Below are 57671 nucleotides of genomic sequence, written 5' to 3' on the forward strand. Positions count from 1 at the left end.
TACAGTAGGTGCTGGTGTTGTATCTAAGATCCTAGACTAATCTAGACTTAGCAACACAAGCCAAAAAAAGCGCACTTAGGTGCGCTTTTTTTATGCCTGCGATTTAGTTCGTGATTGTTGTGCCCTCTGAAACACGCCGTAAACCCATCCATGGGGGCTCCGATACCGCATCCCTGCGGTGTAGGGTTTCAGAGGGCACAACAATCACTCCCTTCTCTAAGCATATCAAAACATTTGAGGGGGAGAAGAAGTAACACGCCGCGAACCCATCCCCGCTTTTATGTAAGAGTTCCTGAATCGCACCATGCGTTGTCGGAATTAAAAAGGCTCAGCATTCACTCCCTTCTGACGGTATAAGATATTCACGAAGCTAAGAAGTGGAAATTTAACCCCTTTGTTGTGATACTGTAACAATTAAAGGGTACTATGCTCTGTTTATCAGTTTTGCGAGATTTTCATGATTACACGACGCCAGTTTTTAGTGGGTTCTTTGGCATTTGGTGGCCTAGCTAGCAGTGCTTTTGGTAAAAAGTTGGATTTGGCGTCTATGCCGATTAGTGAAGGCTATGGTGCACTAATCGCCGACCCTCAAAAGCTGCTCGATTTACCTAAAGGCTTTAGCTATAAGGTTATATCAAGCCTTGGAAATAGCATGTCTGATGGTATGCATGTACCTGACAGAGCGGATGGCATGGGGTGTCTTCCTATAGAAGGTACTAGCGACAAGGTTGCGCTAATACGTAACCACGAACTGCACCCCAAACACTTAAGTGCTCAGCCACAGTCTATTCAAAAGCATACCAGCAAGTTGGCCTACGACAACTATCATAGTGGGGTTGCTTTACCAGGCGGTACCACAACAATGGTGTACAACCTTACCACGCAAAAGGTAGAGCGAGAGTTTATCAGTCTTGTTGGAACGGTAAGAAACTGCTCGGGCGGCATTACACCTTGGGGGACGTGGCTAACCTGTGAAGAATCTGTAGACCGACCTCATGGTCCTAACGGCGATGTAGTAAACAAAGATCATGGCTACATTTTTGAAGTCCCCGCAAACGCTGACTCACTCATTGAAGCTAAACCGCTTAAAGCAATGGGTCGTTTTAATCATGAAGCGGCGTGTGTTGATCCCAAAACTGGTATTGTTTACCTGACTGAAGATCAGGGTGACAGCTTGCTATATCGCTTTGTACCTAACGAGTACGCTAACTTGGCAGCTGGCGGCCAATTAGAAGCCCTGGTAGTAAAAAATAAACATCAGTTTGATACACGTAACTGGAGTTCCACAATTATGCCATTGGCGACGTGGTTCGACGTTGAGTGGATAGCGTTAGACAATCCAGAAAGCCCGAACGATGACTTACGCGCTAGAGGATATGAGAAAGGTGCTGCCTTATTTGCTCGCGGTGAAGGTATACATTGGGGTGAAAATGAGCTTTATTTTTGCTGTACTAATGGTGGCCAAAAGCAGCTCGGTCAGGTGATGAAACTTGTTCCTTCTGCTGATGGTAAACAAGACAAGCTTCAGCTATTTTTAGAAAGTGAAGACAAGAACTTATATAACTTCGGCGATAACCTAACCGTATGTCCAAACGGGCATCTATTGGTGTGCGAAGACCAATATACCGATATTGTTGATAACCACTTACGCGGTGTTACACCAAATGGAGAGGTGTATAACTTTGCAAAGCTCCATGCGCAAACTGAACTTGCCGGCGCGTGTTTCTCGCCTGACGGCAATACGCTTTTCGTGAATATTTACTCTCCAACGAAGACCTTAGCTATAACCGGGCCATGGCTTGAAGGTTAGAGATCAGAGGTTGGAGACCAGATATTACGGTTATTTAGTAAACTGGCGTCATTTATTCTTATTGCTTTAAAATGGCGCCGTTATCCCCCCAGCGTGAACTGCAAATTTCTATCAACCTTTCTTTCGTCACGCATCATTTACTTACTTTCATACCTTTTCTCGATTAGCTAGTATCTTTACAATCTAATAAATTAATTATTTGAATCGTTTTAACCCGTTTTAATAGTTTTGTTCAATTAATGATAATGCTCTCAACTTAAGAAGGAGAGCCAAATGAGCGCACTATTAAAAAAGCTAACAACGGCGAATAGCCACCGTGTTTCCTCCACAACTACTCAACCCATTCGAACGCAATGCAATTACGCTGATAACTATTATGGCGACCAAGTTTGCGTAGAAGTCAAAGCCCCTAAACCTCGTACCAACCTTCATGTGGGAGTACAGCTGTGAGAACCTCAATGAAATCAACGTTAACTAAGTTTTTCCTAGGCGGCGTAGCTGCCAGCCTACTTACCTTAGGCGTAAGCGCCGATACACTAACCCGTCAAAATGGTGCCCCCGTAGGCGATAATCAAAACTCGCAAACAGCAGGCCCATGGGGACCGGTTTTACTACAAGATTCGCACCTTATTGAAAAGCTAGCGGCATTTGACCGCGAGCGTATTCCTGAGCGCGTTGTTCACGCACGTGGTACAGGCGTTTATGGGTATTATGAAAACCTAGTCGACCTTTCAGATGAAACACTGGCTGCGCCGTTTCAATCAGCGGGTAAAAAGACCGACGTTTTTGTTCGTTTTTCATCGGTAGTACATGGTCATCTGTCACCTGAGACGCTGCGTGACCCGCGTGGCTTTGCAGTGAAGTTTTACACTGAACAAGGTAACTGGGATCTCGTCGGCAACAACTTCCCGGTTTTCTTTATTCGCGATGCAATCAAGTTCCCAGATATGGTGCATGCATTTAAACCATCGCCGGTAACGAACAAGCAAGAGCCTAAGCGCATTTTTGATTTCTTCTCGCACGTACCAGAGTCAACGCACACGTTAACTATGCTTTTCTCTGACTACGGCACACCGGCAAGCTATCTAAATATGGATGGTTCAGGTGTACATGCTTTCAAGTTTGTTGATGACGAAGGTAATTACAAGTACGTGAAGTTCACATGGAAGTCGAACCAGCCAATAAAGAACTTTACCAATGAAGAAGCCATGAAAGTGCAGGGAATGGATATGCAGCCGCATACTACCGACATCTACACGCGAATTGGTGAAAAAGGTGAAACAGCGTCTTGGGATCTTTATTTACAAGAGCTGGAGCCAGAGCAATTGGATGATTTTGAGTTTAACCCACTTGATACCACTAAGATTTGGCCTGAATCGCTTGTGCCGGCTAAAAAGATTGGTCGTCTAGTGCTTAATCGTGTACCAGATAACTTCTTTGAAGAAACTGAACAAGCGGCATTTGCACCAAGCAATTTAATTCCTGGTATTGAGCCGTCAGAAGATAGAATGCTTCAAGGTCGTTTGTTTTCGTATGCTGATACACAGCGCTATCGCCTAGGTGTAAACGCGTACCGCATTCCGGTTAATGCGCCTAAAAATACGGTTATTAATAACCACGAACAGCATGGTCAGCTTCGAACGACTAGCACTGCGCGCGACGTGAATTATCAGCCAAGTCGACGTCTTGATCTTAACGAAGATCCAGCGTTCCGTTACTCAAGCAAGCCGTTTGCAGGTATGACGCAACAAATTCCGTTCTACAAAGAACAGAACTTCAAGCAAGCGGGTGAGTTTTTCAGAAACCTAACTAAAGAAGGTCAGAAAAACCTAATTAGTAACTTAGGTGGTGCGTTGGCATCGGTGCCTGAAGAAGAAATTCGCGTCATTATTAGTGCTTATATGTACAACGCTGATAAAGACTACGGTGCAGGTGTAGCAAAATTAGCGAAAGCACCAATGTCTAAAGTTCGTCAAACGGCGAAAGACTTAATGGAACAGCAAGCTGCACGTGCCGCTAAAGCAAAGCAAGTTGCTGAAAGCCTAACCGCACTAATGCAATAAGCTAAGTAGCAATAGGGTTGGGAGTTACATCACAGTGTTGAGTAACTCCCATTTTTCTCAAACAATTCTTCTTTAACAATCTTTCTGTAACAGCTTTACTGAAAACAGTTTTGTAGTAACCAAATTTAGATTTACCAGTAAGGGGGCACAATGTCTTTTTTAAAGCAAACACTTACGGCAGCACTGTTCGCCGTTGCCACCTTCACCAGTTTTTATACTAGTGCGGTAAGTGACGCAACCACTCAAGCTGATACTCAACAAAGTGCAACTAGGCCTAATATGGAGACCTTGAAAGCACGTTATTTTGATGCAGCGCGGGAAGGTGATAGCGCCATGCTGAGTGCGTTTTATCAAGCCGGTTTAGATGTTAATGTGGCCGATGAAAAAGGCTACACCGCACTTATTCTTGCGGCGTACCATGGGCATACCGACACCGTGAACTTTCTTATCAGCGAAGCTAATGCCAACCCATGTCAAGAAGACAACCGCGGAAACACCGCACTTATGGGGGCCATATTTAAAGGTCACGTCAGTGTAGCTAAGCAATTGGTTTTTGCCGATTGCGATATAGATGAAGAAAACGAGCAAGGCCAAACGGCGTTGATGTTCGCAAGCCTTTTCGATAGACAAGAAATTATCAATACGCTTATCGATAAAGGGGCTAACCCAGCTCACATGGATAAAGCGGGTAATTCGGTAGCGGATATCGCTCTTTCGCAAGGTAATTACGAACTAGCAAAAGTACTACGCGAACAAAACGCTAATTAACCCACGTCATATTAGATAGCATTGAATACAACTAGGGGGAACTCCCTATTTGTATTCAATGCATTAAGTTCAATACTAAGCCCATAAGAATTTAGAAGTGGGTTTACTATGAAGTCATTAATTGCCGCTGTGTTCGTTCTGTTTTCTATGCCTTCTTTCGCTGGCGTAATTACCTATGATTTCACTCGATTAGTGTTAGGTGACGAAACTGACCAAACCAGTTTAATTGGGCAAATCACTTTTGATGAAAACGAAACCCAGTTCAATATGAATACATGGCTATCGTTTTTTTTTCAGCTTGAGTTTGATGGCACCATTTACAATATATTAGAAGATGATATTGCTGACTTTGCGATAGTTGATTTAGAAAATGGTGTGTTTGGTGATGAAAGCGGTGAAGGTTTTCAACTATTTATTGAAGACTCAAGCGTTCCCTACGAATTCACTATTAGTTCAGGTTTAGCCGGGCTAGGAGCATCAGACTCGTGTGTGTTTTTTGAAAATGGTGACCGCTGCGCAGGTGGCTTGTTTCAACTGGTTAAAACTGTCGAGTCTATAGATGGCTCAACACAAGTGAGCGAACCTGCTTCTTTTGCCACTGCGATGCTAATTTTGCTCGCGTTTACTTCTTTCAGAAAGCGCAAACTATAAGGCTTCTTCAATTCGAGAGAGTGGTTTATTTCCTGTACCTCGTTCGTTCCCTCCAACATATCTATGTTTCTCGATAGTTGGTGTTTTTAGCCCTCCTTTTGTGAGGGCTTTTTTCTTTTTAAGTTTCTGCTTTTTCAACGCTTTTATAAATTACATCGAATAGGGGGAACTCCCCATAGTTTTGCTTCTTTGGTTGTTAAATACTCAAGGGGTACTCAAAGAGAGGTGTATTATGAAGTTCCTTAATAACAAAACAGTATTATCAGTAGCTATTGCTTGTGCCCTACCAGCGAGCATGGTGAATGCAAAAACTTTCGATAAAACATTGGCTGATGCGCTTGCGGCTTCGCCACTAGAACTACAACAAGTTATTGTTACATTTGAAGGTAAGGGACCTGCCACAACAGAACAAATTACAGCACTTGAATCGTTAGGTATCACTGGAGGTGTTAGCCTACGTAACGTGCCTATTGTTGGTGTGTTAGCCAACAAACAGCAAGTTGAAGCGCTTTATCAACGCGATGATGTGGTGTCAGTGTGGAACAACGACCCACTAGAACTAGAAAACCATGAGTCTACCCAAATCACGGGTGTAAAGGCACTACAGGCTGACCGTGACATTCGCATAAATGGCATGCCGGTATCAGGTAAAGGCATTGGTGTAGTAGTAAACGACTCGGGTGTTGACGGCACACACGGTGATTTAGCATTCCCTGATCACGTAGTTCAAAACGTCTTAGCGCAAGTAAACTTAAACAGCTACAGCGGCATTTTACCGATTACATACCAAGAAAACGTATCTAACACCGATATTTTAGGCGGTCACGGAACGCATGTGGCAGGCACAGTAGGCGGTAATGGCGCCAAGAGCGGTGGCTTGCATGCAGGTGTAGCACCCGGTGCAGACATCATCGGTTATGGCTCGGGCGCAGGTCTATTCATTTTAGATACGATCGGTGGCTTCGACTACGCGTTAACACACCAGTTCGATTACAACATTCGTGTTATTTCTAACTCGTTCGGTAACACTGGCGATGTGGGTACAGAATTTAATCCAGATGATCCAACAAACGTTGTGACTAAAGCACTGGCAGACAACGGTATTATTACCGTGTTCTCGGCAGGTAACTCAGGCCCAGGCGAATCGACAATTACCGGTAACTTCAAAAAAGCACCTTGGGTAATTACAGTGGCTGCGGGCAACAAGCAGGGCGAGCTAGCTGACTTTAGTTCTCGCGGTGTCGACGGAAAAGGCGGACAAGCGGTTGTTGATGGTGAAGTGTTCACATGGGAAGACCGTCCTACCGTAACGGCGCCAGGGGTAGACGTTATTTCTGCTCGTGCATCACTGTCTAGCTTAGGCGGTTTGAGCGCAGCTGACGACGCGGAAATGATTGAACCGCAACACCTACCGTTTTATACCGTATCTAGCGGTACTTCAATGGCTGCGCCGCACGTGTCAGGTATCGTTGCACTAATGCTAGAAGCAAATCCAAACCTTCAGTGGGAAGATGCGAAGCGTATTCTTCAGGAAACCGCAACACCAATGGCTGGTATGGACGAGTGGGAAGTGGGCGCTGGTTATGTTAACGCTTATGCTGCGGTAACTGCAGTGCTTGAAGGTGAAGAAGTATTCGGCGATACCGTGAAGAAAAATCGCGAATTTAACGCATTTGCTAATGTTGCTGAAGGCGATAGCTTTACGCTACCTACGACTTACCTACCCGTAGGTGAGTCACCTGTAGAAGAGTTTGAAGTAACGTCTGACGTATCTATGGTGGTGGCGAGCGCGTCAATTGAAACGGCAACAGCGTTCGTACTAGAAGACCCTGCAGGCAACCGTTATGGCTCTGGTATCGGCCTACCTGTTTTAGGTTCTTCTGTTGGCACAGCTGCGCCGGGTATGCCGGGTACATGGAAACTATATAGCCGCGGAATTGGTAGCATTAGTGGTGTGTCAGTTGACCCACTAGGTGTTACAAACGGTGTGGGTATCCCTGGCACTAACGATGTGAATATTCGCTTGTTAGTCACATCAGGTTACACCGGTATTGATGATGCTGTAGGTCATCCCGCTAAACCTTTCATTGAATACGTCGTTGCTAATGAGCTAATGGATGCAAAAGAAAGTGGGTTTGCACCAGACGCACCACTAACTCGTGTAGAGCTTGCTGATACGCTAGCGCTTAGTGCAAACCTTCGTCAAACAAACGACGGTAACACAGTTAACTACACCGATGTGAGTGCAGAAAATGCTGCAGCGGTAAACTCTGCGACAGCGACAGGTGCGGTGTTGGGAGATTTAGAGATGAATACGCAGCCCGTAATGCAAGCTGATGGTGACTTCTTTGGTAGCAACATGCAGGTGAGCAAAGAAGAAATGGCGTACTCAATGGTTCAAGCATTAGGTCTTGAAGATGCAGCGCAAAGCTTTGACTCTCAAAAGGTTATCGCAATTGTTCTTGGTGAAGCGGTGGAAGTTGAAGACACTGATGCGATTGCTCCTGAGTATCGCGGCTATGTTCAACAAGCACTGGCTGCAGGGCTAATGCAGGTAGATGTAAAAGTAGAGCAAGGCCCATTTGATCTACAGCCTACGCTTAAAGCCTTCTTTAATCCACAAAATGGGGTATCAAGAGGCGAAGCCGCGTTTATCCTAACGCAATACGCAGAACTTTAGTCCTTTGAGGCGAGGGCCGGTTGTAACATTCAAAACACGCGGTAAACCCATCCATGGGCGCTCCTCAGCAGCATCCCTGCTGCTGAGGGTTTTGAATGCCACAACCGGCCCTCGCGTAATTTTTAGAGAGGGGTAGCTGAAGCAAGGCCCCTCTTTTTTGTTTAGGGCGTTAAATGCTGTAATCAGTATTCGCTGAATATGGAATTTGGGAGGGGGAATGGAAAAGAGTTCTACGCTGAGAATAAATCCCAACTATTCTAATAAACCTGCTTTTCCTGCCATTCTGATAAGTTCTGCCGAACTGCTTAAATTAAGCTTCTTATAAATATTACTGCGATGATTTTCTGCAGTTTTAAGGCTCATATCTAATAGCTCAGCAATCTTCTTACTGGTGTTGCCTGCTGCAACTAAGAAAAAAACTTCTCGCTCTCTTCTAGTTAATACACTTAGTGGCGATACGTGCTTTTGGCATTGATCGCTAGATGACTGGGTTAGTTCATCGGGAAAACAGGTTTTGTTTGCGGCCACTTTCTTGATGGCTTCAACCAAGCTTTCACCGGAAGATTCTTTTAATATGTAGCCTTTAGCGCCTGCGTCGCGCATAGCTTCAATGTATTCCACTTCGTTGTGCATAGACAGCACAAGAATTTTCGCGTCGCTGCGCTGAGATAGAATTTTATCAATAGCGACCAGACCACTCATACGTGGCATCGAAATGTCCATCAAAATAACATCTGGCGAGAGCTTTAACACAGCAGCGATTAGCGCGACACCATCGTCGCATTCTCCCACTACGCTGATATCTGGGTTGGCATTTAGCATTTGAGACACGCCTTGACGCATCAGCACATGGTCATCGGCTAGCACTACACGAATTGTCATACGGGTACCGTTACTGTTGTTCTGGTGCCTTGCCCTACTGCAGAGTCTATTTCCAGTGTCGCATTGAACGCTTCTGCTCTGTCGCGAATACTAGAAAGGCCAATGCCGGGCTCTATGGCTTTACTGTCAAACCCTACACCATTATCAAGAATATCCAAACGAATAACGTGATGATGGTAAGAAATTGATAAAGTAAGGTTGGTGGCCTCACTGTGTTTTATAGCATTAACCAGCGTTTCTTGCGCAATTCTAAATAATAAAGTGCTTATATCTTTGGGCAGATCAGGCGGTACGGTAATCTCGGTGTGATATTCAATATCTTCACCACTAAGCAAATTTCTACAAAGCCAGTTAAGTGCTGGTTTAAGACCTAAGTCATCAAGGATTGTTGGGCTCATCAGCCGCGATAATTGTCTGACATCATTTAACGCCATTTCAGCGATGCCGTGTAGTGCTTCAAGCTCAGGCGAAGAGGTTGATAATGCTTGCAGTCTTCGTGTCAGCCCTGTGAGCAGCTGACCAATCCCATCATGTAATTCACGAGAAAGCTTCGCTTTTTCTGATTCTTGTTGAGCCCACAATCGTTTTGCGAGCTGTTGCAAAACCTCTTGATCGGCATCTAATCGAGCCTGAAGGGTCGCCTGTAACGCTTTAATGTTCTCTATCTCGGTGGCCAAGTCAGTCAAAATAGGCGTTCCTGTAGTCTCCAACCTGTTGCTCAGGTAATTGAGATAGCCATTTGGATGTTAAGTCATCCACCGTGTCTTCTTTACCTGGAATGGCGCGATAGTAAAGGTGGTTACGCCAGTAGTTAGGATATAACGCTAATTTTTGCTTTAACTTTTCGATGGACTCTTCATCACCTAGTGACGCCTTTACGTATAGCCACTGCAGGTAAGGCTGGTAGTAGGTTGGTTTAATGAGCGAGCCAAGCTTCTCCATGGCGCTGCTATTTTCATTCAAAGAAAGCCGCTGCTGCATGTCGAGCAGAATTTTAATTTCAGTGATTACCGGTACGTTGGTGTTATCGACAAGTGTAGTGTAGATCTCGTCACGTTCGTTATTTAGTGTGCCTTTATGATGCTTCAATCCCAATGTTAACCATTGATAAACGGCAAATTGCTCGTGGCGCTCTTCGCTAATGGTAGGCGTCACGGTTTCAAGACTGTTTTCTAGGCACAACCAGTTTGCGGTAAGTAAACACATCTCTCCCTGCCATAGTAATACCTCGGTTTGGGCTCTGACATCTTCAGAAGCCTGAGCTAAGCGCCTTGCGTCAGCGGCGTGCTGCGTGGCTTCAGTCAAATTTCCGTTTGCAAAGTTTAAGTAGCTGAATAGCAGGTGGTTATAAAGCTTTTCTTGATTGTGCTGTGTACCGAGTCGTTGCTCGACAGTGGTTAAATAATTGGTGGCGGTATTCTTGTCCCCTTTTACCAAACTCAACTGTGCAAGATTTTGATGGGTTCGAAGTAAGTGAGACTCGTCCCCATTTCTTTCAAATAGCATTTTCGCCTGCTGCCAGTAAATCTCAGCAAGAGAGATATCTCCAATTAGAAAATGCATATAGGCCACATTGCTCATACTTTGCGGCTGAAGCACCTTGTCATCGGTTTGCACACGAATATCAAGACCGCGTTTGTAGTACTCTAACGCTCTTGCGAACTGGCCTCGCTCTTCAAACATAAAACCTAGTGTATCGTTTACATGGGCTTCTTGTGCCAAGTCACCTAAATCGTGGAGTAGTTTTACCGCTTCTTCTAATGACGCCTCTGCGGTGGCATAGTCGCCCGTAAGAGATGTGGCGATGGCAAGGTTGGCTAAGGTTTTAGCCCGCTGAGAGGGCTGCGTTTTTGCATCACGCAATGCCAGTGCGTCTTTAAAATACTGCGCTGCAGCCACATTGTCAGCTGCACGTAGGTAAGCAATACCAAAAGCGTTAAGTACTAAACTCTCGCCTCGGGGATCTTTTGCTTGACGAAACGCTACGAGTGCTCGAGTTAATGAGTCGCTGGTTGCAGTTTCAATGTCCCCATTAATAATTTGCAGACGAGCAAGTTCAAACCAAAGTTGTCCATTATTGGGGCGAAGGGCTAAAGCAGCTTTATAGTCGGACATTGCTTTGGCATCTTCGCCAGCCCACTGATATATATCTGCACGCATCGACAGCAAGTCTGGTCTGTCAGGGAACTGAGAAACAAGCGCATCTATTGATTGTTGAGCAAGAGACAGATCTTCGTTTAGCTCTGCTCTTAATAGCTCGCCTTGTAAACGCCAATACACTGCCAAGTCAGAGAGTTGGAATAAGGTTTCTACCGCTTGCCTGGCACCGTCATAGTCGCCCGTATTTAAATCGTTTCGAGCCTTTGCCACCCATCCACCCGGATAGTCCGGTGTGGTTGCTATAATCGCCTCAACGGTGTCTGCGCTATTTAACGCTTCTCCTTTTTGCCAAGCGGTATCCAAGGCATCAAGGTAGCGTAAGTCAGGAAGTGGTTGGGGCGATTGCGTTTCGATGGCGTCAAATAGCGATTGAATGAGCTTGTTAGCAAATACACTTAAATCATCTGATAGGGTGTTTGCATTTACATTATGCGACACGGTAAAAATAGGTTCGTTAGCGGGCATACTAAGAACACTGGCGTGAAGTAAGTAGCTATCGCTACTGGTAGGCGTAGCATCAAGTAATAATACGCTGTTTACCGACGTGGAAGCCGCTAAGTCTACTCTGTCATTGTCGTTATTAAATGGGGATAACGCTAAGTTTGACACCAATGCTTGGGTTTGCGCTTTATCATCTAAAACAATGTTAGGGTGAGTAGAAAGGGGGTAGCGCAGTAACGTGTTTATCGTATCTAAAAGTGGATATTGAGGGTCATTGAGTACGAGTAGCTGAATAGGAGTATCAGAGGGCAGTCTGGGTTGCGTTTTTTGATACCAATAGTAAGAAAAAATGCTGGCGCTAATCACAAGTACCAATATGGCAATGGCGGAAAAGGTGACAAGGGTTTTGTAAGTTACATTAGCACTGCCGTTATCGCCAGATGAGCTAATGTTAAGCGCTTGCTCCAAAGAGAGTCTCTTCGCTGGCAAATGGTGTGTTAATTGATCAATACAAGCTCTGCGTTTTTTCGTCCACAGGTAATGAGAAAAGCCCAATCCTTCCTTTTGTACACAGCCCAGCATATCTTCTAACACTCTTCCTAAGCTGTAGGTGTCAGAGTGCTCGCTCGCTTTTCCAGTTTGGATGACTTCAGGAGCGGTATAGCGTTGGTGTCCGCTCGTTTGAGCGCCAGACGCAGCGCTCTGCCCAATTCCAAAGTCGATCAGTTTAATGTCTGCATTGTGATCAAGAAGAATATTGTCTGGCTTTATATCGCCATGTTTAATGCCTATCGATTTACAGGCCAACAGTGCCTCAACGAGCTGTTGCTGCCACTTGTCGAAATCGGCTTTGCTGATGGGTTGTTGAATGCGTGTATACAGAGGCTCGCCTTCAATAAACGCCATTGTAAAAAAGGCGGTATCTCCATCAGAGAAAACGTCATGAACACGGATGATATTAGGATGCTGTAGTTGCCTAGCGATGTTGACTTCATTGCGGATGGTTTGCATTTTAACCGGGTCGCTGGCGCCACCGTCAATGACCTTAAGTGCAACTTTCACATCAAGTAATTCATCGATGGCGCTGAAAACGGCGGCCTGAGCACCTGAGCCAAGTTGTTCAACAATTCGAAACCGGTTAGCTAAACGGGAATTTGGCGCAATAGAAGTCCCTAAAGCTAGCGCCTCAGTTTTAAGAGAATTGTTTTGCGACGAGAATACATCGGGCCTGTTCAAAGCCTTCTCCACACTTCACTAACCACTACAGCGACGCAATCGAATAGACGAATTGCGTCACTAAATTGTTATTTTTATTTTAGCTTATAAGTGAAAGTTTATGCTCAATAGTGTGGAATAACAAACGCATCGAAATCATATTCGCTAAAGAGGTGGCAAAATCTATGTCCGTTTGGGTAAAGTAACGGCGTCCCAGCGTCGAGTCTGCGTACAATACGCCAACGGGCTTTTCATCAAAACAAACAGGTACACAGATGGCAGCCTGAATGCCGTGACTGATTGTACTATGCTGCTTATTTAACGATTTATCGCAAACAATATTGCCAATCGCACGAACAGCATTTGCTTGCATGCATTGGTTGATGATAGTACGGCTACCGGTAAAGTCCTCACCTTGCATCCAGCTTTCATAGCCTACCCCGAGTTGATAGTTATTTATCTTATCAAACAAAATGAGTGATGCCCGTTCACACCCTAATGATTGGGTTAAACATTCTCTGGCAAGGTTAATAAGAGCATTACTGCTATTACACTGTTGAAGCTGCGTTTGGTACTGCTTTAGTTGTTGCTTTCTCCACTCCCGTTGGCTATCAAGCCTAACTACATTATTGAGTGCAAGGGGAGTAAATTCACAGGGTACTGGCCCAAGCTGTAATACATGGGGTTTGTCTAGCGTCAGGTGCTTTATTTGAATTCCCGCACTGAAGCACCCTGTAGAACTCATGTCATTTAGCTGCCAAACGTGATCGTTGTCAGCTTGTTTGTTTGCTCGTAATACAATATGAGAGCGAGAAACTTGGGGGTGGGGAATAACGATGTCCGCGTTTTCAGCGCGGCCGACCTGATACTCGCGACCTTCAAAAAGCAAGTGCTCACTTACGCTTCCGTTATTTTCTGTAAAGGCTATTTGTAACGGCATGGCATATTCCTCGTCGCGTCACTGGTGCCATCTCCCCCCATCTGTTTGTATAAAATTACACAAATAAGAGAGTTTCTTGCTTATCAGTGACGCCAAACGCTGGTTTAATTGCTCTGGTTTCGACGCAATTAAACGTTTCAGTCTCCAGTTTGATTTACAATGTTCTTAAGCTAAAGCGTAATGTTTGTAGCTGAGTAAGTAGTAAACCTTTCACGTTCACAACGTCACCACTTGAGCGCCATACATCTGCAATTTCATTGCCAGACGCATTATCAATAAGCGATATAAGGCTATCTACAGCAGCCAGTGCCGCATCGTCATCGTTTACCGCCAATGCCGACTGGACATCGTTTATTCCACTGTCTATGGCTGCCTCTAATAGCGCAGCAATTTTATTGCGATTGCCATTTACGATTGTGCTTAAAGAAGCAACTTTGTCATTGATAACAGAACCTGATGGGCGATTATCTAATAAGATAATAAAATCTGAAAATTGTCCTGTGCTGCCGCGTGCACGAAAACTGCCTGATGACGTTAACGTTGTTATGTCTTCAAACTCGCCACCGTCGTGAGACGTAAACAAGCGCCATGGAATGGTTGGCGTGTAGTGAATAGCTTTAGTGTAAAGCTCAACCATCGCTAAACCTTCAAATCCAAAACCAGCGTCAGCTTTCGGAGAGATTGATACAAGAACCGGAAAACCCGAAACAGCGCTTGTTAGTGCTGAGGGCAGGCGGTCTGTAATGGTCAAATCTGTGGGATCAAGCAGCTCAGCGGTAATGTCAATGTTGTTAGCATTAAGGCCAATACTGTTTTCGAACTCTACAGTTAAATCTACTTCAATTAAGCTGCTTAGCGTCAGTTTGGCCTGAATCTTATTGTCGTCGACAGTGAGAGTTGCAGGCGTGACTACCTGTGCTTGTGCAGTGGAAAACAAAAGTAGAGCTGTGGTGGCAACAACGGTAGTAAGTTGTCTGAATTTCATCGCAGTAAACATCATAGGATGACCTCTTTCAGTATTGGTTAAAATTTAACCTAAAATGGTGCCATTATCAATTAATATAATGGCACCGTTTTCAGTGGTTTGCGATTTTATTCGAAATACTGAGCAAAGAAGCGCGAAGCCAATACAGCGTAATGCGCTCTGGTTATAACCGTATCTGGCGCGAAGCTCGCAGTGATAGTAGGCGTGATGCTGAATGGACTTTGCTTTACACCAAACTCTGCGTTAATCAACGACAAAGTAAGTGCTAACTGAACGTAGCCTTTCATATCAGCCGGAATACTGTCTTGATCTTCTAGCACAATTTGCTCACCGTTATAGTCAACAACGATGTCGGCGTTAGGGTCAAAACTAAGTGCTGCTTCTTCCAAGCCAAGCATCTGTACCAGTGAGTAAGCGATATCTAGCTTAGTAACACTAGCGAACGGGTCAGCACTACCATTTACGCTGCGAAGTACAGGAGACTGTGTACGAAGCTTATCTTTAAGTGCGCCACCTTTAACCATTACTGATTCAACGAACGCTTTGTCAAAACCAGGTACTGAACCAATATTAGGACGTTCTTCATTCAAAAGGTCACGGTACTGTCTAACGGCTCCACCCATTACCGCATAGCGCGCAAAGTCCTTGCGTTTAAGACGCGCATCAGGTGAGAAGCCTCGACTATTGATGGCGTCCATTAAGCGCTCACTTACCGCGAACTCTATGGCGTTTTGTTGAGGGTGACCTTCTACGTCGTCCATACCTTCAAAGCCGCCGCTATTTTCGAACGACACGGTGACGTTAAATGTTTCAGGTAAACCCGGACCGTTAGTTAAACCTAATGGGTCAGCTTCTACACCAGAGAGTGATGTTAAACCATAAACATATACGCCCCACGTACCAGGCATGGCTGGTGCAGCAACACGCATGGTGGTAGAAAGTACTGGCGTAGTTAAGTTACCGCGATATTCAGTGCCGTCAGGGGCTACAAGAACAAGCTTGGTTAAGTTTGCAAAACTATCGGCAGACGCTTTAACAAGTACCTCTTCTGAACCTACTTCAAAAGGAATAACTTCAGGCTCTCCTACCGGTGAATAAAAAACATCGAAGTTTTCCACTCGATCGCTGGTGGTTACAAGTGCATTTGCCTTAAAGCTTTTACCATCCAAGTTATTAACCGTAACTTTATGGTCCATATCTTCAAGTAGGGCAGCAGCAACTGCTGAACGTGCATTAACGTAACCCGCTCCGACTTCCCAGCGCTCATAACCAGGCATGTTAGTGGCTGTCTCTTGCAGCAAGCGCTTAATGGTCGCGTTATCAAGATTCGGGTTCGCTTCCAGCATCAATGCGATAATGCCTGAAACATGCGGTGTCGCCATAGATGTGCCAGAAATCATGGTGTAGAAAGGAAGGTTCTGAGGTTCAATTGCATCTATGTCTGCGTCTCCACCATTCGCGGCGGCGTTCAGTACGGCGCGAGTAGAGATAATGTCCACACCTGGAGCGACAACAGAGACTTCGTTGTTATATGTCCATTGCGTGCCGTCAGGCATAGTAAAGTCGCCAGTCTCGCCTTTTAATCCGCGAGATGAAAAGCCAGCGAGTTTTCCGAACTTGTCACCCGCACCTACAGAGATACCCCAAGGAATTTGTGCATATGGGTTATGCGAGTCTTCACCAGGGCCATCGTTACCTGCTGCGAATACACTAATCATTCCCATGTTATGTGCTTTGTAACTTGCCAACGAAACAGGGCCGAGTGGTTCGTACTTGCCGCTAGAACCCCACGAGTTGCTGATAACTTTGATAGGGTTGTCGAAGGTGTATTGCTTGCTAATTGCGTAGTCGAAGCCGCCGATAGTATCTAAAAGCAGCACTGCTGCGCCTGAACCATAGCCAATGATGTCAGCATCTGGGGCTGCTCCACGGTGCTTGCCATCAGACATTACACCGCTACCCGCGATAGTACCGGCAACGTGTGTGCCGTGTCCTGAGTTTAGGTCGGTATTCACTTGGTTTGATAGTGTTGGACCCGTTACGCCAACGATAGAAAGCGCACCCGGATTCAATATTGCTTGCACGTTATCAACCACAGTATCGCCAAAGAAGTGGTCTTGGTGAGAAGCGTCAATACCCGAATCAATCACTAAAATAGTTGAGCCTTTACCAGTGAACTCAACGTTGTTTCTTGAAGCAAATCCTTCGCCCTGCAAATCAGCAACGCCTGTGATCTCACGTGCATCAGCGTTGTATAGCTTCATTTCACGGTTCGCAAAAACTGATCGTACACCGTCGAATTGAGCAATAGCCTCAATTTGCGCCTTCGTTGCCACCACACCAATGATTGGAAGGTTCTTAAATTGCACGCCTTCTGTAATACCCAAGTTTAATAATTGCGTAATTTGTGACTCGGCAAGTGGTGACATTTGATCGTACGTAACAACAGCCATCAGCGATTCAGCAGGGGAGAGCGACACAAGTTTCTCAGCCATTTGTGAGCCAATGTAGGCATCGGCAAGTGTGTGGGCTGACGGGCTTGCTAGCATAGCTGCAGCTAACGTAGATAGGGCGAACTTCTTCATATTCTTCTCCAAATTCTTGAGGCTGCGCTTTTTCATAGATGCTTAAGACAATCGTTTGACTTGTTGTGTCGTTAGCATTACCGAACGCGTTTATGTTGCTGAAGCGCATGGCATTCGTGCCATGTACTTAATTAAAACGCGGCGTTTTTGGATTAACGTCATCGCAGCAAAGTACGCACTAATAGTGGCCGTTTGAATTTTGTTCGAACATAGGGGTTTCACCCTAAATGTGTGACTTTTTTTGATTTAATAATGCGCAAAATTGCTACAAAGGTTTAATAAAAAATGTCACGTTAAGCACCTATAGTAATGGCGTATGTTGGCGAAATTTAAACATTTATTAGTTTTTGTTTATGTCTTATTCGCTCTGTTTTCTCCCCAGAGGAGTTTGTCATGAAGTTTGATTCAATTAAGTCTCGATTGGTTTTAATGACCCTTATCTGTGTGATTGGAATGGCTATGCTGGTGATAAGTCAGCATTATTTCACTCAGCGTTTAATTGGCTTAAATCAGCAGCGAGATGCGCTACTGAGAATGGGGCAAGATTTGCTTCAGATGAGACGACACGAAAAGGATTTTTTACTTCGCCACGACACCGATTACTTTGACAAGTTTCTTCAGCAGTCGTATTTGTTCAAGGGGCGACTTACTACCCTTGTCCCCATGTTCAATGAATACCGTCTTCCTGTGGCCGATGTCGAAAGCCTGTCTGCCTCAATGGAGGCCTACAGTGGGGTATTCCAACAGGTTGTCTCACTTCAAGAGCGAATTGGGCTCACGCAAAATGACGGGCTGAGAGGGCGTATTTCCGAGCTAGAAAAGGTACTCAACGAAGGGGCACTTTCTCAAAACCCATTATCAAGAGAGTTGTTAACCAATATTCAACTTGCCACGCGAAATTATCAAATAACCCAAGAAGGGTATTATGCGAAGTTGATGAACGAAATGACTGAGCGTTTAGTTGCTGATTACCGCAATAGTTCGGCGCTTGATGAGTCATTGATACAATATAGAGAAGCGCTGTTGCAATTAGTTGATGCGTTCACAACGTTTGGTGTAACTCACAATGAAGGCCTTCGCGGAGAGTTCAGACAAAGCGCACATAATGTGGAGACACAGCTAAAGGGTGTCGATACCGCATTGAAACCTATGATTGAACAACAAGAAGGCCAAGTGCGTATTTACAGTCTAAGTATTGCTGCGCTCACGTCTATCGTGTTAATTCTGGTATTGATCAAGAGTTTTGCGACATTTCACCGAGCTTTTGTTAACTTTCTTACTTTCTTTTATCGCTGTAAGCGTCAGTATCAAATGATTGATACGAGAAAGTTAGGGTTTGCAGAGTTAAAATCACTCGCAGAATTGGCGAATGAAATGGTCGAGTCCAAAAGAGATATTGAGGCGCGGCTAGCAAGTGTAGAAGCCGAGTTGGCCACTAAGAAAGCCTCATAACCACAGAGGGCACTTTTCTTTCTTAAGCGGTCGACTCATTATTGCATCAATAAGGTATAAGCCGAGCAAGGTAGAAGCAAAAATGAAGTTTAACCGCTTAGGAAATAGCGACTTACAGGTGTCGGATGTGTGTTTGGGCACAATGACATGGGGCATTCAAAACACCCAGCAAGATGCAGACGAGCAAATGGCGTTCGCCCTGGATAAAGGCGTGAACTTTGTCGATACGGCCGAAATGTATCCTGTTCCCCCAAATGTAGATACCTATGGCGATACAGAGCGCATTATCGGTAATTGGATTTCGCGGAACGAATCAAAGCGCTCTGACATTGTTTTAATGACTAAAATTGCTGGCAGCGGTTTGAAGTACATTCGCAACGCAGGGCCCATTACAGCTGACGCTATCGCAAACGCACTCACCTATTCATTAGAGCGCTTAAAAACCGATTATATCGACGTTTACCAGCTTCATTGGCCGAATAGAGTTACACCTCATTTCGGTAAGCATTGGCCGGATGGTGCTGATCCAACCAAAACCAATCGAGAAAAAGAACTGGATGGTATGCGTGATATCCTTTTAGGCATTAAGCGCGCGCTGGATGAAGGGAAAATTAGACACTGGGGGCTGTCAGATGACACGCCTTGGGGCATTCACGCCTTTCTTACACTTTGCAAAGAGCTGGATATGCCGCTTCCAGTTTCTATCCAAAATGAGTTCAGTTTACTTCATGCGAAAGACTGGCCTTATTTAATTGAAATGTGTGAACTAGAGAACATTGCTTACCTTCCGTGGTCGCCGTTAGCAACGGGTATGTTAAGTGGTAAGTATCAGGATGGAGCCAGACCGGAAGGTAGTCGTTGGACACTAGCTCAGCGTATGGGGTTATTTAGAGATAAAGCGCCAGCGCAGGCAGCTACAGCAGAATATATGAAGATTGCAGAAAATGCAGGAATAACATCTTCGCAGCTCGCGTTGGCGTGGTGTAAGCAAGTACCTGGTGTTACCTCAACAATTATTGGTGCTACCACTGTGCCTCAACTTAAAGAAAATATAGACGCGTTTGATATTTCACTTTCGAAGGAAACATTGGACGACATTCACAGTGTACTAAGGCAGTATCCTTTAGGCTTCTAAGCGAATTTATTTTCTTCCTAAGAATGGCGGGGTAGCACTTCACTCCCCGTCATTTTTGTGTAATACGCACGTCATATTATGAGTTTTTCAAGTATGAAGTTGTGCGTATTATGTCAATGATTGACCCTCAACTAGCCCAGAACAGCGTGCTAGAAAAAGCACATAACTGGCGTAAGTGGCTTCTTTTAGCCTTGTTAGTCTATGTGATGTTATTAGCTGTTAGCATGATTGGCAGCGGATTCAAATTTGCTACTGGCGACCATGCGAAATCTCTTTTTAGTTTTGCTTCTAATCCTGTCATGGGATTGATTATTGGTATGGTGTGTACCGCACTTATTCAGTCTTCAAGTACGGTTACCTCTATTATTGTCGGAATGGTAGCGGGTGGTTTACCCATAACTATCGCTATACCCATGATGATGGGTGCCAACATTGGGACCAGTATTACCAACACATTGGTGAGCCTTGGTCATGTTGCAAAAAAAGATGAGTTTCAACGAGCCTTCAATGCGGCCACTATTCATGACTTCTTTAATGTACTGTCGGTACTAATTTTCTTACCTCTTGAAATGGCGTTTGGTGTTTTGGAGTTTTTAAGTGCCCAATTGGTTGCGCTTCTCCATACTGGTGAAGCCATCGGTGTGTCTGGTGTTAATCCTATTAAAGCGATGACGCAACCGGTAACAGACTTGGTTACACAAGCATTCTTCTTTTTACCTTCTATTTATCCGGGCGTAGCGAAAATAATTCTTGGCATTGGCCTTATTATGTTTTCAATTACCTACATGGGTAAAATTATGAAATCACTTATGGTGGGCAAGGCAAAGGCGCTATTGCATACCAGCATAGGAAAAGGTCCGCTCTCTGGAATAACGTCGGGTGCTGTGATGACCGTGCTAGTGCAATCCTCGTCAACTACTACATCGCTTATGGTACCTTTGGTTGGTAGTGGAATTTTAAAAGCTAAGGATATCTATCCGTTCACATTGGGCGCGAATATAGGTACATGTATCACTGCGCTTATCGCAGCGTTGGGTGTAGTGGGGGTTAATAGTGGATTTGCACTACAAATAGCGCTAGTGCACCTGATTTATAACGTTCTGGGCGTTACGCTTATTTACGGGCTACCTTTATTGCGCAATATTCCGCTCAATTTGTCTTATCAATTATCAGTGATAGCGGCAGAGCGGAAAATGTACGGCGCAGCTTATATCGGTGGCTTATTCTTTATTATGCCTTTGGGTATTATCTTCACCACTATGTAGCTAACGTAGCGCGCCATTCTATTTTCTGTATGCACAAAAAAACGGCGCTGATGAGCTCAGTGCCGTTTTTCTTTTTTAACTTAGCGGATTTCTTAGAATGCGTATTTTGCTGAAACTTGGAAGCGGTTCATGTCGCCTTCAAGGCCGGCTTCAATCTCACGCTTTGCGAAAGCGTATTCAGCACCAACGGTTAGCGCTTTAGTTGGCGAGTACAAGTAGTTTACACGTGTACTATAAGTGCTTTCAGTGGTGGCTAAACCTGTTAATGATACGTCATTGTCTGCTTCAAACGCCGAGAACATGATGCTACTGCGCGCTTTTTCGCTCCACTTGTGACGATACGCAATGCCGTAACCTGTTGAGTCTATGGCTTCAAGGTCGCCGCTTTCGGTAAGTACTGCACCATTAACTGCGTTTAGCGCGGAATATCTGCCTAAACCTTTACCCGTGTTGAACGTGAAGCGAATATCGTCGCCATTAGACAAATTGTATTTACCGGTTACCGATACACCAAAGCTGGTTTCGTCCGCATCAATGCCAGCGGCATTATCGTAAGACAACTGTCTTAATAAGCCCGCAACTTTTACATAACCCCAGTCATACTTTGACGTATAGGCAGCTACAAAGTCTGGAACGCTGTTGTCGTCACTCGTAATTCGGCTACCACCGCCAAATGGCGTAATGGTTGATTCTGGGTTTTCTAGCGCAAGCTGAAGGCCGCCGTTGGTATATCTCACCATAACTTGACGACCAAAGGTAATACCGTCAGTCGTACCAATGAAATCAAGAGACTCTGGTAGTGAACCAACGTCCATGAATGTCGTCCAAGTTTGACCTACCAACCAGTTTTTGTAGGTAAGGTATGCATGGCGAACACGAGGCACGTAGGAGTTACTGATACGCTCATCACCGCCGCTCGTTACAATGAAGTCGAGCTCGAAAACACCGTTAATGGTATCGCCTTCAGCAGTTGGAGTAGAAGTAGCAAAGCGGAATCGTGACGTTCTGATATGCGCGTCAAATTGTGGATCTTCGTCAACGCCACCAACAGGTGTTAGTGAAGGAATATAGAAATCGCGACCTACGCTACCTGATGCAATGGTGCCATCTGAGTAGTCACTAACCATAGCGTCGACTTTAATGTAGCCTGTGAATTTCACACTTGTGTCGCCGATTGTTGCTGCTTGTGCTGCACCTGTAGATGCTGCCAGGCACAGCGCTACTGCTGTAGCCGTATTTTTTATTTTAGCTTTCATCGTGTCTGTTCCAAAAAAGTGGTTAAATAAATGTAAATTCAACGTTAACATTGCTGATTGTGTACTTATTATCTCAAAATTAAATAAGCCAATGGTCGCATAAGACTATAGTCGTAATACTTTTCTAGTAGAACCTTAGTTGTATGCTGCTAAGACCAAAGTCTCATTTTGCTTTGTGGGTGAATGGCTAGAGTGTTTCACCATACAACAAGAATTTTACATCATTGATATTGGAGGCAATCTTTATGACCGCCAGCAAAACTTATCCTGTGCCTGAGAACATTCTTCAGTCTACACATTTAACCGCATCTCAATATGATGAGATGTATAAGCAATCTGTAGAGCAACCTGAAGCGTTCTGGGCTGAGCACGCATCCATGGTTGAGTGGTATCAAAAGCCCACCAAAATTAAAAACACAATGTTTGGTGAAAACGATGTGTCTATTAAGTGGTTTGAAGATGGTGAGTTAAATGCCAGCTACAACTGTATTGACCGCCATCTAGCTGATAATGCCACAAAAGTCGCCTTTCACTGGGAAGGTGACTCACCAGAAGATAGCCAAGATATCACGTATCAACAAGTGCACTATGAAGTTTGTAAATTAGCGAATGCACTTAAAGAAATGGGCGTAGCAAAAGGTGATCGTGTTGCGATTTACATGCCCATGGTACCTGAGGCTGCCTACGCCATGCTAGCGTGTGCCCGAATTGGTGCAGTGCACTCGGTGATTTTCGGTGGATTTTCACCTAACGCTATTGCCGATCGTATCAACGACAGCAACGCCAAAGTCGTGATTACTGCTGATGAAGGTCGTCGTGCTGGAAGAAGTATTCCACTGAAAGCGAATGTGGATAAAGCACTGTCTGGTGATGCGTGTCCGTCTATTACTCATGTTTTAGTTCATAAGCTAACAGGAGGAGAAGTAGACTGGAATGCTAAGCACGATGTGTGGTGGCATGACGCTGTTGATGGCGTGTCAGCGCAGTGTGAACCAGAGGTAATGAACGCGGAAGACCCACTGTTTATCCTTTATACATCAGGCTCTACTGGAACGCCAAAAGGTGTAGTACACACCACGGGTGGGTATCTCTTATATTCTGCGATGACCTTTAAATATGCCTTTGACTACAAAGAAGACGATGTTTATTGGTGTACCGCTGATGTAGGCTGGATCACAGGCCACAGCTACATGGTTTATGGCCCTATGGTGAACGCCGCATCACAAGTGTTCTTTGAGGGTGTACCAACCTATCCAGACGTTAAGCGTATTGCTCAGGTAGTGGAAAAATACAAAGTAAATAGTTTATATACCGCACCAACTGCGATCCGCGCATTAATGGCCCACGGAGATGTTCCAGCTGAAGGGTGTGATGTCTCATCGCTTCGTCTGTTAGGAACAGTAGGTGAACCTATTAATCCTGAAGCATGGGAATGGTACCACCGCGTAATTGGTATGAGCCGTTGTCCTATCATCGATACATGGTGGCAGACAGAAACAGGTGGACACATGATCCTGCCTTTACCTGGCGCTACGGAGTTGAAACCTGGCTCAGCGACTCGTCCATTCTTCGGCATTCAGCCTGCGCTATTTGATGCTGACGGTAATGAGCTTGAAGGGGCAGCAGAAGGTAATCTTGTTATTAAAGACAGCTGGCCGAGCCAAGCTCGAACGGTTTATGGCGATCATCAGCGCTTTATTAACACCTACTTTAGCGCATACAAAGGTGTGTACTTCACCGGTGATGGTGCTCGTTGCGACGAAGATGGCTTTTACTGGATCACCGGTCGTGTAGATGACGTGCTAAACGTTTCTGGACACCGTTTGGGTACCGCTGAAATCGAAAGCGCACTTGTTGCCCATCCTAAAGTGGCTGAGGCTGCCGTTGTTGGCTTCCCACATGATATCAAAGGGCAGGGTATCTATGTTTACGTAACGCCAAATGAAGGGGTTGAAGCAGATGAAGCCCTCACTAAAGAGCTTAAGGCGTGGGTGCGTCAAGAGCTAAGCCCGATTGCTACACCTGATATGATCCAATGGTCTCGTGGATTACCTAAAACCCGCTCTGGTAAAATTATGCGCCGTATTTTGCGTAAGATTGCCGCCAATGAGCATGAGCAATTAGGTGACACATCTACGTTGGCGGATCCATCGGTTGTTGATACACTGATAGAGGAACGTCTAAATAAGTAAAAACTAAGGATATAGACAATGATAACCCTTCTAATCGCTGATGATCATCCGCTGTATCGCGATGCACTAAGAGGCGCGTTGTCGTTGTCACTTCCAGCCTTAACCCTCAAAGAGGCGGGAGACCTTAACACTACAGTCGATATTCTCAACAACGAGGATATCGACTTATTGTTGCTTGATTTGCACATGCCGGGTAGCAATGATTTGTTTGGCTTGCTGCATATTCGAAAACTCTTTCCCGAACTTCCTGTTGCCGTAGTCTCTGGCACAGAAGACACCACACTTATTTCAAAGATTATTAGCGTGGGCGCGCTAGGGTTCATCCCAAAAACTGCCAGTGCGCAAGATATTGCAAACGCCGTAGAAGCAATTTTAGATGGCGATGTATGGCTACCTGATAATTTAAGTGAAAACGTTGATGAGGTAAACGAAGAGTTCTCAGAGTTGGCGGACAAAGTAGCATCGCTTACGCCCTCGCAATACAAAGTGCTTTGCTATATGCGAGACGGTCTGCTAAACAAGCAAATAGGATTTAACTTAGATATAGCCGAAGCTACTGTTAAAGCCCACGTAACGGCGATTTTCAAAAAGTTAGGTATAAACAACCGCACGCAAGCAGTACTTATTGCTTCACAACTTGAACTGGAGCCACCCGTTCAGTAGCGTCAAACTGCTTCATCGCTTGTGACGAAGAAAACTCAGGTAAAAACTTTTCTAATGCCAGGCGGCTCTGTTCACTTAGCAGTGGATTGCTAATCTCAATGACGGTTCGCCCTTCAATCAGTGCCATTCCCTCTCTGAAGTTTTCATGAGCTAACAGTAGTTCTTGAAACTTACCTGTCTCGAACAGTATGAGCAAGCCCTCAGCAATGCGCCCGGCAAGCGATTGATTGTCGCTTCCTACAAAGAAAAAGATAGGGCTTGGATATGAAATGATAAGGTGATCATCGATAGTCAGACCGCGTGAGAGCGCCTTATCAGCGAGTTCTTCTTTAATTTCCATAACACTTCTTGGAAACATATCAGCAAAGCCTTCAGAGACAATGCGAAATGAAGCTCGATAAGTCGTTTCTAGAACAGGAATGTCGTTTGCGCGAAATATCTTCGTATCGGGCCAGTCGTAGCCCAAAACCGCGCGGTATGCTCGTAACGCGTTTAATGACTTTACTTCTTTAAGTCGCGTATCGCCTTCTCTGACCAGCAGTGCACGCTTACCAAAAAGACCTGCCATAATGGGAATGCGAATGGGCAGGAACTGACGTTCACGCTCTGTCGAGGTAACGCTCCACGTCACGTCTAGCATGTTGTGTTCAAGGCTGCGTAGTTGACGTTCTTGCGCCGTTTCTTGGTCGCTGACAATCAGTTCAAAAGAACCGTATTGAGGTTCAGTAACGCGCAGTGATTCTGTGAGAAGACGTTTAGCGTAGGCGTATACGGCGTCTCGTCCAGGATGAATATTTGGCAAGCGGAGAACGGTGTGGGGTAAGTCAGTACTTACCTCATTTATGTTTTGCTGCTGAGCATGAGCACTCAATAGTGTAAATACACTCAACAGTAAAGCGGCAACACTTAGGGCTTTTTTCGTAACGTCCATATTTTGTATTTCATGCACTAAACGCATGCCTTACTGCAAGTTGCCGCAGGTATTAACGTTGAATAACCATTGGCAAACTTGTATTGCTAGTCTTTCCCCGTCAGCAAAAAGTCGTGTTCGGGGTCTACAATAAATTGACCACTCATCGCTTCTCTTCCGAGCAGCATCAAATAGGTCATTTCAGAGCGGTCCGTTAGGGTTAACTGAATATCCCACTGGTACCCGTCCATTATTATAGGCGTAATTATAACATAGCGCTTCTCAAGTGTAGCCGTTGAGCTTTTTACGCGTTTTTGTCCTTCTACACGTGCTTCTCTTCGAACCACGCGTTCAACGTTGTGAATGTCCGGATGAATATCAAATTTAATCCATAATTCACCGTCTTGATCAAACTCTTCAATGTTATCAACGTGGAGTGAAGACGTTGCCGCCCCTGTATCAACGCGTACGTTCAAATCAGAGATGGCGAGTTTGGGTAAATCGCACAGCTCTACCGCACCAACAATTTTTTTATTGTTCATCAGTTTTTCTACCAATTTTATAAAACAGGACCCTGTTCTGGTGGCAATAAATTGTCTTGTAATAATTCTACGTGTTCTGCAACAGTATCAGGCTCTGAAAAGTATGCTATGTGGTATACCGCTTCACCTTCTTGGGTAAGCGGAATATTTTGTTTACCAATTACAACACCTTCTGCAGGGCTTTCAAGGCTGTCTAAATAATTGCCAAACGGATCAGCAATAATGGCCAGTTTGTCACCTTTCTCAACATGGTCACCTAGCTGCGCTAAATGCGTCACAAAGCCACTTTCTGGCGCTCGAACCCATCCACTTTGGCGCGCTATAAAACGCTCGATACTGTGGCCCTTGCTTCGGCTTTTATTCAGCATGCCCAAATGACGCATGGTATTAATAATGCCTCTTACGCCGGCACGAATAGAAAACTCGTCATAACGTAACGCTTGGCCTGCTTCGTAAAGCAGAATTTTAACGCCACTTTCACTGGCCGATTCGCGCAAAGAGCCATCGCGTAACTCTGCGTTAAGTAGTACAGGTACGCCAAACGCTTTTGCCATTTCCAGTACTTCTGGGTCGTCTAAGTCAGCGCGAATCTGTGGCAAGTTACTACGGTGTATAGCGCCGGTGTGAAGGTCAATGCCGACATCGCACTTACTTACCACTTCTTTGAAAAACAAGTTGGCTAACCTTCCGGCAAGCGAACCTTTTTTACTCCCTGGAAAACTGCGGTTCAAATCGCGTCTATCGGGTAAATAACGAGACTGGTTTAGTACGCCGTACACATTAACCATAGGCACCGCGATAAGGGTTCCTCTTAGGCGTTCGATCGCTTTTGAGCGGATAAGTCTGCCTACTATTTCGATGCCATTTAATTCGTCACCGTGAATGGCTGCGCTGACGAACATAATGGGACCTGGTCGCTTTCCTCGTTTAACGTAAACCGGAATGCTCATATTGGTGGCCGTGTACAACGGCGGCATTTCTAACTCAATCTTTTTTGTTTCGCCAGGAGCAATGTTTTCACCCCCAATTCTTAAAACATCATTTACCACTAACGTTTTCCTATATTTACGTTATTGCATAGCAAAGGTTAAAGGGCGCTAGCCCTTTCCACGGGTTTTTGTTTTGTGCGGCTCTGCGCTTTTTTCAATGAACTCGATGATCATACTGGCGACATCCTTATTGGTCGCTTTCTCAATGCCTTCAAGGCCCGGCGAAGAGTTTACTTCCATAACGACTGGACCGTTGATCGAACGAAGAATATCTACGCCACAACAATTTAGTCCCATCGTTTTAGCCGCATCTACCGCTGTTTTGCGTTCCGCTGGACTTAGACGAACTAAACTTGCCTGACCGCCACGGTGAAGGTTAGAGCGGAATTCCCCAGGTGCTGCTTGGCGCTTCATCGCTGCTACAACTTTTCCACCTACCACGAAGCAACGAATATCTGCACCGCCCGCTTCTTTAATGAATTCTTGTACTAAAATACTGGCGTTAAGACCCATAAAGGCTTCAATGATCGACTCTGCCGCTTTTTGCGTGTCTGCCAATACCACGCCAATACCTTGCGTGCCTTCAAGCAACTTAATAACCACTGGGGCGCCGCCAACCGTCTTAATAACATCGTCGATTTTATCAGGGTGGTGTGCGAAGCCTGTTCTCGGCATACCTATGCCTTTACGTGATAAAAGCTGCAACGAACGCAATTTATCTCGAGAGCGGCTGATAGCAACCGACTCGTTAAGGCTGTATGTGCCCATCATTTCAAATTGGCGAACGACCGATGTGCCGTAAAAGCTAACCGATGCGCCAATTCGCGGGATCACTGCATCGTAATAGGGTAGTCGCTTACCGTTATAGCGAACCGACGGTCGCGCACTGGTGATATCCATGTAGCAGTGCATGGTATCGATAACGTCAACCTGATGCCCGCGAGCCTGCCCAGCTTCGACTAAGCGTGAAGTAGAGTAAAGACGAGGATTTCTAGAAAGAATTGCAATGCGCATTATAAAAAAGCCTGTAGTTTGTGTTTTATTTTGTCGTTTTATCGACCAATCTACTACCACGTTAGAACGTGATTGTTAAATAGACAAGTCATTTTTGCGCGCATACTAATGTAAGTGTTCGGGGGTGTCTTACGAATAATTCTTGTTGTGTCGATTGCTTTTAATGCATGAACTTGACTGTTTTTCACGTTAGCATTAGAGCGCGTCGGCCTTTTTAACGTAAAATCAGAATTTAAGGTCAGTCTGCTTAACGAAAAAATGTAAGGATTTGGGTTAATGAATGAGTGGTGGCATGGGTTTTTGGCGTGGTTAACTCAGTACCAGTCAAATGTCGTGTGGAGTGGTTTGGTTTTACTAATTTATTTGGCGATGTCTCGTAAGTTGCTGCCAAAATTAGAAACCAACATCGTAAAGTCAAAGCTAAAATCAAATAGTGCTATTAAAGGACTTTTTGCTGCACGGGTTATTGTCGCTACAGTATCGTTAGCCTTGTTGTTGCTAGCATGGGGGATCGATTTTTCTGGGCTCTTAGTGCTTTCCACTTCTATCATCACGGTAACCGGTGTTGCGCTTTTTGCTAGTTGGTCACTCATCAGTAACATCACTGCGTACTTTATTTTGCTCACAAACGTAGCGTATCGCAGAGGTAATTATGTGCGCATTCTCGACGGCGATAACTTCATTGAAGGTGTGATTGCCGATGTAGGGCCGTTTAGCACGCGCTTGCTTACCGCTGAGCGTGAAACCCTCATGTATCCTAATAACCTAATTTTAACCCGTCCTGTTTTGCTAAACCCTAAAGAGAAGTGGGGAGCAATGGGAAAAGTGGTGGCAAAGTCGAGCGTAGAAACGCCGGTGGTCAAAATTGAAGAAAGTAAACCACACGACGAATTACTCTAGACGTCTTTCCTTAAACATATAGCGAAAAAACTGCAGCAAGCTACTAGCTACACGTTTTTCGCCTCCCTGATGTAGCGCGTCATACTTTGAAGTAGTGCGCGCAGTTTCGCTGGTTTTAGCGGTTTAGCTAAGAAGTTTACGCCTTGGGCTTTACACTGTGTAACTAAGCTTTCATCTGGTGTCGCCGTTATAAGCGCTGCTGGCACCACAATATTAAGTCGATGTCTTATCTCTTCAATCAAAGCTAGCCCATTTTTCTCGCTGTCATGACTGAGCTGATAATCCATGAGTAAGATTTGAGGCTGAATAGTCTCACAGACTTTCAACGCGTCATCCCAATTGTTCGCAAGCACCACATTGATTCCCCATTTCTGTAATAGGGTCTGCATGGCATCTAAGTTCTCTCTTTGATCGTCCACGCAAAGCACGTCCATGCCTGTAAATGTTGTACTGCGGGGCTTTGCTGTAACGTTGGATACCTGTTTTGGCTCAGCTTTATCCAAGCTAAACGCAAAGCAGCTGCCTTTGCCGATTTTCGAGGTAACACTAATATCGCTGTTCAACTGCAGACTTAAACGTCGTACAACCCCCAAGCCAAGACCTATACCGTGTTCCTTGCTTTCGTTTGCGCGGAAAAAGTCACCAAAAATGCTGTCTTTTTTATCGGTAGATATGCCAATACCTGTGTCGATAACTTTGAAATAAACGGTGTCTTTGACAGGCTTGATAATGAACAAGACGCGTCCACTTTCAGTGTATTTCACCGCATTTGAAAGCAAGTTTTGCGTTATTCGGTATAAGTACGTTTTGTCAGCTTTTACCCAGCACGGGCGTATAATCGCTTTAAAACCAAGTCCTTTTTCCCGCGCGCGCATCGCCATTTCGTCCACAAGTGGTGACAGCAGGGTCCTTACATCAATAGGCTCAATATCGGGTTTCATTTCACCTTGATCTAAGCGTGCAATATCCAGCAAAGTGCCAATGAGTGTTTCGCTAGACGTCACGCTATGGCTAAGCTTTTGAATAATGGCTAGCGCTGACTCAGTCAGTTCTTGTTCTTCAAGGGCGCTCACGTAGAGCTTGGCCGCATTTAGCGGCTGCAAAACATCATGGCTTGCGAGCGCCAAGAAGCGGGTTTTACTGGCATTGGCATCTTCTGCAGCCTTTCGTGCCCTTATCAGTTCTTTCTCGGCATCAGAGCGCCGTTCTATTTCAAGTCGAAGCTCGGCGTTTATGGAGTGTACTTCTTCAGTGCGCTTCTTAATACGAGCCTCAAGGTCAATGTTTGATTCTTCAAGCGCTTGCTGTATTTCCACGTGTCCGGTGATGTCGTTGAAACTTGTTACGAAGCCTCCGCCAGGTAAAGGATTACCTACCATCTCAATAACCCGTCCATCCATTCGTTGTCGTGTGAAGCGATGGGGCATACCAGAGCGCAAATGAGCCAGCCTTTTTTCTACTTCACCGTCTACGTTATCTGTGCCGAACTCACCTTGTGAAGCGTTATACCGAATAAGCTTTTCTATAGGCGTACCTACTGCCAACAAGTTATCAGGGTAAGGGTAGAGGTTGGCATAGCGTTTATTCCACGCTACCAAATTTAAGTGTTTATCGACTACGCTAATGCCTTGGTCCATGTTTTCAAGTGACGTGAGTAGTGCAGTCATATTAAATTGCATGGCTTGCGTTGTGTCATCGAAGAAGTTGATAACCTCGGTAAAGTCCATCTTCTTACCACGCAATGCGCTGTCTAGCAGTACTTTGGCACTCGATGCGCCAATAACGCCACCCAAGGCGCGTTCGCAAAATGATAAAAACGACTCATTCGGCGTATCGTCGTGCTTTAATTGGCAATTATTGAGTTGCTGATATTGTTCCAACAATTGTTCACAACGACCGGATCCCATAAAGGTCGACAATAGCGTTATAAGATCGGAGACGGTCACGTTAGTTGCCTGCGCTTTAACGGTATTGTTAGTGGAAATGGCAGGAGACACAAAGGCTTCAGCTTGCATTCTGTCGATAAGACGCTGCGGTGCAAAGTGTGAAAAGAGTATGTAAACAAAGCTGTTTGCCGCTAAGCTAATCATAGCGCCTTGGCTAATGAGTTCGTTTTGTTCCATTTGTGAAACTTGCTCGCTCACAATGGGAAGTACAAGCCACAAAACCCAAATCACTAATCCCACCATTAGCCCTGCGTAAACCCCGTGCGCATGCGCGCGCTTCCAGTAAAGTCCGCCAACAATGGCTGGCATAAGCTGGATAACTAACGAGAACGCAATAAGCCCAATTGAATGAAGCGAGCGGCTGCTGGTCATTTGCTGGTGGTACAAAAACGCCATAAGCAAGATAAACGCGATGACGATACGGCGAATAAGCCTGATTTTGCTCGACACGTCCTGTTTGTCATCGGTATTGCCTGTAAATGCAAGAAAACGCGGCAGAATCACATCGTTGGTGAGCATAGTACTCAGTGTGAGTGTTGCCACAATGATCATAGCTGTTGCGGCAGAGAGCCCGCCTACAAAAACAATCACTTGAAGAAGAACTGACTCTGAAAATACAGCCAGCGACAGTACGTAAGAGTCGGGCTCGATATTAGCGCCAGCAAAAATGGCTTTGCCTGCAATGGCGATAATAGGAATTACCGCTGAAATGATGGTCAGGTAGAGAGGGAATAACCACCTTGCCGTGCGCAGATGACCAAGGCTTAGGTTATCAATAATGGCAACGTGAAACTGCCTAGGCAAACAAACAATGGCCGCTGCCGCCATGATAGTTTGAGCGATGAAAGTAAACGAACCAAACTGCGCCAAGGCTATTTCATTGGTGAAACTTTCGAAGAATGGACCAGACTGGGTGCGCTTCCACGCACTATAACCAACAATGGCAACCAGCACTAACGCCAGCAATTTAATGGTCGACTCGAAGGCGATAGCCAGCATCAAGCCCCGTCGGTATTCGGTGACGTCCGTTTGCCGGGTACCGAAATATATTGCGAATGCCGCGATGAAGCCAGTGGCGGCAATAATAATGCCGTTGCTGTTAGGCTGCTGAGTAAGAAGTTGGAAAGTAGCGCCCACTGCTTTTAGTTGAAGCGCGATATAAGGAATAGTGGCAAGGAGCGCGATAAGCGTAACTACCAAAGCTACGGTTTGGCGCTTTCCATAGCGCGACGCGATGAAGTCGGAAATGGTAGTGATGTGTTGCTTCTTGCTGACGAGGGTTAACTTGTAAATAAACTTATAACCCAAGACGTAAACGAGAATAGGCCCAAGCATGATTGGCAGGTAAATCCAGGTGTCTCTACTTGCTTGGCCTACCATGCCGAAAAAAGTCCATGCGGTACAATAAATAGCGAGGGCCAGCGAATATATAGCGGGATGTGACGTTAGTGCTCTAGCGGTGGGCGAGTTCTTTTCACCCCAACTCGCCAGTGAAAACAGCAAGAAGAGGTACAGTACTGCAAGTGTTACCCAACCAAAAACCATAACGTTCCTTTTAACTTAGTTTTAACAATGCTGTCGCTATTATAATCATTTCGACCATGGTCTACCTACGACCATGGTCTCATTTTGAATTTTTAAAGGCAGGTCTAGAGTAATACGCGAGCTCCTAAATGCTTGACTTTGCTGCTTGTGATTGTCTTTCCTCAACCACGTAACACGCAGCAATAACGTTAACAAAGCCGGGCGTTAGGAATATGTAAAATCATAACAATCAATTAACCTGACATGAGGGTGAAACAATGGCATTTAGAAACGAAGAGGACAAAAAAGCGTATTGGAGGGAGAATCTCGCTCTTCTCGCCAAGCTTTTAGTCGTTTGGTTTATCGTATCATTCGGTGCCGGCATTATTTTTGTCGATATCTTAAATGAAATCCAATTTTTTGGCTTTAAATTAGGCTTCTGGTTTGCGCAGCAGGGCGCAATTTACGTATTTGTTGCATTGATCTTTGTCTACATGGCGAAGATGAACGCCATGGACAAACGCTACGGCGTAGATGAGGAGTAAATCATGGACGTTCAAACTTTAACGTTTATTATCGTTGGCGCATCGTTTGCGCTTTATATCGCTATCGCTATTTGGGCTCGCGCAGGCTCAACTAACGATTTTTACGTTGCAGGTGGCGGTGTACCTCCCGTTATGAATGGGATGGCAACGGCAGCAGATTGGATGTCGGCAGCCTCGTTCATTTCAATGGCGGGTCTTATCTCATTTATGGGGTATGACGGTGCAGTATATCTAATGGGGTGGACAGGTGGTTATGTTCTACTTGCGCTTTGTTTAGCTCCCTATTTACGTAAATTTGGCAAATTCACGGTACCTGACTTCATTGGGGATCGTTATTACTCACAAACCGCGCGTACGGTTGCTGTATTTTGTGCAATCTTCGTTTGCTTTACATACGTTGCAGGTCAAATGCGTGGCGTAGGTGTGGTATTCAGCCGCTTCTTAGAGGTTGATATTGTGTCTGGCGTGGTTATCGGTATGGTTATCGTGTTCTTCTACACCGTACTTGGCGGTATGAAAGGTATTACTTACACGCAAGTTGCACAGTATTGTGTAATGATTTTCGCCTACATTGTACCGGCGGTATTTATCTCTATGATGGTAACAGGACATATCCTGCCGCAAACCGGCTTTGGTGCAACCTTAGCAGACGGTTCGGGGGTGCATATGCTGCAGAAACTCGATAATTTATCTGTCGAGTTAGGCTTTAACGAATACACCTCAGGAACAAAAAGTACCATTGATGTATTCTTTATCACCTTTGCGTTAATGGTAGGTACAGCGGGTCTTCCACACGTAATCGTTCGCTTCTTCACTGTGCCTAAAGTTCACGATGCGCGTAAATCTGCAGGCTATGCACTAGCGTTTATCGCAATTCTATATACCACAGCACCGTCACTAGCAGCGTTTGCCCGTGTGAATATGATCGAAACCATTAATGGACCTGAAATGACGGGAACTAGCTATGAAGAAGCGCCGTCGTGGATTAAAAACTGGGAACAAACTGGCCTTATCTCATATGAAGATAAGAACGGTGATGGCAAGATGTTCTATTCGGGTGACGAGCGCAACGAAATGAAAGTTGACCGCGATATCATGGTATTGGCTAATCCTGAAATTGCGAACTTACCTGCGTGGGTTATTGCACTCGTTGCAGCGGGTGGTGTGGCAGCAGCATTGTCAACGTCCGCAGGCTTGCTGCTGGTTATTTCAACCTCTGTTTCCCATGATTTACTGAAACGAAACTTTATGCCAAGCATTACCGATAAAGCCGAGCTCATGTATGCGCGACTTGCTGCTGGGGTGGCCATTGTCATAGCAGGTTACTTCGGTATCAATCCGCCAGGCTTTGTTGCACAGGTGGTGGCATTTGCCTTCGGCTTAGCGGCGTCGAGTTTCTTCCCGGCAATTATTATGGGTATCTTCAGCAAGCGCATGAACGATAAAGGTGCTATTGCTGGTATGATTTCAGGTATTGCCTTCACTGCGGCTTATATTATTTACTTCAAATTTGTAAACCCAGCGGCCAATACGCCTGACAACTGGTGGTTTGGTATTTCTCCTGAAGGTATTGGTACCTTAGGTATGATGGTGAACTTCATTGTGGCTTTCCTTGTGTTCAAAGCAACAGATGAAGCGCCAGAAGAAATCCAAGAACTGGTTGAAAGCATTCGTTATCCTAAAGGAGCGGGTGAAGCATCAGCGCACTAAACTAATGTTGCCTTAAGATAGGCTTTAGCAAAATAAAACCAATCTACTGGCGAAAGTGAGTAGGTTGGTTTTTTCTTTTTGTGAACTGGACATTCCCTATGACTGCGATGGCTAAACAAGTTGAAGACTTTCTCAACACATCAGCACCTTTTGACGTGCTGGATAAAGAGCAAAAGCTTGAGCTAGTAAAACATACTGAATTGATTTACCTGACAGCGGATAATGTGGGCGACCTGCAAAAGGGCAAATCGTCACTTTTTCTTATTCAAAATGGACAGTTTTCCGTCCAAGATTCAGATGCCCCTTTACGCCATTTAAGTGAGGGCGACTACTTCGGCTACACCAATATAATGGAAAAACGTAATTTTTCATTAAGCATCAGTGTAGACAGTCCAGGTCTGGTTTACTGTTTTGAAGCGTCTGCTGTTACCCCGTTATTTGAACTGCCAGCAATTCGAAATTTTTTTGATGGGCTGCGCAATAATGCCCTTCAAAACCATGCTATTTCCGATAGTAACTCCATGTGGCTTTATAAAGGGCTTGAGGATGTTATTAATAAGTCTCCCGTGTCGGTGGACGTAGAAACGTCAATAACAGTGGCGGCGCAGATCATGACGAATCAAAAGGTATCGTCATTACTGGTTACACGAGAAGATAAGCTTATTGGCATTATCACCGACCGAGACTTACGTTCAAGAGTGGTTGCCGCCTCTCTCGATATTCATCTTCCAGTCAGCCATGTAATGACGCCTAATCCTGCGCAGATAATGGGAAATAGAACGCTATTTGATGCCTTGGCGCTTATGACCGAAAGGAACATTCATCACCTCCCCGTTATCGATCAGCAAACCCTTGTGCCATTGGGTATGGTGACAGCCAGCGATATTATTCGTCATCAGCGTGGTAACGTTCTTTTTATTATTGGAGAGCTAAGCAAAGCGGAAAACCTTTACGAATTAACACGGCTATCCTGGCAATTGCCGCATTATTTCTCTGCTCATGCGAAAAAAGCAGGGGACTATGACATTGCTGGCAAAATTTTATCTCAAGCTACCGATATTATGACAAGAAAGCTTATTGGCTTTTTCCAACAGGCTAACGGGAAAGCCCCCATTATGTTTGCGTGGCTTGTTTATGGATCACAGGCAAGAGAAGATCAGACGATGGGTTCGGATCAAGACAATGGACTGCTTCTTGCTGAGCGGCCAAGCGAAGCGCAAGCCGAATATTTCGCAAAAATGGCTGATTATGTGTGTAACGGTTTGGCCAAATGCGGCATTAAACTGTGCGATGGTAATATTATGGCGAGCAATCCTAAACTTAGACTCTCGCTTGAAGAAGCCATTGAAGAAGCTAAGCGATGGGTAAAAGCACCAACTAAAGATGCGATTATGCACTTTAATATTTTTCTTGATGTTCGCTGCGCAGCCGGGGATATAAGTTTATTTAAGCAGTTGCAGCGTCAAAGGGCCCCCTTGATGAAGCAAAATATGTTCTTAGCAGCGCTTACGAGAAATAGTAACGAAATATCGGTTCCGCTTTCCATGTTTCAAAAGTTCATTTATGAAAAAGGCCGTAAAGAGAAGGACGTGATCGACCTTAAAACCCGAGCCGTGGCCTTAATCAACAATATCGCCCGCATATACGCGCTAGCTGATGGCGTGACGTTGCCTAATACACTTGCCCGGTTAGACGCGCTATCGGAAAATTCACAGCTCTCAAAAAGAGATGCGACTAACCTACGTGATATTTGGCTATTTTTAAATCGTTTGCGTTGGCGTCATCAGTTGGAAAATAAAGTAACGGACAATCGTGTGTCGGTTTCAAGTTTATCATCGATAGAAAAGCATCAGCTAAAAGCCGCATTCAAGGCTATAGAACGAACCAATCAAGCAATGGTTATGAAGTTCTCTGGCGGCGTAAGTTAACCTCATGATAACGCGAATAATCGAAGCCTGTGCATCGGTACTGTTTGGGAAGCGTCAATTCAGAAAGTCATTACGTGATAAAACGTTGGGCGAAACCCCTTTGGCGTCTGTTGATTTAGAGCTCACATCGTTAGACCCTGTGACAACTCAAATTACATCGATTGGCTATGTAAGTGGTTCAGCTGGAAAAATTACGCTTTCCTCCAGTGGCTATCACGTTATTAATACGTCAGCGGACTTAGGACAAAGCCCTGTAATACACGGATTGACCTTAGGTATCTTGCAACAAGGCGAAGGCTTAGCAGACGCCATCAATTCATTGCTACCACTACTGAAGACACATGTTCTAATTTTTCACAATGCGCGATTAGATTTGATGGCGCTTGATAGTGCCTTCAAACGGTGTGGATTACCGCAGATGGAAGTGCTCTATGTTGATACGCTTCAGCTCGCACTTTATCAGTTAAACAAACAACATCAGGTGTTACCGAGTAATAGTGCAACGCTAACGGTTTGTAGGCAACGGTTAGACTTACCCGCGTTTCCTGAACACAACGCACTAGATGACGCGCTAGCGACAATGCAGTTGTTTTACGCCCAGCTAAATGAATTGGGAATTACTTTGGAGAATTCACTCGAGTCTCTGGCTCACACGAACGCTGTTGGCCGTTTTAAGCTGGGAGTACCGCACTAGCGTCTAAAACAAGGCAATACTAATTATAGCGCTTAGGCCTTAAGTTTTGTGGGATGACTCGGTGCATTTATTTTGCCAGCGCTTACCGCTGTCGGCGCCACGAGTTGATTCCGTCCAGAGGTTTTAGCCACATACAGATTTTTGTCTGCTTCTAACATGACGTAGTCGATAGTTTTATTGTCATCAGCATGCTTGACGGCTAAGCCTGCACTTAGCGTAACGCGCTCATACTCAGATGCCGCATGAGGAATATTCAGGTCATAAACCGTTCGCAATAAGCGCTCAGTGACGGCCTTCGCACCGTCTACATCGGTGTTAGGCAGAATAACCAAAAACTCTTCACCGCCAATTCTTACTAATTTGTCCATAGGTCGAAGTAGGGCGTCTTTGATCGTTTTACTGACCTTCCACAAACAGCTATCGCCATCTATATGACCATACATATCATTGAACAGTTTAAAGTGATCAACATCAAAAATAACCAAGGAGAGAGGAGTAACATTACGCAACCCATCTCTCACTAAACGGGGTAAATAGTCGTCTAAATAGTGGCGATTGTAGGCACCTGTTAACTTATCTACATAGATAAGCTTTTCGAGCAAATCGTTTCTAAGCTTGTGATTGATGTGTGATTTTACACGGTTGCGTAGGGTACAAGCGTTTACCTGCTTCACCACAAAGTCAACGCAGCCTGATTCCCAACATCTCGACTCTTCTTCATCACTTGACGAAGAGGTCACGAAAATAATAGGAATGTGAGCACACAACGGCTTTTGTCTTAACAATGCGGTGGTCTGATGCCCGTCTATTTCGGGCATTGAAACATCCATGAGGATTAGGTCAGGCGTATGGTACTTGCAATATTCAATTGCTTCTTTACCTGAGCCCACAGAGGCGCAGGCGACTGTGTCTTCAAGTAAAGTTTCCAGAACAAGTCTGCTGCTGGCTTGGTCGTCGACAATCAGTACTTTGCAATCTGCTAAAGTTCGGTCGCCAACTTGTTCAATATACACAAGTACTCCTAAACACAAAGGTGAGTGTTCAGGCTCAAGAGTACGCTTAATTTTAGAAAATGTGGATTAACCAAAAGTTTAATATTTAACCATTTGGTTCAATTTCATTCTTATCTTCTTATTCTATATCGTTTCTAAGAAAACAAATTAAACACTGCAAGACCAAATACGCCGAAGGTACACAGCGTGCCTATCATATAAAAATAGCTTCTTGGGCTTGGATTTTTTTCTGTAGCGATTGCGTAATACAGCCCCATATGAATGATGCGACTTAGCGCGTAAATCCAAACAAGTGCTGCAAGTATGCTGGTTGATGCGCCAAGAAAAATGCAAAGAAGAGCTGGGAGCGTAAACTGATGAATATTTTCGAGCGAATTGTGAAATGTTCTGTGGCTTCTGAATACGAAACTATCATGACTCAATTCCTCGCTGACTTTCCCTGGAATATAGCGAGACTGTTTTCTGTGAGCGATAGCGGCAACGATGTTTTGCACGAAAACGGTAAAGCTTATAAGCAAAAGGCCCGCAATACTATATGTGTAGACTGTGAACACGTGAACTCCTTTCTATATTCCTTGAATGGATTCAGACGACTGGTTAGATGACAACGAAGGCCTGTTTAAACATGCGCATGTTAAACCGGCCCGTGATCAATTGACTGTTTAACGTTTCTACGCCGAGACTTGTTGAAGAGATCGAAGCACATGCATAAATCGATGAACGAAAGCACTAATTTTTAGTGCTTTCGTTTTCAGCGCTTTTCGTTGCAAGAGGGATTACAGCGCCGCTTTAACATCGTTTGGAAGCAACACAGTATCGATCACGTGAATAACACCGTTACTCGTCATGATGTCGGCTTTGATCACATTTGCGTCGTTTATCATAACCTTATTCATATCAGTTGAAACCATTACCTTGCTTCCTTCGACGGTAGTGGCATCAGATAGCCCAGCTACATCTTTTGCTGTGACTTTACCCGTTACTACGTGATAAGTGAGAATTTTAACAAGGGTTTGCTTATTCTCAGGTTTCAATAGCATTTCAATGGTGCCTGCCGGGAGTGCAGCAAAAGCTTCATCGGTGGGAGCGAAAACAGTGAATGGCCCGTCTCCCTTTAGTGTAGTGACCAAGTCTGCAGACTTAACTGCGGTGACAAGTGTTGAGAACATGTCGTTGCTTGCTGCGGTGTCGACAATATCTTTATGTCCATCCCTCGCATGATGGCCAGCAACCGCTGAGGCACTCAATACAACTAAGAAGAACGCACTAATTAACTTTTTCATACTCTTTCCTATTACATTACGTTAAGTGAAATTCAACATCCTTCGTTTCGCCAACTACTGACCTACGCCACTGAAAGCTACTGAATTGAGAATTGTTACGGCACTTCAGGGAAATTTGATGATTAACTTTGTGTAATGCCAAGTCGCAATGTATGAGCACCTAAGGAAGCGAGTAAAATTATGCGTTGAACGAGCTTTAAACTGGGTTGTAAATAAAATGTAAATTCATGGCGCACTGCTATACTTAATCTATCGAGTAAATAAGAAAGGTGCCTATTATGAATGCTCGACTCGCTGTTCCTTTGTTGTTATGCATAGTGCTTGCCGCTTGCCAATCTACTGATAATCAGCATGTAAAAGCTGCGCCCACTTTGTTAAATGACAGTCTCTTTCCTTCCTATACGTTATTTCCCGTAGAGTCTTCAGATGAAATTTTTTACTTAGACGAAGACGCACAGTTTTTTGCCGAAAGGGCAGTTTACGAAAAAAGTATCCTGCAAAAGAATGTAAAAGGGTTAGTAAAAGCAATTTTCGATCATTCTGATCATGGGATGCTTTATCGTAACAGCGCAAATACAACGGCAAATACAACATTTAATAACCGAGCCGCGAACTGTCTGTCTCTTTCTATTATGACGTACGCTTTGGCAGAACACGTTGGACTCAATGCAACATTTTACGAGGTGGAAATTCCGGAATACTGGACACGACGAGAAGGGTATAGCTTACTGAATGGGCACATTAACCTTCGACTCTCATTGCCAAATGAAAGTCCTGTTGCAGCTGTGGGAGGAACATGGGCAGACGTTGATTTTGATCCACAAATGCTGCGAAATTACTTCCCAAGAAATGCCGTTTCCAAAAACAGAGTAATAGCAATGTATTACAACAACAAAGGAGCGGATGCCTTAGTAGCGAACAGCTACACTCGGGCTTATAGCTATTTTCGTGCAGCAGCAAAAGTCGCTCCCGAACTTCAGCAGAGCTGGGTGAACTTAGGTGTGCTTTATAGGATGGTGGATGAATATGAGCAGGCTGAAATGACATACAAACACGCACTATCGCTAAATGAAGAAAACTTAACCGCATGGGAAAATTTATCCATTCTTTACACTTATCAAGATAGAGATGACGAGGCTTTAAAAATAACGCAAATGGTAGAAGCTAAGCGGAAGCATAATCCATATTACCATTACATTTTAGGAGAACAGGCACTTGAGGCAGGTGATATTGCATTGGCAATAGTTCATTACGAAAGAGGACTAAGACTTGATAACGCGCGCCATGAGATTCTATTTGGGATGGCAAAGGCCTATCACGAGTTAGGTGATGTAAGTGAAGCTCAACGTTATCTAGAGCGAGCGGTCAGGTATTCGCCCAATGAGCAAGAAAAGCAACGCTATTCGTCAAAACTGGCAACGTTAGCAAACAGCTAAAAAAAAGCCGCAGACTAGCTGCGGCAAAAGAATAACACTACAAAAGGAACTTAATTTATATAACGCCCAGCTCACGAAGGCGCTCTTGCAGGTATGACCCTGCGGTATGACGTTCTGAAAGAACAACATCCGGTCTGGGGTGTAAGAACAGCGGCAATGAAATACGAGATTTCGTCATATCAGCACCATCTGGGTTTACAACCCTATGCGTAGTTGATGGGAAGTATCCGCCAGATGCTTCTTGAAGCATGTCGCCAATATTCACAATCAAGTTCCCGAAATCACAAGGAACTTCAATCCAACTACCGTCTTTAGCTTGTACTTGCAATCCTGGCTCGTTGGCTGCAGGCAAGATAGTAATCAAATTAATATCTTCGTGAGCAGCCGCGCGAATTGCGTCTACTTCTTCATCACCTTTTAGTGGTGGGTAGTGCAGTATACGTAGCAAGGTTTGATCAGAATCTTTGATCATGTCACCCAGCGGTTGACTGTACTTATCGCTCACCTCTGAAGGAGAATGTTTTTCTATCCAACCCAATAGCTCTTTCGCTAGTGTGTTTGCTTCCCCATAGTACTGGGAAATCTGCGGGTGTAGCGCTTCTGGACACTGACCCCACGGATAGAAGTGGTAATACTCTTTAATGTCTTTTTTCGTAAAGCCTTTGGCTACCTCAGATACGCTCTGAGGGAAAAATCCGTCTTGTTTACCCTTGTTGTACAGGTAATCGTTCTTCTCTTCACTGTCGAAGAAGCCCTGCCAATTGTCGTAAATACCTTGAACTAATGACTGTTGGATAGGGTGATTTTTTAAAACACCGAACCCTGTCTCGCGAAGTGACTTCACGAATTCTTCTTGTGCGTTTTCCGCTTGGTAATCAACAGCAACTAATTGCATAACTTTATCCCGTATATTTTGACTGCGGCATTATAAAGGTAGACGGGCTACAGAAAAAAGTCGCAGAAATTGACATAAATCAACCCCGCGAGGAATTTGCGCGTAATTTACAGAAACCTGACCAGTTAGTCTAGTAAAATCTTGACCAACTGGTCCAAATTAATGAAATTTAACCAAGAGAGAGGTAAAAGCCCGCTAGCGCGGCACTCATTAAGTTAGATAACGTTGCAGCAATAACAGCTTTTAACCCCAGTCTCGCAATTTCTTTCCTGCGTGTTGGTGCCATGGCACCAATTCCACCCATCAAAATAGCGATAGAAGAGAAGTTTGCAAAACCACAAAGTGCAAAGGTGATAATGGCCTGAGATGCTTCAGATAGCTGTGATTGGTTCTCTAGGAAGTTTAGGTAGGCAACAAATTCGTTAACTACCATTTTCTGACCAATAAAGCTGCCTGCAAGTTGCGCTTCCTCCCATGGTACGCCGATTGCCCATGCAAGAGGTTGAAGCACATAACCCAGGATCCCTTCAAACGTCACGTTTTCATAGCCAAATAATCCTGCTGTCCAGCCAATAAGGCCGTTAAACATGGCGATAAGTGCTATGAAAGCGAGTAGCATTGCACCTACGTTTAACGCAAGTTGCATGCCTGATGCAGCGCCACTGGCGGCTGCATCAAATACATTGGCGTAGCCGGTATCTTCCGCATCTACGTCATGTAAATCTTCATTTGGCTTACTGGTTTCTGGCAATATGATTTTTGCCATAAGTAAGCCACCTGGCGCAGCCATAAAGCTGGCTGCTAGCAAATACTTAAGATCTACCCCCATGCCTGCGTAGCCCGCCATTACTGAACCAGCAATTGACGCCAAACCACCCACCATAATGGCAAATAGCTCAGAGCTCGTCATGTGTGGAATAAAAGGGCGAACCACAAGAGGCGCTTCTGTTTGGCCCACAAAAATGTTGGCAGCAGAAGACATAGATTCAGGTCGGCTAGTTCCCAGCGCTTTCTGTAAGAAGCCACCGATAACCTTGATGATCAAACCCATTACTTTGAGGTGATAAAGAACGGCAATAAGCGCCGAGAAAAACACGATAACTGGAAGCACGTTAAAGGCAAAAATAAACGCGATCGACTTGTCGCCAATAGGACCGAACAAGAAATTAATGCCTTCTTGGCTATAAGCAATGATGTTGGCGACAAAACGCGTCGCGCTCAACAATACTTCTTTACCAGGTTCAGAATACAGGACAAACGCGCCAACGGATGCTTGAATAGCAAATGCGCCACCAACGGTGCGCCAATTTATATTGCGTTTCGCCGATGATAACGCGAAAGCAATACCCAGAAGGACTGCAATGCCCAGTAAACTCACCATAGTAATGTTCCCTTAAAGAAGCGCTTGCTGAATGTGTGATTTGATCACATCTAATGCAATTTGGTTTTTGCCACCTTGCGTCACTACTACGTCGGCAGTGAAGCGGCTAGGTTCGATAAATTGATGATACATAGGCTTAACAGTTTCTTCGTACTGTTTTGCCACAGATTCAATACTACGACCGCGTTCTTTTAGGTCGCGCATCATTCTGCGCATCAAACAAATATCAAGAGGAGTATCAATGAAGATCTTCACGTCGTACAAAGGAAGTAGATCAGTACGAGCAAGTAGCATGATACCTTCAAGAATAATGACTGGCGCAGGATTTAGACGCTCAGTTTCAGGCAAACGCGTATGCGTTTTATAGCAGTAATGTGGATAGTCAATAGGCTGACCATCGCGCAATGCTTGCAAGTGTGCTTTCAAAAGCTCATGTTCAAAGGCGTTCGGGTGATCATAGTTGTTCTTCTCACGCTGCTCCATGGGAAGATGATCTTGCGCACGGTAGTAGTGATCTTCGCGCAGCACTTGAACAGGGCGGCCTTGAGCACTGAAGCCGTTAAACAAATTTTTCGTAAAAAGAGACTTCCCAGAGCCAGAAGCTCCAGAAATGGCAATAATAAGTGGCGATTGCATAGTACTATAAAGCTGATTTTGTTGGTGCAAAGATACGCGTTTAGGCCTCGCGAATCAATGTTATATTCACAAGTTCTCGGTTTTTGGATCGGTCTTTGCTAGAACTTTATCGTATTTTCAAGGTATTGCAGGGCGTTTAGTCAGCATGCAAAAAATACCAAAAAGTTCTCCAAGTGGTCAGTTTTTAACTGAACAAGTCAAAATATCGCTAGTTACCAATTATCTCTATATCGTCATCCTTAATACTCGGTAATGCATACGAATGCTGCTTCGAGCGAGAGCCCTCACCTTGCGCTCTGGGCGGGTAGTAGGTTTCTTTTTCATCAACATAAGCAGAGAATACATCATCAAGTGCAGCGCGTATTTCGCTGAGGGTTTTATCTAAATTTGCATTGAAATCTGGGCGTTTTCGCTTGGTATGGCCCAATTCGATTAATCGACCAAAACTCTTGTTGGCCAGAGCCAGTAGTTCAGTCGGAACGTCTTTATGTGGCTGTAGAGGCTGATCGGGGTGCTCTATACAATATTTTACTAGAGCCGTGTAAAAGCACAGTGGTTTATTCTGCAACGTGATGGCTTTGTCATCGATTCCGTTAGAAATCGTTTTATCTTTTAAGTTGATTACGAGTTTTGGGGAAGGAGGGATAACTTCTTCTAAGGTTGCGCGTTTCCTTTTGGTTTTACTCGAAACAGCAAAAAATGGTGTAACGAGTAATGATGCGATAAGCGCAGTCCAACTAAAAGCAAAAGTACTGGTGACGGCTTTACTTCGCATCTCTACCTTAATGACTTGTTCAGCGTTGACGAAATTTGCCGTAAAAGACAAAGGGTAACCCGTAAAGTCTTCATTGCTTGTCACAATATCTTGGATTCCTCTGACTAGAACGGGGTAGTTTTCGTCCTTAAGCGTGCCGTTTAGTTTTCCAAGATAACGGTAAATGGCGAACTGATTTACAGGCGTGTTAAGGGTGTTGTTTCCAACGTCTAAAAACGCGCTGTCTAGGCTTACCCTTCGCTCTACCTTATCAAGTGCACGGTGAAGAGAAGTATGGTGTGAAAAGTATTGTGCAGTTAAAGCGATGAATTGGAAACATGCTAACAAGACAAGACCATTAAAGATGATAAAGGCTTTGGGCTTAAAATATATTCTCTTACTACCCATTAGTTACACCCTTCCTCTAATGTAATAGTTTTGTAATAAGGTCTAGGATGAGACATTGCAACTTCATGAATTACCGACTGTATAGCGCAAAATAAGTCTGTGTTTTGCGTCTGCATTTTCAAATACCATTGCATTCCACTTACACTTTCCTGCAGCGGCGTTGCATAGTTTCTTGAGAAGTTGTCTTTATCTTCTTCTGCCCAATATGAGGAGATAATATCAATATCACCCGCGAGCAAAGCTCGTCGCAGTTCTTGGTGAGAACTGAAGTAAACAATATCTACATTGGAGTCACTGAGTCCGAGGTTCTGCAAAACTGTTTTGGGAACAATATGACCAGAACGGCTGCTCGGATAATCGAGCAATCCTATCTTTTTACCTAGCAAGTACTCTTTAGATAGTAGCGGTCGTTCTCTTAGCGCGATAAAAAAAGCTGAGTAGTCAGGATGCGATGCTACTTTGGTTAATCCATAAATTTGGTCAGCCCCGAACGCATCTACGACATTACTTTTCACCAGCGCTAAATCAACAACGCCATGATTAATGTATCGAAAGGTATCGTAATCACTTTGGCCTATTGTAACTTTAACTTTACCGTATTGGCGCTTAATCGTTTTATCATTGCATAGGCGCTCACTTGCCATTTCAGCAATTCTACCGTCAGTAACATACACTGAAAAGACGTCGCTATTGCCCTGCAAGTCAGTTTTACAGGTTAAATATTGACCGGTTTGTGGGGCGATGTCACTATACTCATCGGAATTTTGAAAATAGTTTATCGAACCACACACAAGTGCAGCTAAGATAAAAATTATCCACTTTCCGGTAGCAACAATTCTGAAATTCGTCAAAAAAACGACCAAATGAATTAACGATTTATATAGTGATTTCATCAGTTAAGGTTATTTATTGCAATAGGTAAATTTATTTTATTGTGTTAACTCATTGAAAAGTTACGTATTTTTATGAGTAAACCTGATTTTTATTAAACGCTGTTTATTAGTAGCATATCTGCCAAGAATAGAATCAGCTATTCGTCGCAGATTGACAATAATAATAACAAGTAAATTAACCTGACCATATGGTCAAGTATTATTTTGCAAACTCAATAGCCTCGGGCGATTGCTGTTAAATAAAAATGTAAAATTGTAATAAATCTGACATGAATCTTTACGACAATTTGTCCGGTTCTGATTAAGTCATAGGTTTGATGTGGTATTTTTTGCACTACACTAGACCGAGTAAAAAAGAATTTTAAACAAAAAGGGAAACACACACATGAGCTCATCAGCTAAATTCAGTCGCATTGCGGCTGCGGTTGCGCTGTCAATCGGTTTGTCTACCACTGCAATGGCGCAAGAAACGTCATCTGCAATGGAAGGCCGCATCCTTACCCCTACAGGTGCACCTGCTGCGGGAACATCTGTTACTGTTATTCACGAACCTACTGGCACAGCCCGTGAAGTTGTTGTTGGTGCAAACGGTACGTTTAACCTTCGTGGCCTTCGCGTTGGTGGTCCTTACAGAGTCGTTATCGATTCTGATGAGTACCAAGACACTACTATCGATAGCGTATTCCTAGAGCTAGGTAACCCATTCGGCGTTAACCTTACGTTAGAAGATGCAAGTGATATTGAAGTTATCTCTGTAAGCGGTAGTGCGCTAACAGCGACTGCATTTGGTGCAACGGGCCCACAAACTGTATTCAATCTTGAAGCGCTAGAAAATACACCTGCAATAAACCGTAGCATCGGTGACATCGTGCGTGTTGACCCTCGTGTTTTCGTCGATGAAAGTTTCAACGACTCTATTAGTTGTGGTGGCGCAAGCCCGCGTAACAACAGCTTGACCCTAGATGGTATTCGCATGAATGACAACTTCGGTCTTAACAGCAACGGCTTCCCAACTGAGCGTATGCCTTTCTCTTACGACGCTATTCAACAGGTAGCGGTTGAGCTTGCTCCTTTCGACGTAGAATACGGCGGCTTTACTGCGTGTAACATCAACGCAGTAACCAAATCAGGTACAAACGAAGTTCACGGTGGTGTTTTCTATGACTTTACGTCTGACTCTTACCGTGGTGATGAAGCTGACAGTGTTGTTCGTGATAACGGTAACTACACTGAAAAGCGCTATGGTTTCAACGTTGGCCTTCCGCTAATCAAAGACAACCTATTCCTTTTTGCTGCATACGAGAAACTCGAAGGCGTTCAGTTATATGATTACAACGCGCTTGGCGGCCGTGTAACTCAAAATGACATCGACCAAGTAACTGAAATTGCACAACGCGTTTACGGTTACGATGTAGGTGGTACACCAGGTTCTGCGCCAGTTGAAGATGAAAAAATTCTTATTAAGCTAGACTGGAACATTAACGCAGACCACCGTGCTTCATTAGTATATAACTGGAACGACGGTTTCAGCGTTAGCCAATCTGATGGTGGTTCAACTAATCTGTCTCTTAGTAACCATTTTTACGAGCGCGGCGCTGAGCTTACTACGATTGTTGGTTCACTCTACTCGAACTGGACTGACGATTTCTCGACAGAGCTTCGTATTGGTCACACAGACCTAGATAATCGACAGCAGTCGTTAGATGCAGCGTCAGGTTTTGCTGAAGCGCAAATCGTAACTGAAGGCGGCGGTCGTATTTACATCGGTCCTGATGATTCTCGTCAGTCTAACCAGCTAAACTACGAAGTGTTCAACTTTAAACTAGCGGGTACTTATTTCTGGGGTGACCACGAAATTACGGCTGGTGTTGAATACGAAGAAACTGACGTATTTAACCTGTTTATGCAGCACACTGTAGGTGAATACCGTTTCGACAGTATCGCTGACTTCGAAGCTGGTCTTGTTGATCGTATCTACTACAACAACTCTGCGGGTACAAACAACCCGGCGGATGCTGGTGCTTCTTTTGCATTCGACGTAACTACCTATTACGTACAAGACGAGTTCTACCTAACTGACGACCTCAAAATCATGGCTGGTCTTCGTTATGATACATACGGCTCTGACGATACGCCTCGTTTGAACGAAAACTTCACTGAGCGTTACGGTTTTGCCAACACTGCAAACGTAGATGGTATTGACCTTCTTCAGCCACGTTTCGGCTTTACTTATACAGTGAATGAAAGTTTAGAGCTACGCGGTGGTTTAGGCCTTTACTCTGGCGGTAACCCGAACGTTTGGATCTCAAATGCGTACTCTAACGACGGTGTGACTAACATCGGCACTCGTGAAGGTCAAATTGACGGCTTCGTAAGTGGCACTACTTCATTGTTTGATCTAGAGCTGACAGGTCAAGGACGTCCAATTTTCGACGTACCACAAGAGCTATTTGATGAAGTGGCGAACACAAGCCTTACAGATGGCGACGGAAACACTAACGCGACGGATCCAGACTTTGAAATTCCTTCTGAGTGGAAATACGCGTTAGGTTTCACTTACGTGACTGAAAATGACTACCTAATCAACGCCGACATGATCTATACCGATCGTCAAGATTCAGCGATTGTTAGAGACGCTAATATCGTTTACACAGGTCAAAACCGTTTTGATGGTCGCCCAATCTACGGCAACATTGACGGAGATCGCAACGAAACGCAGGACTTTATCTTAGGTAATGTAGATTCAAGCGATGACGGTAGTTCACTTGTTCTTTCAATCGGCGTAAGCAAAGAGTGGGACAACGGCTTCGATATGGGCGCTTCATACGCTTATGTTGATGCAGAAGATGCTAACCCAATGACAAGCGCAGTAGCGTTCTCGAACTACGCTAACTTTGCAACAAGCGATCCTAACAATCCTTCTGCGGCAACGTCTGACTATGCTGTTGGCAACCGTTTTAATTTCTCACTAGGTTATACTGCTGAGTTCTTTGACGGTTATGCCACTCGCTTCAACTTGTTTGCAACGGCTAACGAAGGTAAGCCTTTCTCTTACGTTCATAGCAACAACTCAGCATTCCCTTGGGATGGTGTATTTGCTCGCCAGCTTATTTACATTCCTGAAGTAAATGACCCTAATGTTGTGTTTGTCGACCAAACTAACCGCGACGGTGAAGTACTTCAAACTGCTGAAGTTGCTGAAGCTGAATTCAACCGTTGGGTTGAAGACCATGGCTTCGAGCGAGGCGAGATTCTTGAGCGCAACAGTGAAACTGCCGACTGGTGGTTTAAAGCTGACCTACGTATCTCTCAAGAGCTACCAGGCTTCTACGAAGGTCACACAGCAAGTGCGTTCTTCGTAATCGAGAACGTAACTAACTTAATCAACGACCAATGGGGCGTATTCCGTCAAGGTAGCTTCGGCGGTGATGAAGTTATTGCTGCAGATTTTAACGATGCCGGTCAATACGAGTACAGCGCGTTCTCAAGACCAGAGCAAAGCGTATCTCGCGGTCCTTCACTTTGGGAAATCCGCGTAGGTGTTAACTACCGCTTCTAAGCTGTAGAAAAACACTAGCTACAAGTTGTAGTGTTAGGTGCCATTCTCCTTAATAGGAAGTGGCACTTTTTTATGCCCGCCATTAATCTCACAATCATGCAATCAAACGATCCTCCGCTTTTTTAATGATCTAACTACGTACATTAGCCGAAGTAATTGACGACAAATTTTTAAATGCTCGCAAGGAGGGCTTATGTCAAAACGTATGCTAATGGTAATGACATCTCACGAAATTATGGGTGATACTGACAAAAAGACAGGCATGTGGCTGGAAGAGTTTGCTGCGCCGTACTACGCATTTAAAGACCAAGGATATACGATAACGTTGGCGTCACCCATGGGAGGGCAAGTGCCTATCGATCCCAATAGTCTGGCTGACGATGCAATGACAGATGACGCTATGCGATATACGAAAGATGAGGTGGCGCGTAGCGCTATAGCGTCGACTATTCCGCTTGAAGATGTGAGAGCTGAAGAGTTTGACGCAGTGTTCTATCCAGGGGGACACGGTCCGTTGTGGGACCTTTCTGACAATGTGCACTCGATAAAACTAATCGAAGACACTATCGCAGCTAATAAACCCGTTGGGGCAGTATGCCACGCGCCAATTGTGCTTAAAGACGTCAAAACGCCTGATGGCAAATACCTGGTAGAGGGAAAATCTGTTACCGGATTTTCAAACAGTGAAGAAGCTGCAATGGAACTTACAGACGTAGTGCCTTATCTGGTTGAAGATGAACTGGTTAAAAAAGGCGGTAAGTATGAGAGCGCCGACAATTTTGCTGTAAAAGTGTGTACCGACGGGTTACTGGTGACGGGACAGAATCCGCCGTCATCACGACCAGCAGCCGATTCGCTGATTAAGCTACTGAGTTAGCGTCAGCGAACAGCAGAATATATAGTGCCCTCAATGAGAGGGCACCGTTTTAATAGCGTGGCTACCTAAACGTTCTCAAACAGGTCTTCAACACGCTGCCTTAGTTCTTCAATTCTAGACACATCCGCTGGCGCGATGAAAATAGTGTCGTCACCTGCAATGGTGCCCAAAACCCCGTCTTTCTTACTCAATGAGTCAAGTAAGCGCGCAATAAGCTGTGCAGCACCAGGGCTGGTTCTAATGATTACCATTACGTTGTTGTGAACGATATCCAGTACCAGCTGTTTAAGAGGGCTTTTAGCCGTAGGCATACCTAGCTCGGGAGGCAAGCAATACACCATATCACCTCGGGCATTTCGCGTGCGTACCGCGCCGAATTTGCTTAGCATCCTAGAGATTTTAGATTGGCTGATGTTGTCGAAGCCTTGTGCTTTTAATGCATCAACAATTTCACCCTGTGAACCGTAACTTTCTGCTTTAAGAATTTCTTTAAAAGCTTTGATGAGTAGCTCTTGTTTTGCGTTTGCCATTAGCGCTCTTTTCTTTTTTGAGGGTTATCGTTAGGAATTATATTTAGTATGCGTATATTGTGCCGTACAGGTAGACTTTGCGCAATTTCTTTGCATAATCATTCATGATAATGAATATCGAGATAAAATCGCCATAAATAACGTTAATAAGACGATCCGGTGATTGAGTTTTCCCCCGCGTTGCATTAGTGTGACGTTCCGTTTAAATACGTGAAGTAATCCCATAGGAGAAATGGTATGAAAGTAGCCGTGTTAGGTGCTGCCGGTGGTATTGGTCAGGCGCTGTCTTTGTTGTTGAAAACACAATTGCCAGCAGGTTCAGATTTAGCGCTTTACGACGTAGCGCCAGTTGTTCCTGGTGTTGCCGTTGATTTGAGCCACATCCCCACTGCGGTAAAAGTAACCGGTCACGGTAAAGATGACCTAGCTGATGCACTAACTGGAGCAGACGTTGTTCTAATTCCAGCGGGTATGCCTCGTAAGCCAGGTATGGATCGTTCTGATCTATTCAACATCAACGCCGGCATTGTTAAAAACCTAATTGAAGGTGTAGCTGATAACTGCCCGAACGCGTGTGTTGGTATCATCACTAACCCAGTTAACACTACTGTTGCTATTGCAGCTGAAACGCTAAAAGCTAAAGGCGTTTACGACAAGAACAAGCTTTTCGGTGTAACGACACTAGACGTTATCCGTGCTGAAACGTTTGTTGCTGAACTTAAAGGTGTGGACGTATCTTCTGTGCACGTACCGGTAATCGGTGGTCACTCTGGTACAACTATCCTTCCTCTACTTTCACAAGTTGAAGGTGTAGAGTTCACAGACGAAGAAGTTGCTAGCCTAACTACTCGTATCCAAAACGCGGGTACTGAAGTTGTTGAAGCTAAAGCGGGCGGCGGTTCTGCAACCCTATCAATGGGTCAAGCAGCGGCACGCTTCTGTCTATCTCTAGTTGCAGCAATGCAAGGCGAGAACGTTGTTGAGTACACTTATGTACAAACTGACGACAGCGACGACGCAGCATTCTTTGCACATCCAGTTCGCCTAGGCGCAAACGGTGTTGAAGAAATCTTGCCATACGGCGAGCTAAGCGCATTTGAAGAAAAAGCGAAAAACGACATGCTTGAAGGCCTACGTGGCGACATCAAGCTAGGCGTAGACTTCGTAAACGGCTAATTGGTGAGTGTCATTGGCAGGCCTTTGAACGTAGGCACGCCGTGAATACTTCCCTGTAGGCTTCGCCACCGCATCCCTGCGGTGGAGAGCCTACTTATCAAAGCCCCGCCAACTCCGAATATCTCAATAGCCTAATCACTGAAGTTTTTTTAGAAAAGAGCAGTCTGTTACGGCCTTACGTATCAAGCCTTTTTTGTTGCGTCTTTGTAGGCTTCGCTACGGCATCCTTGGCACAGGAGAGCCTATTAATTAAAGTATCGCCAATTAAGCATTCCACCCATAGCTAGCAATAAGTCTATTTCCTAATTGACTTACTGTGTCTGTAATGGCTCTATTCGAAACAACTTTATTGGACCCATCGCGACTGGGTAGCCTTTGTGTAACGCGTATGTATAGCCGGAAATCATGTTGTCCGTAAGAACGAATAGGATAATCTTTGAAGCGAAAGTTGTGTGGGAAGCTTCAATTTCGATGACTCGAGCATCTATGCTTACATCTTCAGCAGTAAATGGTGATCGGACTTCCCTAAATGCGTCTTCCCCTTTTCTATAAACGCGCAGTGAGCCTTGTTCGCTTTCGTACAATTCGAGTAATGCTAATTCGGGTCTATCTAAATACTGCATAACACCAATCCAAGTGCCAAAAGGATGATTAGCGATATGCTGCTTTGCATTAGATAGTATCTGCTTGCGGTTTTCTAAAAACTTTCTCGGCGTTGACTTTGCTTCCTGTTTAACCATTTGATAAGTCTGAGAAATATAACTTTCTTTGTCCTTATAGCTCGACTCTAATACGTTAAAAGCGTTATCTAAGTGAGGCGAAAGGGTAAGTGTACGTGTAACATCACCTTCGATCGTTGTTTTAATTGTGCACCGGTTTTCTATGCAAGTGATGTCGTCATTGGTGAACGGTGTGCGACGCATTTTTTTGAAGCCTCCTGGAATGGCGATTTCAAAAAAGCTGTGTTCGCCACTCTCTTGTATTTGAAGCAACCTAAATGTCGTTTCATCTTGACTTATGCCTTCCCACAAACCCGGGGGTAATTCCATTGTGCTAGCGAAAGAGAGCCTATTAAACGAAAGCAAAGTAGAAAAGGTTAGTAGTAAAAATGTTCGCACTTTTTATTCCTTTAAAATGTATGGGGTACAAATTTTGTTACTAACTATATGCGTATTTTGTTGAGTCACAAATACTTTCGTTATTTACTAGTGGCTTGAAGCTCTTTTTTTGAATTAGACAAGGATGTGTTATGACTTTCTTTAAATGCGCTAGTTTACTTTCCATCACATTTTTTAGTTTATGCATAAACGCCAATACTGTTGCTGCTACAAGCAATACAGCGCCATTGGCAGACACTGCGTTTGCTCAGTTGCCTAAAGCATTAACGCTCAAAGGCGATGCGCTTCCCTTTACCGATTACAAGGCATGGTTAGCGCATGCGCAAAGCAATAACCAAAAAGTCGTGTATGTGGATAGATGGCAAAAAGCGGTAAACCCTAAAAAATTCAATGCGCTTATGAAGACAACAAGTGCGCAATGGATTGAGTACGAATCGGATGGTTTAAAGATTTCAGGTGTTATGGTGTCACCAAAGCATGTTGGCGACAAAAAACTACCAGTGATCATTTATAATCGCGGTGGTAATCATAAGCATAATGTAACGCGCATAGCGGTGGTTGAGCGTTTAATGCCGCTCGCCGAACAGGGTTATATTGTTTTGGCGAGTAATTATCGCGGTGCTAAATTCAGCCAAGGGAAAGATGAATTTGGCGGCGACGATGTAAACGACGTTTTGCGACTGATTGAAATAGCCAAGCAATTACCTAATGCCGACACCAATAAGATTGCTTTATATGGCGTAAGTCGTGGCGGCATGATGACTTGGCAGGCGCTTCGAAAGAACACAAGTGACATTGCTAGTGCAGTTATTGTAGCAGGCCCGTCTGATTTACATACAACTGTGGCGCGCCGTCCAGACATGCAGGCGCTGCTTAATAAACTTGTTCCGAATATGGAGCAAAACCAAACAAAAGCCCTTGATGAACGCTCAGCGGTAAAATGGATTGATGAGCTAAATCCGAATGTACCTATTTTGCTAGTGCACGGAAGTGCAGATGTGCGCGTCGACGTTTCACATTCGCTCAAGGCGGCACAGCATCTAAAAGACAAAAGCCACTCGCATAAGCTGGTTGTTTACGAAAACGGCGATCACAGCTTAACGTTCTATCGCGAAGAGGTGGAAAGCGAAATCAATAGTTGGTTAGCGGCGCACTTTCAGTAGCGTAATAAAAAAGCCCGCTACGTAATACGAAGCGGGCCTCTTTGATTTGAAGGGTTAGCGTACTTAACCTGTATTACGCATACCAATTGCAATACCCGCGATGGTAACCATCATGGCACGCTCTAGGCTGGTGTTTTGTGCATCGTCACCGGCTTTACGAATACGATCCAGAAGCTCAATTTGCAGGTAGTGAAGGGGCTGAAGATATCCTGCACGGATCTCCATAGACTCTTTACCCTGCGGGTCGTTCTTCATGATGTCGCCGTCACCGGTTATAGCCAACAGCGACGAGATGCTTTCTTTAAGCTCGCTACGCAATGCTTCACCAAAGTGTTTGAGCTCTTTGGGTACCAAGCGCTCATCATAAGCTTCACTGATACGCGGATCGGCTTTATGGAACACCATGTCCAGCATTGAAAGACGTGAACGATAGAACGGCCATTCGCTGAACATCTCGTTAACTACTTTTTCATTTTCCGGTGTCTTCACGCTATCGATAGCGCGCATAACGCCTAACCAGCTTGGCAGTACCAAACGAGTTTGTGCCCAGGCAAATATCCATGGAATCGCACGTAGGCTCTCAATACCACCTTGTGGCTTACGCTTCGCTGGGCGACTACCTAGTGGGAGTTTGCCTAACTCTTGCTCTGGCGTTGCAACACGGAAGTAAGGTACGAACTCTTTATCGTGACGCACGGTTGCACGGTAGTTATCGCGACCTTGGGCTGCCATTGCAGTTATAAGCTCTCGCCATTCTTCTTTTGGTGCCGGAGGCGGGAATAACATGGCTTCAATTATGGCGCTGGCGTAAATACCTAGGCTGCGTTTAGCCAGCTTAGGCATACCGAATTTATAGCGAATAGTTTCGCCTTGCTCAGTTACACGGAAGCCGCCGTCTAGCGAGCCAGGAGGCTGAGAGTAAATGGCAGCATGTGCTGGCAAGCCACCACGACCAATTGTACCGCCACGGCCGTGGAATAGGGTCAGGCTTACGTCAAACTCGTCAGCAATCGCAACCAAGGCTTCTTGTGATTGGTATTGAGCCCAGCCCGCAGCAAGTGCACCTGCGTCTTTGGCTGAATCTGAGTAACCAATCATAACGAATTGACGACCTTTAACGTAACCGCGATACCAGTCGATAGACAGAAGTTTGCGCATTACGTCAGGCGAGTTGTTCAAATCGTCTAGCGTTTCGAACAATGGCGCCACTGGCATTGGCCAATCTACACCACTTTCTTGAAGTAGCAACTGAACCGCCATAACGTCCGATGGCTCACTGGCCATAGAGATAATATAGATACCAAAGCCGTGTTTGCTGTGCTTCGCAATTACCTTACAGGTATCAAGCACTTCTTTCACGTCATCAGACGCATCCCATTGAGCAGGGAATAGCGGGCGTTTTGAGCCAAGCTCGCGCAATAAGAACGCTTGCTTGTCGGCTTCGCTCCATTGAGCATAATCACCAAGACCAAGATAGCGTGTTAGTTCGCTGAAAACGTCTGCATGACGCTCAGAGTCCTGACGCACGTCAAGGCGCAGAAGGTGAATGCCAAATACACGTGCACGACGAATAGTGTCCAGTAGCAGACCGTTTGCTACAACTTGCATTCCGCAGTCTAACAGTGACTGGTAGCAAAGCATCAGTGGTTCAATTAGCTCATCATCACTTTCAACCCAGTTTGAAGTATCCGGGTTTTTACCTGCTAAGTAGTCGCTAATGCCATCGCGGGTTGCGATGAACTTGTCAACAAGTGGACGAAGAAGGGCGCGGTATGGCTCGTTGGCGTCGCCGACTTTTTCGCGTAACGCGTCGTTGCAGTCGTACATTGAAAGCTCAACTTGCAAGCGGTCAAGATCAATCGCGAAAAGCTTGGCCGCACGTTTTCTAGCAAGTAATAATACTTGCTCAGTCACTTTTGACGTTACAAATGGGTTGCCGTCTCTGTCGCCGCCCATCCAAGAGCTAAACTGAACGGGAGACGAATCTAGTGGCAGTGATACTTCGTAATCTTCATTTAGGCGACCATCAAGCTCGCGCATAAAGTCTGGCACTGCTTCCCATAATGAGTTTTCAATAACAGAGAAGCCCCAGCGTGCCTCATCAACAGGTGTTGGACGTACTGAACGAATTTCTTCAGTGTGCCAAGCCTGTGCAATAAGGTCAGCAATGCGGGTTTCAATTTTCTTACGCTCAACATCATTAAGCGACTCTTGGTGAATAGCCTGAAGGCAGTTCGCCAATTCTTTATGTTTGTGAATAAGTGTACGGCGCGTAACCTCAGTTGGGTGCGCGGTCAGTACAAGATCGATGTTCAGTTTTGCAACCGCATCCTGCACTTTTTCAGCTGTTAATTCAGCTTTATCTAGGTGTTTAAATAGTGCATCAATAGACGCATCAACATTCATTGCTGCATTGTATTCTTGCTCAGCGATGTTGCCCAAATTCAAGAATTGTGCGAATGCACGGCCAACAGTAAGCAAATCGCTGTCAGACATTGTTTTGAAAGTTTCTTTCAGTTCTTCGCTACATGTAGCGTCTCCCTGATAAGAAGCTCGGCCGCCTTTACGAATCTTTTCAATACGGTTTAGCCACTCTTGACCCAATTGATTTTTGATTGTTTCACCTAAGGTTTTACCTAGGTATCGAACGGTATCTTTCAGTTCAGCATCGTAGTGTGTTTGCATGCTATCCTCCTAAATATAT

General features: G+C 44.8%; 44 protein-coding genes. 21 read left to right on the plus strand and 23 right to left on the minus strand.

The window, feature by feature from the left end:
* The first annotated feature begins 457 nt into the window (after positions 1–457).
* The 6 genes from MHN02_RS10090 (at position 458) to MHN02_RS10115 (ending at position 7972) form a co-directional block, all read left to right on the plus strand.
* Positions 458–1810, plus strand: a complete 1353-nt coding sequence (locus MHN02_RS10090; RefSeq protein WP_239245870.1) for an alkaline phosphatase PhoX — start codon at positions 458–460, stop codon at positions 1808–1810.
* 273 nt (positions 1811–2083) lie between these two features.
* Entirely contained in the window at positions 2084–2260 is a 177-nt protein-coding gene (locus MHN02_RS10095) for a hypothetical protein (protein WP_239245873.1), read from the plus strand.
* 8 nt (positions 2261–2268) lie between these two features.
* Positions 2269–3873, plus strand: coding sequence for a catalase (locus MHN02_RS10100; protein WP_239245876.1), 1605 nt, complete (start codon positions 2269–2271; stop codon positions 3871–3873).
* Positions 3874–4023: 150 nt separating this feature from the next.
* A complete protein-coding gene (locus MHN02_RS10105) occupies positions 4024–4641 on the plus strand; it encodes an ankyrin repeat domain-containing protein (protein WP_239245878.1) in 618 nt (205 codons plus the stop codon).
* A gap of 108 nt (positions 4642–4749) precedes the next feature.
* A complete protein-coding gene (locus MHN02_RS10110) occupies positions 4750–5292 on the plus strand; it encodes a hypothetical protein (protein WP_239245880.1) in 543 nt (180 codons plus the stop codon).
* Between the two features lie 232 nt (positions 5293–5524).
* Positions 5525–7972 (plus strand): S8 family serine peptidase, encoded by a 2448-nt coding sequence (locus MHN02_RS10115; RefSeq protein WP_239245882.1) that lies wholly within the window; start codon positions 5525–5527, stop codon positions 7970–7972.
* A gap of 252 nt (positions 7973–8224) precedes the next feature.
* Here the strand turns inward: MHN02_RS10115 and MHN02_RS10120 are convergent, their stop codons facing one another.
* The 6 genes from MHN02_RS10120 to MHN02_RS10145 form a co-directional block, all read right to left on the minus strand.
* Positions 8225–8854, minus strand: coding sequence for a response regulator transcription factor (locus MHN02_RS10120; protein ID WP_014977493.1), 630 nt, complete (start codon positions 8852–8854; stop codon positions 8225–8227).
* Positions 8851–9540: a sensor histidine kinase gene (locus tag MHN02_RS10125; protein ID WP_014950835.1), complete on the minus strand. Its 690-nt coding sequence runs from the start codon at positions 9538–9540 to the stop codon at positions 8851–8853. Before MHN02_RS10125 ends, MHN02_RS10120 begins: the two co-directional genes overlap by 4 nt.
* Positions 9533–12691 (minus strand): serine/threonine-protein kinase, encoded by a 3159-nt coding sequence (locus MHN02_RS10130; protein WP_239245884.1) that lies wholly within the window; start codon positions 12689–12691, stop codon positions 9533–9535. Before MHN02_RS10130 ends, MHN02_RS10125 begins: the two co-directional genes overlap by 8 nt.
* A gap of 79 nt (positions 12692–12770) precedes the next feature.
* The gene (locus MHN02_RS10135; protein WP_239245886.1) at positions 12771–13610 is read right to left on the minus strand and encodes a GAF domain-containing protein; all 840 of its coding nucleotides are present in this window, start codon (positions 13608–13610) and stop codon (positions 12771–12773) included.
* Between the two features lie 154 nt (positions 13611–13764).
* On the minus strand, positions 13765–14610 hold the full coding sequence (locus MHN02_RS10140; protein ID WP_014977490.1) for a DUF6689 family protein: 846 nt from the start codon (positions 14608–14610) through the stop codon (positions 13765–13767).
* Positions 14611–14702: 92 nt separating this feature from the next.
* Complete coding sequence (locus MHN02_RS10145; RefSeq protein ID WP_239245888.1) at positions 14703–17180, minus strand: S8 family serine peptidase; 2478 nt, start codon at positions 17178–17180, stop codon at positions 14703–14705.
* Between the two features lie 393 nt (positions 17181–17573).
* On the opposite strand from MHN02_RS10145, the gene MHN02_RS10150 reads away from it, so the two are divergent.
* The 3 genes from MHN02_RS10150 (at position 17574) to MHN02_RS10160 (ending at position 21032) form a co-directional block, all read left to right on the plus strand.
* Positions 17574–18632, plus strand: a complete 1059-nt coding sequence (locus MHN02_RS10150; RefSeq protein WP_014980384.1) for a hypothetical protein — start codon at positions 17574–17576, stop codon at positions 18630–18632.
* Positions 18633–18714: 82 nt separating this feature from the next.
* Positions 18715–19767: an aldo/keto reductase gene (locus tag MHN02_RS10155; protein WP_239245890.1), complete on the plus strand. Its 1053-nt coding sequence runs from the start codon at positions 18715–18717 to the stop codon at positions 19765–19767.
* A 110-nt stretch (positions 19768–19877) separates the two neighbouring features.
* A complete protein-coding gene (locus tag MHN02_RS10160; RefSeq protein ID WP_239245892.1) occupies positions 19878–21032 on the plus strand; it encodes a Na/Pi symporter in 1155 nt (384 codons plus the stop codon).
* Between the two features lie 92 nt (positions 21033–21124).
* On the opposite strand, the gene MHN02_RS10165 is transcribed toward MHN02_RS10160, so the two are convergent.
* Entirely contained in the window at positions 21125–22288 is a 1164-nt protein-coding gene (locus MHN02_RS10165; protein ID WP_014950826.1) for a DcaP family trimeric outer membrane transporter, read from the minus strand.
* A 245-nt stretch (positions 22289–22533) separates the two neighbouring features.
* Here MHN02_RS10165 and acs point away from each other — a divergent pair, with 245 nt between their 5' ends.
* Together acs and MHN02_RS10175 are read left to right on the plus strand one after the other, a co-directional pair.
* Complete coding sequence (acs, locus tag MHN02_RS10170; protein WP_239245894.1) at positions 22534–24480, plus strand: acetate--CoA ligase; 1947 nt, start codon at positions 22534–22536, stop codon at positions 24478–24480.
* 18 nt (positions 24481–24498) lie between these two features.
* Positions 24499–25143, plus strand: coding sequence for a response regulator transcription factor (locus MHN02_RS10175; protein ID WP_014999658.1), 645 nt, complete (start codon positions 24499–24501; stop codon positions 25141–25143).
* Here the strand turns inward: MHN02_RS10175 and MHN02_RS10180 are convergent.
* From MHN02_RS10180 to rimK, 4 genes are all read right to left on the minus strand, one after another.
* Positions 25103–26092 carry an amino acid ABC transporter substrate-binding protein gene (locus MHN02_RS10180; protein WP_239245897.1) on the minus strand — a complete coding sequence of 330 codons (990 nt, stop codon included), beginning with the start codon at positions 26090–26092 and terminating at the stop codon, positions 25103–25105. The two genes, MHN02_RS10175 and MHN02_RS10180, sit on opposite strands and share 41 nt — an antisense overlap.
* Before the next feature lie 68 nt (positions 26093–26160).
* Positions 26161–26595, minus strand: a complete 435-nt coding sequence (locus MHN02_RS10185; RefSeq protein WP_014950822.1) for a RimK/LysX family protein — start codon at positions 26593–26595, stop codon at positions 26161–26163.
* A 17-nt stretch (positions 26596–26612) separates the two neighbouring features.
* A complete protein-coding gene (locus MHN02_RS10190) occupies positions 26613–27644 on the minus strand; it encodes a succinylglutamate desuccinylase/aspartoacylase family protein (RefSeq protein WP_014950821.1) in 1032 nt (343 codons plus the stop codon).
* 48 nt (positions 27645–27692) lie between these two features.
* Positions 27693–28598 (minus strand): 30S ribosomal protein S6--L-glutamate ligase, encoded by a 906-nt coding sequence (rimK, locus tag MHN02_RS10195; protein ID WP_239245900.1) that lies wholly within the window; start codon positions 28596–28598, stop codon positions 27693–27695.
* A gap of 276 nt (positions 28599–28874) precedes the next feature.
* Between rimK and MHN02_RS10200 the strand changes: the two genes are divergently transcribed.
* A complete protein-coding gene (locus tag MHN02_RS10200; RefSeq protein ID WP_014950819.1) occupies positions 28875–29498 on the plus strand; it encodes a mechanosensitive ion channel family protein in 624 nt (207 codons plus the stop codon).
* Between the two features lie 47 nt (positions 29499–29545).
* Here MHN02_RS10200 and MHN02_RS10205 read toward each other — a convergent pair whose 3' ends face one another.
* Positions 29546–32989 carry a PAS-domain containing protein gene (locus MHN02_RS10205; RefSeq protein WP_239245902.1) on the minus strand — a complete coding sequence of 1148 codons (3444 nt, stop codon included), beginning with the start codon at positions 32987–32989 and terminating at the stop codon, positions 29546–29548.
* 257 nt (positions 32990–33246) lie between these two features.
* Here MHN02_RS10205 and MHN02_RS10210 point away from each other — a divergent pair, with 257 nt between their 5' ends.
* The 4 genes from MHN02_RS10210 to MHN02_RS10225 all read left to right on the plus strand — a co-directional run bounded on the left by MHN02_RS10210 (position 33247) and on the right by MHN02_RS10225 (position 37845).
* Positions 33247–33513, plus strand: a complete 267-nt coding sequence (locus tag MHN02_RS10210) for a DUF4212 domain-containing protein (RefSeq protein ID WP_014950817.1) — start codon at positions 33247–33249, stop codon at positions 33511–33513.
* 3 nt (positions 33514–33516) lie between these two features.
* Positions 33517–35223 (plus strand): sodium:solute symporter family protein, encoded by a 1707-nt coding sequence (locus MHN02_RS10215; protein WP_239245904.1) that lies wholly within the window; start codon positions 33517–33519, stop codon positions 35221–35223.
* A 98-nt stretch (positions 35224–35321) separates the two neighbouring features.
* Positions 35322–37151 (plus strand): putative nucleotidyltransferase substrate binding domain-containing protein, encoded by a 1830-nt coding sequence (locus tag MHN02_RS10220; protein WP_239245907.1) that lies wholly within the window; start codon positions 35322–35324, stop codon positions 37149–37151.
* 4 nt (positions 37152–37155) lie between these two features.
* On the plus strand, positions 37156–37845 hold the full coding sequence (locus MHN02_RS10225; RefSeq protein WP_239245909.1) for a 3'-5' exonuclease: 690 nt from the start codon (positions 37156–37158) through the stop codon (positions 37843–37845).
* A 32-nt stretch (positions 37846–37877) separates the two neighbouring features.
* On the opposite strand, the gene MHN02_RS10230 is transcribed toward MHN02_RS10225, so the two are convergent.
* From MHN02_RS10230 to MHN02_RS10240, 3 genes are all read right to left on the minus strand, one after another.
* Positions 37878–38858 carry a diguanylate cyclase gene (locus tag MHN02_RS10230; RefSeq protein WP_239245911.1) on the minus strand — a complete coding sequence of 327 codons (981 nt, stop codon included), beginning with the start codon at positions 38856–38858 and terminating at the stop codon, positions 37878–37880.
* Positions 38859–38992: 134 nt separating this feature from the next.
* Positions 38993–39412, minus strand: coding sequence for an MAPEG family protein (locus MHN02_RS10235; RefSeq protein ID WP_014950813.1), 420 nt, complete (start codon positions 39410–39412; stop codon positions 38993–38995).
* Positions 39413–39634: 222 nt separating this feature from the next.
* The gene (locus MHN02_RS10240; protein WP_239245913.1) at positions 39635–40141 is read right to left on the minus strand and encodes a fasciclin domain-containing protein; all 507 of its coding nucleotides are present in this window, start codon (positions 40139–40141) and stop codon (positions 39635–39637) included.
* Positions 40142–40419: 278 nt separating this feature from the next.
* Between MHN02_RS10240 and MHN02_RS10245 the strand changes: the two genes are divergently transcribed.
* Positions 40420–41577, plus strand: a complete 1158-nt coding sequence (locus tag MHN02_RS10245; RefSeq protein WP_239245915.1) for a tetratricopeptide repeat protein — start codon at positions 40420–40422, stop codon at positions 41575–41577.
* 55 nt (positions 41578–41632) lie between these two features.
* On the opposite strand, the gene MHN02_RS10250 is transcribed toward MHN02_RS10245, so the two are convergent.
* The 5 genes from MHN02_RS10250 to MHN02_RS10270 form a co-directional block, all read right to left on the minus strand.
* Positions 41633–42472 (minus strand): 2OG-Fe(II) oxygenase family protein, encoded by an 840-nt coding sequence (locus tag MHN02_RS10250; RefSeq protein ID WP_014950810.1) that lies wholly within the window; start codon positions 42470–42472, stop codon positions 41633–41635.
* A gap of 169 nt (positions 42473–42641) precedes the next feature.
* Positions 42642–43853 (minus strand): NupC/NupG family nucleoside CNT transporter, encoded by a 1212-nt coding sequence (locus MHN02_RS10255; RefSeq protein WP_239245917.1) that lies wholly within the window; start codon positions 43851–43853, stop codon positions 42642–42644.
* A 12-nt stretch (positions 43854–43865) separates the two neighbouring features.
* Positions 43866–44489 (minus strand): uridine kinase, encoded by a 624-nt coding sequence (gene udk / locus MHN02_RS10260; protein WP_014950808.1) that lies wholly within the window; start codon positions 44487–44489, stop codon positions 43866–43868.
* A 208-nt stretch (positions 44490–44697) separates the two neighbouring features.
* Positions 44698–45651: a hypothetical protein gene (locus MHN02_RS10265; protein ID WP_239245920.1), complete on the minus strand. Its 954-nt coding sequence runs from the start codon at positions 45649–45651 to the stop codon at positions 44698–44700.
* Positions 45651–46502, minus strand: a complete 852-nt coding sequence (locus MHN02_RS10270; protein ID WP_239245923.1) for a PhnD/SsuA/transferrin family substrate-binding protein — start codon at positions 46500–46502, stop codon at positions 45651–45653. The genes MHN02_RS10265 and MHN02_RS10270 overlap by 1 nt, the downstream gene beginning before the upstream one ends.
* Positions 46503–46929: 427 nt before the next feature.
* Here MHN02_RS10270 and MHN02_RS10275 point away from each other — a divergent pair, with 427 nt between their 5' ends.
* The gene (locus MHN02_RS10275; protein WP_239245926.1) at positions 46930–50103 is read left to right on the plus strand and encodes a carboxypeptidase regulatory-like domain-containing protein; all 3174 of its coding nucleotides are present in this window, start codon (positions 46930–46932) and stop codon (positions 50101–50103) included.
* Between the two features lie 193 nt (positions 50104–50296).
* A complete protein-coding gene (locus tag MHN02_RS10280) occupies positions 50297–50980 on the plus strand; it encodes a type 1 glutamine amidotransferase domain-containing protein (RefSeq protein WP_239245928.1) in 684 nt (227 codons plus the stop codon).
* Positions 50981–51045: 65 nt separating this feature from the next.
* On the opposite strand, the gene argR is transcribed toward MHN02_RS10280, so the two are convergent.
* Positions 51046–51510 carry a transcriptional regulator ArgR gene (argR, locus tag MHN02_RS10285; protein ID WP_014950803.1) on the minus strand — a complete coding sequence of 155 codons (465 nt, stop codon included), beginning with the start codon at positions 51508–51510 and terminating at the stop codon, positions 51046–51048.
* A 237-nt stretch (positions 51511–51747) separates the two neighbouring features.
* Here argR and mdh point away from each other — a divergent pair, with 237 nt between their 5' ends.
* Positions 51748–52686, plus strand: coding sequence for a malate dehydrogenase (gene mdh, locus MHN02_RS10290; protein ID WP_014950802.1), 939 nt, complete (start codon positions 51748–51750; stop codon positions 52684–52686).
* Between the two features lie 311 nt (positions 52687–52997).
* Here the strand turns inward: mdh and MHN02_RS10295 are convergent, their stop codons facing one another.
* On the minus strand, positions 52998–53804 hold the full coding sequence (locus tag MHN02_RS10295) for a hypothetical protein (protein ID WP_239245931.1): 807 nt from the start codon (positions 53802–53804) through the stop codon (positions 52998–53000).
* 131 nt (positions 53805–53935) lie between these two features.
* Between MHN02_RS10295 and MHN02_RS10300 the strand changes: the two genes are divergently transcribed.
* Complete coding sequence (locus MHN02_RS10300) at positions 53936–54967, plus strand: alpha/beta fold hydrolase (protein WP_239245933.1); 1032 nt, start codon at positions 53936–53938, stop codon at positions 54965–54967.
* A gap of 63 nt (positions 54968–55030) precedes the next feature.
* Here MHN02_RS10300 and ppc read toward each other — a convergent pair whose 3' ends face one another.
* Positions 55031–57652 carry a phosphoenolpyruvate carboxylase gene (gene ppc / locus MHN02_RS10305; protein WP_239245936.1) on the minus strand — a complete coding sequence of 874 codons (2622 nt, stop codon included), beginning with the start codon at positions 57650–57652 and terminating at the stop codon, positions 55031–55033.
* Positions 57653–57671: the final 19 nt, after the last annotated feature.

Source organism: Alteromonas sp. CNT1-28, from assembly GCF_022348345.1.
Lineage (GTDB): Bacteria > Pseudomonadota > Gammaproteobacteria > Enterobacterales > Alteromonadaceae > Alteromonas > Alteromonas macleodii.

Coding starts and splice junctions, on each gene's coding strand:
- argR (WP_014950803.1), bottom strand. CDS start 51,510: ATGGCAAACGCAAAACAAGAGCTACTCATCAAAGCTTTTAAAGAAATT.
- MHN02_RS10120 (WP_014977493.1), bottom strand. CDS start 8,854: ATGACAATTCGTGTAGTGCTAGCCGATGACCATGTGCTGATGCGTCAA.
- MHN02_RS10150 (WP_014980384.1), top strand. CDS start 17,574: ATGAAGTTTGATTCAATTAAGTCTCGATTGGTTTTAATGACCCTTATC.
- udk (WP_014950808.1), bottom strand. CDS start 44,489: ATGCAATCGCCACTTATTATTGCCATTTCTGGAGCTTCTGGCTCTGGG.
- MHN02_RS10265 (WP_239245920.1), bottom strand. CDS start 45,651: ATGGGTAGTAAGAGAATATATTTTAAGCCCAAAGCCTTTATCATCTTT.
- MHN02_RS10090 (WP_239245870.1), top strand. CDS start 458: ATGATTACACGACGCCAGTTTTTAGTGGGTTCTTTGGCATTTGGTGGC.
- MHN02_RS10095 (WP_239245873.1), top strand. CDS start 2,084: ATGAGCGCACTATTAAAAAAGCTAACAACGGCGAATAGCCACCGTGTT.
- MHN02_RS10240 (WP_239245913.1), bottom strand. CDS start 40,141: ATGAAAAAGTTAATTAGTGCGTTCTTCTTAGTTGTATTGAGTGCCTCA.
- MHN02_RS10250 (WP_014950810.1), bottom strand. CDS start 42,472: ATGCAATTAGTTGCTGTTGATTACCAAGCGGAAAACGCACAAGAAGAA.
- MHN02_RS10280 (WP_239245928.1), top strand. CDS start 50,297: ATGTCAAAACGTATGCTAATGGTAATGACATCTCACGAAATTATGGGT.
- MHN02_RS10135 (WP_239245886.1), bottom strand. CDS start 13,610: ATGCCGTTACAAATAGCCTTTACAGAAAATAACGGAAGCGTAAGTGAG.
- MHN02_RS10200 (WP_014950819.1), top strand. CDS start 28,875: ATGAATGAGTGGTGGCATGGGTTTTTGGCGTGGTTAACTCAGTACCAG.
- MHN02_RS10245 (WP_239245915.1), top strand. CDS start 40,420: ATGAATGCTCGACTCGCTGTTCCTTTGTTGTTATGCATAGTGCTTGCC.
- ppc (WP_239245936.1), bottom strand. CDS start 57,652: ATGCAAACACACTACGATGCTGAACTGAAAGATACCGTTCGATACCTA.
- acs (WP_239245894.1), top strand. CDS start 22,534: ATGACCGCCAGCAAAACTTATCCTGTGCCTGAGAACATTCTTCAGTCT.
- MHN02_RS10185 (WP_014950822.1), bottom strand. CDS start 26,595: ATGAACAATAAAAAAATTGTTGGTGCGGTAGAGCTGTGCGATTTACCC.
- MHN02_RS10105 (WP_239245878.1), top strand. CDS start 4,024: ATGTCTTTTTTAAAGCAAACACTTACGGCAGCACTGTTCGCCGTTGCC.
- MHN02_RS10100 (WP_239245876.1), top strand. CDS start 2,269: ATGAAATCAACGTTAACTAAGTTTTTCCTAGGCGGCGTAGCTGCCAGC.
- MHN02_RS10115 (WP_239245882.1), top strand. CDS start 5,525: ATGAAGTTCCTTAATAACAAAACAGTATTATCAGTAGCTATTGCTTGT.
- MHN02_RS10160 (WP_239245892.1), top strand. CDS start 19,878: ATGTCAATGATTGACCCTCAACTAGCCCAGAACAGCGTGCTAGAAAAA.
- MHN02_RS10300 (WP_239245933.1), top strand. CDS start 53,936: ATGACTTTCTTTAAATGCGCTAGTTTACTTTCCATCACATTTTTTAGT.
- MHN02_RS10205 (WP_239245902.1), bottom strand. CDS start 32,989: ATGGTTTTTGGTTGGGTAACACTTGCAGTACTGTACCTCTTCTTGCTG.
- mdh (WP_014950802.1), top strand. CDS start 51,748: ATGAAAGTAGCCGTGTTAGGTGCTGCCGGTGGTATTGGTCAGGCGCTG.
- MHN02_RS10225 (WP_239245909.1), top strand. CDS start 37,156: ATGATAACGCGAATAATCGAAGCCTGTGCATCGGTACTGTTTGGGAAG.
- rimK (WP_239245900.1), bottom strand. CDS start 28,598: ATGCGCATTGCAATTCTTTCTAGAAATCCTCGTCTTTACTCTACTTCA.
- MHN02_RS10210 (WP_014950817.1), top strand. CDS start 33,247: ATGGCATTTAGAAACGAAGAGGACAAAAAAGCGTATTGGAGGGAGAAT.
- MHN02_RS10275 (WP_239245926.1), top strand. CDS start 46,930: ATGAGCTCATCAGCTAAATTCAGTCGCATTGCGGCTGCGGTTGCGCTG.
- MHN02_RS10155 (WP_239245890.1), top strand. CDS start 18,715: ATGAAGTTTAACCGCTTAGGAAATAGCGACTTACAGGTGTCGGATGTG.
- MHN02_RS10175 (WP_014999658.1), top strand. CDS start 24,499: ATGATAACCCTTCTAATCGCTGATGATCATCCGCTGTATCGCGATGCA.
- MHN02_RS10165 (WP_014950826.1), bottom strand. CDS start 22,288: ATGAAAGCTAAAATAAAAAATACGGCTACAGCAGTAGCGCTGTGCCTG.
- MHN02_RS10215 (WP_239245904.1), top strand. CDS start 33,517: ATGGACGTTCAAACTTTAACGTTTATTATCGTTGGCGCATCGTTTGCG.
- MHN02_RS10255 (WP_239245917.1), bottom strand. CDS start 43,853: ATGGTGAGTTTACTGGGCATTGCAGTCCTTCTGGGTATTGCTTTCGCG.
- MHN02_RS10110 (WP_239245880.1), top strand. CDS start 4,750: ATGAAGTCATTAATTGCCGCTGTGTTCGTTCTGTTTTCTATGCCTTCT.
- MHN02_RS10145 (WP_239245888.1), bottom strand. CDS start 17,180: ATGAAGAAGTTCGCCCTATCTACGTTAGCTGCAGCTATGCTAGCAAGC.
- MHN02_RS10220 (WP_239245907.1), top strand. CDS start 35,322: ATGACTGCGATGGCTAAACAAGTTGAAGACTTTCTCAACACATCAGCA.
- MHN02_RS10140 (WP_014977490.1), bottom strand. CDS start 14,610: ATGATGTTTACTGCGATGAAATTCAGACAACTTACTACCGTTGTTGCC.